The following is a 56,915-nucleotide window of genomic DNA, read 5'->3' as shown; positions in this document are numbered from 1 at the left end:
GATCAGCGAGCCGCGCTGGGCGTGCGCGGTCTCGATGATCCGCTCCGCCTCGGCCCGCGCCTCCTCGACCATCTGCTCCCGGCCGCCGAGCAGCTCCTGCGCCTGCGCGAGCGAGCCCGGGAGCGCGGCGCGCACCTCCTCCAGCATGGCGAGCAGCTCGGCGCGGTTGACCACGCACGAGGCCGACATGGGCATGGACCGGGCACCGCCGACGGTCGCGACGATGTCGTCGAGCTTCTTCTGCACGTCCACCTGGACTCGCCACTCCCTGCAGGGTTGGAACGGGGGAACGGGACGACTGTACGGCCACGCGCCACCGCCCCGACACCACCTGACGCCCGTTCAGTGGGGCATCGCGGCCGCCGCGCCCGGCCCGGTCTCAGCCCTTCTGCCGCAGGCGTTCGGTGAGCGCCTCCAGGACGAACCCCGGGACCAGGTGCGAGACATCACCGCCCCAGGCGGCAACCTCCTTGACGAGGCTGGAGGAGAGGAAGCTGTAGGTGGGGTTGGTGGGGACGAAGAGGGTCTCCACGCCCGACAGGCCGTTGTTCATCTGGGCCATCTGCAGCTCGTAGTCGAAGTCGCTGACGGCGCGCAGCCCCTTGACGATCGCGGGGATGTCGCGCTGCTTGCAGAAGTCGACCAGCAGGCCGTGGAAGGACTCGACCTCCACGTTGCCGTACTCGGCGGTGGCCCGGCGGATCAGGTCGATCCGCTCCTCGACCGTGAACAGCCCCTGCTTGGACTGGTTGATCATCACGGCGACGTGGACGACGTCGTACAGCTTGGAGGCACGGGCGATGATGTCCAGGTGCCCGTTGGTGATGGGGTCGAACGACCCCGGACAGACGGCGCGGCGCAACTCGGGTTCCTCGCTCTCCGATCCGGTCATGACACGCTTGCTGACGTCGATGCGGCGGACGTCGAAGCGGCGCGACCGTACCAAAGCGTCCCCTCGCCGTAGCGACGGGACTTGATCGCTGCGAAACCGTCCGGCCAGGGGAAGGCGCCGCCTCGGGTGCTGCGCTCCACGGTGACGAGTGCCTGCTCCGCAAGCCACCCCTGACCACGGAGTGTGATCAGGATCTCCTGAAGATCGGCATCGGTCACCGCGTAGGGCGGGTCCAGGAAGACGACGTCGTAGGGCTCGCCCGGGGGCGGTGCGGCGGCGGTCTGCTCGGCCTTGGCGGCCCGGACGTCGACGCCCGGGAGGCCGACCGCGCGGACGTTGTCGCGGATGGTGCGCACCGCGCGGGCGTCGGCCTCGACCAGCAGGACGTGCGCGGCGCCGCGGGAGAGCGCCTCCAGGCCGACCGCGCCGGAGCCGCCGTACAGATCGAGCACCCGGGCGCCGGACAGCGGTCCGTCGAGCGCCTCCCAGGTGGAGAACATGCCCTCACGCGCCCGGTCGGAGGTCGGCCGGGTGCCGTTTCCCGGGGGTACGGCCAGGCGGCGGCCGCCGGCCGTACCGGCGATCACGCGGGTCATGGGCCCGTCCTTACGTTGCGCGGGTCAGGGAGGAGCCGGGCGGGCTCCGCCCTCCACGATATGGCGTCAGCCGGCCGCGGATGCCCGGCCGGGGGCTCCGGGGGCCGGGGGCGGTGATCGATCTCACGTGGTGCCGGGCCGTCCGGAGCCGGTCCGTCCGCCGCCGCGGCGCCGCTCATCCCTTGTCCAGATACTGCTCCCGCCGGTCGTCCAGCAGGGCCGCCAGGGCGATCCGCAGCTCCGGGTACCCGGTCAGTTCGGGGTCGGCGGCGACCAGGGCGGTGGCCTCCTCGCGGGCGGCCGCGATCACCTCCTCGTCCTCGATGACCGCGAGCATCCGCAGCGAGGAACGGACGCCGGACTGCGCCTGTCCCAGGACATCGCCCTCCCGCCGCTGTTCGAGGTCGATACGGGAGAGTTCGAAGCCGTCGAGGGTGCCCGCCACGGCGGCGAGCCGGGCGCGCGCCGGGCTCGCCTCGGGCATCTCGCTGACCAGCAGGCACAGTCCGGGGGCCGCGCCGCGGCCGACCCGGCCGCGCAGCTGGTGCAGCTGGGAGACGCCGAAGCGGTCCGCGTCCATGATCACCATGGCGGTGGCGTTGGGGACGTTGACGCCGACCTCGATGACCGTCGTCGCGACGAGGACGTCCAGCTCGCCGGCGGCGAAGGAGCGCATCACGCCGTCCTTGTCGTCGGGCGCCATCCGGCCGTGCAGCACCGCCACCCGCAGGCCGGCCAGCGGGCCCGTCCGGAGCTGTTCGGCGATGTCGAGCACGGCGAGCGGCGGCCGCTTCTCCGCCGCGTCCTCCGGTGAACTCTCCTTGGCCGCCGCGGCCTTGGCGCCCTTCTTCCTCGCCCCGGGCGCCTCCTCCTCGTCGCCGATCCGCGGGCACACCACATAGCCCTGGTGCCCGGCCGCCACCTCCTCGCGGACGCGCTCCCAGGCGCGCGCGAGGAAGTGCGGCTTGTCCTTGGCGGGCACCACATGGCTGGCGATCGGCGAGCGTCCGGCGGGGAGCTGGTCCAGGACGGAGGTCTCCAGATCGCCGAAGACGGTCATGGCGACCGTGCGCGGGATCGGGGTCGCCGTCATGACCAGGAGGTGCGGGGTCTGCTTCTCGTGCTGGGAGTTCCCCTTGCCGCGCAGCGCGTCGCGCTGTTCGACGCCGAAGCGGTGCTGTTCGTCGACGACGACCAGCCCCAGGTCGTGGAACCGCACCGTGTCCTCGATCAGGGCATGGGTGCCGACCACGATCCCGGCCTCGCCGGTGACCAGGTCGAGCAGCGCCCGGCGGCGGGCGGCGGCCCCCATGGAGCCGGTCAGGAGCACGACCTTGGTGCCCCGCTCCGCGCCGCCGAGCATCCCGCCCTCGGCCAGCTCGCCCATCATCTCGGTGATCGAGCGGTGGTGCTGCTGGGCCAGGACCTCGGTCGGCGCCAGCATCGCGGCCTGGCCGCCGCTGTCGACGACGCCGAGCATGGCGCGCAGCGCGACCATGGTGTTGTGGGTGACGGTGAAGTGGTCGGTCACATAGGCGTGCGAGGGGTGCGCGACGCTGATGCACTGCACGGGCCGGCGGCCGACGTGCTCGACGGCCTCGACGGTGCGCCGGATGCCCGGACCGTCCTCGGGGTGCACACCGGCCCCGCCACTCGCGCCGCCGTCGCGGAACGGCGGGTAGTCGGCGGGCAGCTCCACGAGGACGTCGCAGGCTCCGCCGCCCACCGGGACGGGCCGGGCCGCGCCGCCCAGGGAGCGCACCAGCCAGGCCAGGTCCTCGGCCAGCGGGCCGGGCGCCGCGCGGTAGACCGCGGCGGCCCCCGCGGTGCCGCCCCCGGCGTCCATCAGGCCCTGCAGCAGGGCCAGCCGGTCCTTGAGGGGCGCCAGGAGGCTGGCCTTGGGCAGGCGGCCGGCGGCGGCGCCGGCCTCGGCCGTCCGCCGCCCCAGCGGATACGGGTCGTGCGGGCGCTGCTGGCCGGCGTCGAGATCCACCGGGGTGGCCGCCGCGATCGACCACCGGGGCCGGCCGTCGGGGCCGAGCAGATCGCCGCGCAGCTCGCGGGTGGTCAGCACCCGCTCGCCCGTGTCGCGGGAGCCGACGATCCACAGATGCTCGTCGTCGCACTCGACGGTGCTGCCGTCCGACAGCACCAGCCGCCAGACCTCCCGCTCGCCCTGCGGGAAGACACCGTCCACCACGGCCGGCTCGCCGCTGGGCACCACCACTTCCGTGCCGACGGCCATCTCCCCCATGGGGCAAAAGCCGCGCGGGGTCAGGACCAGGGCGTCCAGCGGCTGCGCCTTGCCGGAGCCCACCTCGCCCTGGAGGAGGCGGTGCATGGGGTGCTCGGTCGCCAGGTCGTCGAAGATCTCACGGCTGACCTTCTGCTGGCCGTCCGTGAGCGTGAAGGGCAGTTCCGCGTCGAAGGCGTCGAGGATGCCGCCGGCGGCGGGGCGCCGGGCCACCGCGGCCAGTTGGGTCTCGGCGCGCCGGCGCCGGGCGAGCGCGACCTGGAGGACGAAGGCCTCGTCCCACTTCAGCCGGTCGCGTGCGGCGGCGATGTCGGCCTTGCTCTCCGGGCGGTGGATCTTGAGCAGCGCCTCGGGCAGCGGGACCAGGGCCCGGCCCTCGCGCAGCGCCGCGGGCAGCGGGTCGACGGCGTCGCGCGCGCTGGGCAGTACCGCGTCGACCGCCTTGGCGATCTTCCAGGAGGCCATCTGCTGGCAGGCGGGGTAGAGCGGCAGCAGCTGCCGGGCGAAGGCGTCGGCGGCCTCGGCGCCGCCGTCCTCATCGGCGCCGTCACCGTCGAGGAGCGCGTACTCGGGGTGGGCCAGCTGGAGTTTGTGATTGAAGACGGAGACCTTGCCGGCGAACATCGCGCGGCGTCCCGGGAGAAGGTCCTTGTGGGGCTTGTGGATGCCCTTGCCGAAGAAGACCAGCCGGAGCCGGCCGCTGCCGTCGGTGAGCGTCACTTCCAGGCGCTGCCCCCGGCCGCCGTTGAACTTCAGCACCCGGGAATCCGCGACCTGCGCGACGACCGTGACGTGTTCGTCCAGCGGGAGGTCCGCGAGGCGGGTCAGTTCGCCGCGCTCGGCGTAGCGCCGCGGGTAGTGGTGCAACAGATCGCCGACCGTTCGCAGGCCGAGATGCTCGTCCAGCACCTTCGCGGTGGTGCCACCGAGGATTTTCTTCAGGGGTTCATCGAGCGCTGCCACGCATCCATTGCACACCACGCCTGTGACAATCGCGGTGCGTTCGGCGTCCCGGCGCCGCTCACTCCACGCCGATGAGCAGCGGCACCGCGTGCTGGCCGCCGTCGTAGACCACGGTGTCCACGGCGAGATGGCGCTCGCGGACATGCCGCTCCAGCCGCTCGCCGAGCGCACCGGGCACCCCGGCGCCGAGGACCAGGGTCACCATCTCGCCGCCCGCCGACAGCATCCGGTCGAGCACGGTCGTCGCGGTCCGCACCAGATCGGCGCCGATCACCGCGACATCGCCGTCGATCAGGCCGAGGATGTCCCCGGCCTGGCAGACCCCGGCCATCGTCCACGACTGCCGCTCGGCGACCGCCAGCTCCGCGTAGCGGGTGGCGCCCGCGGCCGCGGTCATCGCGACCACGTCCTCGTCGAAGCTGCGCGCCGCCTCGTGCACGGCCAGCGCCGCGATGCCCTGGACGGCGGAGCGGGTGGGGATCAGGGCGACCCGGACGCCTTCGGTGCGGGCCTGTTCGGCGGCGGCCGCCGCGGTGTGCCGCAGCTCGGGGTCGTTGGGCAGCAGCATGACCTCGCGGGCGTGCGCCTGCCGGATCGCCTGGACCAGTTCGCCGCTGGCGGGCGGCTCCCCGGGGCGCACCGTGACCGGGGTCGCGCCGGCCTGGACGCACAGCCCGGCGAGCCCGGCGCCCGGCACCACCGCGACCACGGCCCGCGCGGTCATCGCCGGCTCCTCGGCGCGCGCGGCCCCGCCGAAGTGGGTGATGCGGATCCGGTACGGCCGGCCCGCCTCGATGCCGGCCTCCACCGCGGCCCCGGCGTCGTCGACGTGGACATGGACGTTCCACAGCCCGTCGCCGCCGACCACCACCAGGGAGTCGCCGAGCCCGTCGAGCCGGCCGCGCAGCCGCGCCACCTCGGCGTCCCCGGCCTCCAGCAGGTAGATCACCTCGAAGGCGGGCCCGTCCGGGTCCCCGCAGCCGTCCGCGGCGCAGGCGCAGCCGGCCGCCCGCGGGAGCGGGGCGTCGGCACGTACGGCCACCGGCGTCGCCGAGACCTCCCCGCAGAGCGCGTCGGCCAGCGCCCCCAGGACCGCCACAAGGCCGCAGCCGCCGGCGTCCACGACACCGGCCCGGCCGAGCACCGCCAGCTGCCCGGGGGTCGCCCGCAGGGCGGCGGACGCACCCTCGTGGGCGGCGCGGGCGACCTCGGCGGCCCCCACGGCCCGGTCGGCCGCGCACCGGGTGGCGGCGTCGGCGGCGGCGGTCGCCACCGTCAGGACGGTGCCCTCCACGGGGTGGGCGACGGCCTCGTACGTCGAGGCGGCGGCCCGGCGCAGCGCCCGCCCGAGGGCCTCGCCCGCGCCGCCGTCGGCGGCCAGCACCTCCGTCATCCCGCGCAGCAGCTGCGCCAGGATGGTGCCGGAGTTGCCGCGCGCCCCGATGAGGGCGCCGTGCGCCATGGCACCGATGGCGTCGGCGAGGCGGGGCGCGGTGCCTGCGGAGGCCTGCCCGTCGAAGGCGGCCTCGACCGCGCGGGCGGCGGATTCCAGCGTCAGATAGAGGTTGGTGCCGGTGTCCCCGTCGGCCACCGGGTAGACGTTGATCGCGTCGATCCGCTCACGTTCCCGGCCGAGCGCCTCCAGTGCCAGCCCGCACCAGGAGCGGACCGCGGCGGCGTCGAGCGGGTGCGGCACATCGTCCTCCTGGGTCGCGGGATGCCTCGCACAGTAGCCGCGCTGCGGCCGCGGGGCCGGGGCGGGGGGCCGGGGGGTGCGTGGTAGTTTCGTTCTACGGGAGCGGCCGTTGTATGCTGCTCCGGTTGCCCGATGAGAATCGGGCCATTCCTCTCCTGACGGTGCCGGTCGGGCAATGCACTCGGCTCGTCGGGATTCACCGTAAGTGCATCTGAAGTCTTTGGAGTGACCCGTGGCTGCCAACTGCGACGTCTGCGGCAAGGGGCCGGGCTTCGGCAAGAGTGTCTCGCACTCGCATCGCCGCACCAACCGTCGTTGGAACCCCAACATCCAGACGGTGCGTGCAGTGATCGGGCGCACGCCGAAGAAGCTGAACGCCTGCACCTCGTGCATCAAGGCCGGCAAGGTCTCGCGCTGACGTCTTAGCCGTAGCGCAGCCCAGCCGGTTGCTTGTGAAGCCGGTCCACCTCCGTGGTGGGCCGGCTTTCGCCTTTCCCGGGGCAAGGTGGCGCAGCCGGGGCGAGGTGCCGCGGCCGGGGCGACCGGCCGCGGCGCCCCGGGGACGTGGCGCCCGGGCCCGTCAGTGCCCGTCGCGCAGCCGCCAGCCGTGGTGGACGGGGCCGATGCCCGCACCCAGCCGGAAACCGGCCGCGATCGCGCCGGTGACGTAGTCCTTCGCCGCCGCGGCGGCCTGCGGGACGGTGTCCCCCTTGGCGAGCTGCGCGGCCAGCGCGCTCGCCAGGGTGCAGCCGGTGCCGTGGGTGTGCCGGTTGTCGTGGCGCGGGGCGCGCAGCCAGTGCTCCTCGGTGCCGTCGGTGAGCAGGTCGACGGCGCTGTCCGCGGCGCCGGCGGGGAGATGGCCGCCCTTGATCAGCGCCCAGCGCGGCCCGAAGTCCAGGATCTCGGCGGCCGCCCGGCGCATGCCGGCCTCGTCCTCGACGCGTACGCCGGTGAGCTGGGCGACCTCGTCCAGGTTGGGGGTGGCGACGGTGGCCGTGGGCAGCAGCGCGGTGCGGACCGCGTCCAGCGCACCGGCGGCGAGCAGCGGGTCGCCGTGCTTGGAGACCCCCACGGGGTCGACGACGACCGGGACCCGCAGGCCGGCGAGCAGTCCGGCGACGGTCTCGACGAGTTCCGCCGAGGAGAGCATCCCGGTCTTGACGGCCTGGACGCCGATGTCGTCGACGACGCTGCGGAACTGGGCCCGTACGGCCTCCGCGGGCAGGTCCCACGCGCCCTGCACGCCCAGGGAGTTCTGGGCGGTGACGGCGGTGAGCACGCTCATGCCGTGGGTGCCGAGCGCCAGCATCGTCTTCAGGTCGGCCTGGATGCCGGCGCCGCCGCCGGAGTCGGACCCGGCGACGGTCAGGACGCGTGGAGGTGTGTGCATACCGCCGAATCTACTCGGCGGCACCGGGCCGTCCCGCGGCCGCCCGTCCCGGGGGCCGCGGGCGCCCTCACGGGTGCGCTGCGGCGTCCCCGTTGTCGCCGAAGTGGTCCCAGCCGGCCTTCAGCCAGGGGGCGCCGTCCACCGTCACCTGCGGCAGCGCGGAGGGGTGGAGCACCTCGCCGATGACCTTCCAGCGGGCGGGCAGCTTCACATCGGGCGGGAAAGTCGCCACGATCGCGTGATCCTCACCGCCGTTGAGCACCCACTGCATCGGGTCCACGCCGACGGCGGTGCCGATGTCGGACATCTGCGAGGGGATGTCGATGCCGGCGGACCGCAGGTCGATCCGGACCTTGCTGGCCTCGGCGATGTGCCCGAGGTCGGCGACCAGCCCGTCGCTGACGTCCGTCATGGCGGTGGCGCCGAGTCCGGCGGCCGCCGGGCCCGCGTGGTAGGGCGGCTCGGGCCGGCGGTGGGCCTCGACGAAGGCGCGCGGCGAGCGGAAGCCGCGGGTGAGGACGGCGTGCCCGGCGGCGGACCAGCCCAGCCAGCCGGTCACCGCGACGACGTCACCGGGCTGGGCACCGGCCCGGGTGACCGGCTCCTGGTTGCGCAGGTCGCCGAGGGCGGTGATGGCGACGGTGATGGTGTCGCCGCGGACCACGTCCCCGCCGACGACCGCGGCACCGGCCACCTGGCACTCGTCGCGCAGCCCGTCCATCAGCTCGGTCGGCCAGGTCGCGGGGAGTTCCGCGGGGACGACCAGGCCCAGCAGGATCGCGGTGGGCACCGCGCCCATCGCCGCGATGTCGGCGAGGTTCTGCGCGGCGGCCTTGCGGCCGACGTCGTAGGCGGTGGACCAGTCGCGCCGGAAGTGCCGGCCCTCCAGGAGGATGTCGGTGCTGGCGACCACCCTCCGGTCCGGCGCGGTGACCACGGCGGCGTCGTCCCCCGGCCCGATCCGTACCGCCGGAGTGGAGGTGAGCCGGGAGGTGAGCTCCCTGATCAGCCCGAATTCCCCCAGCTCGCCCACGGTGCCCTTCATGCTGTTGCCCTTCCCATGTGTACGGACGGTCCGTACGTGGCTGACGACTGTGCCGCACTCGCGGTGTTCACCGCGCGGGTCTCCCCGCTCCGCCCGGTGACGCGGTACCGTGGCGTCCCTTCTTCCCACATGATCCTCGTAGCCGCCCTGGAGGTTCCGTGGTACAGGCCTACATCCTGATCCAGACCGAGGTCGGCAAGGCCTCGGCGGTAGCCGAGGTGATCTCCACCCTGACCGGTGTGCTCCAGGCCGAGGACGTGACCGGGCCCTATGACGTCATCGTGCGCGCACAGGCCGACACCGTCGATGAGCTGGGCCGCATGGTGGTCGCGAAGGTCCAGCAAGTGGACGGCATCACGCGCACCCTGACCTGCCCCGTCGTCCATCTCTAGCTCCCCCGTATCCTCTGCCGGGTGATCTCTGCGCGCCGCCGGTATCTGGTCCTTCCCCCGCTCACCGTGCTGATCGCCGCGGTGAGCTGCTCCTCGCCCGGTGACGTGGCCGTGCCCTCCCCGAAGGGGGAGGCGGCACGGTATTGCCGGGCGCTCCACACGGAGTTGCCGCGCACCGTGGACCGGCTGAAGAGGGGCGACGCCGAACCGGTCTCGGACTTCACTGCCATATGGGGCGATCCTGCCGTGAAACTGCGCTGCGGGGTGCCGAAGCCCGACGTCCTGACGTACGGGAGTGAACATTACAACCCCAACGCCGACGCGGCGGAAGTCAACGGGGTCCAGTGGCTCTTCGAGAAGCAGGACGACGGCTACCGCTTCACGACGGTGCTGCGGAAGGCCTATGTCGAGGTGACCGTGCCCGGGAAGTACGCCCCCGAGGTCGATGTGCTCACCGACCTCGCCCACGCCGTGAAGAAGACCGTCCCCGCCGGGGTCTAGACCCGCTGCGGCGGCCGGCCCCGAGGCCGGCCGCGCGGCTCAGCGCAGGCCCGTGGAGCGCTCCAGCGCGGCCTGCAGCAGCCGGTCGATCAGCTCCGGGTAGCTCACACCGCTCTCCTGCCACATCCGCGGGTACATGGAGATCGGCGTGAAGCCGGGCAGGGTGTTGATCTCGTTGATCACGAACTCGCCGTTGTCCTGGAGGAAGAAGTCCGCGCGCACCAGGCCCTCGCAGGACGCCGCCTCGAACGCCGCGACGGCCAGCTCCTGGACCGTGGCGGTCTCCTCGGCACTCAGCGGCGCGGGCACGATGCCGGCGGCCGAGTCGATGTACTTGGCGTCGAAGTCGTAGAAGTCGTGCGCGCTGACCGGTGGGATCTCGGCCGGCACGCTGGCCCGCGGACCGTCGGCGAACTCCAGCACCCCGCACTCGATCTCCCGGCCCCGCAGCAGCGCCTCCACCAGGATCTTCGGGTCGTGCCGGCGGGCCTCCTCGATCGCCTCGTCCAGGCCGCCGAGGCCGTCGACCTTGGTGATGCCGATGGAGGAGCCGGCCCGGGCGGGCTTCACGAAGAGCGGCCAGCCGTGCTCCGCGGCGAAGTCCACGATCTTCTTGCGGGCGGCCGCGGGGTCGTAGTCCCACTCCCGCGGGCGGATGACCTCGTAGGGGCCGACGGGCAGCCCGAAGGAGGTGAACACCCGCTTCATGTAGTCCTTGTCCTGGCCCACGGCGGAGGCGAGCACGCCCGAGCCGACGTAGGGGACGCCGGAGAGCTCCAGCAGGCCCTGCAGGGTGCCGTCCTCGCCGTAGGGGCCGTGCAGCACGGGGAAGACCACGTCGACCTCGCCCAGCGCCTTGGGCACCGACCCCGGCTCGGCGTAGACGACCTCGCGGTTGGTCGGGTCGACGGGGAGCACCACGCCGCCCTCGGCGGATTCGGCGAGCTCGGCCACGCTGGGCAGCCGCCGGTCCGCGATGGCCATCCGCTCGGGGTCGTCGGCGGTCAGCGCCCAGCGGCCGTCGGTGGTGATGCCGATCGGCAGCACGTCGTACTTGTCGCGGTCGATGGCCCGCAGCACCGCTCCGGCGGTGAGGACGGAGATCGCGTGCTCGGAGCTGCGTCCGCCGAACACGACGGCGACGCGGGGCTTGTGGGAGGAGGTCTGGCTGCTCATATCGCGTTGAGCGTACCTGCTGACCGGCGCGGAGTCAGTGCTGCGGCGGCCGTCGGAGACGTCGCGCCGCGCTCCGCGGGGGCCGCCGCGGAGCACCGGCCCCCGACGGACCGCGCAGAAGCGGATGAATCGGCTCCGCTATCGGTGCCGCTCGGACTTGGCGCTGCGCGCCATCAGATCCTTCAGGGCGGCCATCGGCTGCTTGCCCTCATGGACGATCTCCACGACCGTCTCGGTGAGCGGCATGTCGACGCCGTGCCGGCGGGCCAGATCCAGCACGGATTCGCAGGATTTGACGCCCTCGGCGGTCTGCTTGGTGACCGCGATGGTCTCCTCCAGCGACATGCCCCGGCCGAGGTTGGTGCCGAAGGTGTTGTTGCGCGACAGCGGCGAGGAGCAGGTGGCGACGAGGTCGCCCATGCCGGCCAGGCCGGCGAAGGTGTGCGCGTCGGCGCCCATCGCCAGGCCGAGCCGGGTGGTCTCGGCCAGCCCGCGGGTGATCAGGGACGCCTTGGCGTTGTCGCCCAGGCCCATGCCGGTGGCGATGCCGACGGCGAGCGCGATGACGTTCTTGACCGCGCCGCCCAGTTCGCAGCCCACCACGTCGGTGTTGGTGTACGGGCGGAAGTACGCGGTGTGGCAGGCGGTCTGGAAGCGCCGGGCGACCTCCTCGTCGGCGCAGGCCACGACGGCGGTGGCGGGCTGCCGGGCGGCGACCTCCTTGGCGAGGTTGGGGCCGGTCAGCACCGCGACCTGCTCCGCCGGCACCTTGGCGACCTCCTCGATGACCTCGCTCATCCGCTTGGCCGTGCCCAGTTCGACGCCCTTCATCAGGGACACCAGGACCGTGCCGTCGGGCAGCAGGGGCGCCCATTCGGCGAGATTGCCGCGCAGCGTCTGGGCGGGGACGGCCAGCACGGCGAACTCCGCGCCGCGCGCCGCTTCCGCCGGGTCGGTGGTGGCCCGCACGGACGCGGGGAGCTCGACCCCCGGCAGGTAGTCGGGGTTGGTACGGCCGTTGTTGACGGCGTCGACCAGGGCCGGGCGGCGCCCCCACAGGGACACCTCGCAGCCCGCGTCGGCGAGCACCATCGCGAAGGCGGTACCCCAGGACCCCGTGCCGTAGACGGCGCAGCGCGTCACTTGCTTTCATCCTCCTGTGCCTGCTGGGTGCTTCGGGCCTGCTGCGGGCCGACGGCCGGTTCGGGGGCGGCGGCCGGCCCGACGCCGGCCGCGGCCGCCGCGGCGCCCTTGCCCGCCCTGGCGGCTTCCCGGGCGGCACGGCGCTCGCGGGCGACCGCCTTGCGCCAGTCGTACGGTTCGGCCGGCGCGGGCTCGCCGCGCAGGAGGGCCAGCTGCTCGGTGACGGCGGCCATGATGACCTCGGTGACGGCCCGCAGCACCTCGGCGGTCGGCTCCTGGCCGTAGAACGCGCTCAGGTCGACCGGTGGCCCCGCCTGCACGCGCAGCGTCTTGCGCGGCAGGAGGCGCAGCTTCTTCTCCTTGGCGTAGGGCGGCATCGCGTCCTGGGCGCCCCACTGCGCGACGGGGATGACCGGCGCCTTCGTCAGCAGGGCCACCCGCGCGGCACCGGTCTTGCCCTGCATGGGCCACAGGTCCGGGTCGCGGGTGAGGGTGCCCTCGGGGTAGAAGGCGACGCATTCGCCCTTCTCGATGGCGCTGACGGCGGCGCGGAAGGCGGTGGCGGCGTCGGTGGTTTCCCGGTAGACGGGGATCTGCCCGGTGCCGCGCATCATCAGGCCGACAAAGCCGCTCTTGAAGAGGCCCGCCTTGGCCAGGAATCGCGGGACCCGCCCGGTGTTGTACTGATAGTGCGCATAGGAGAGCGGGTCGAGATACGAGTTGTGGTTGACCGCGGTGATAAATCCGCTGTCGGCCGGAATGTGCTCCATTCCCCGCCAGTCCCGCTTGAACAGAACCAAGAGCGGCGGTTTGCAGATGACCGCGGCCAAGCGGTACCAGAAGCCGATTCTGCGGCGGGACACTGGGACACCCTCCTTGTGGGGACCTGTGAAGCTGCTGCGGGCCGGCAGCCGCACAAGTGTCGCCCCAGGTACCCGCTCTGTCGAGGACACCGTAACCCCGACGCTCCTGGAGAGCGGCGGCAGCAGGGGAGAATGGCGCCGATGCGAAGCGACGGAGTACGGGGCGGGGCGGCGGCGGCATGGAGCCTGGTGGTGCCGCTGAAGCCGCTGGTGCGCGCCAAGAGCAGGCTCTCCGGGGCCGCCGGCGAGGAGTTCCGCCCCCGGCTGGCCCTCGCCTTCGCCCTCGACACCGTGACGGCGGCGCTGGCCTGCGCGAACGTCCGGGATGTGGTGGTTGTCACGGATGACCGGCTGGCCGGCGAGCGGCTGGCGCACCTGGGCGCGCGCGTCGTCGCCGACACACCGGCCCGGGGGCTCAACGCCGCGCTGGCCCACGGCGCGGACGCGGTCCGGGCACGCCGCCCGGGCGCGCCGCTGGCCGCGCTGAACGCCGATCTGCCGGCGCTGCGCCCCGCCGAACTGGAACTGGTGCTCCATTCCGCTTCGCAATTCCCCCGCGCATTTCTCGCGGATGCGGCGGATATCGGGACAACACTTCTGACCGCGACTTCCGGCGCGGAATTGGAACCGGCATTCGGGGGTGCGTCGCGGGCCCGCCACCTGGCGTCGGGGGCCCGGGAGCTCACCGCGCACCGGGCGCCCTCGGTGCGCCGGGACGTGGACACCGCCGAGGACCTGCGGGCCGCGCTGGCGCTGGGGGTGGGCCCGCACACGGCGCTCCAGGCCCCCCGCCTCGCCGGCGGGGCTGCCGGGGACGGTCCCTCAGCGGATCCGGGGCGGCCGCGGCCGCCGCAGGTCAGAGCGTCTGGAGCGTGATCAGCGCGATGCGCCGCTCGTCGCCGCCGCCGGTGACGTCGATACGGACCCGCTGACCGGGGCGCAGCAGCAGCAGCCCGCCGGCGTCGAAGGCCGCCGCGTCGAAGGGCAGCGGGGTGCCGTCGTCCAGCAGCACGCTGCCGGAGCGGGTCTCGGAGTCGTAGGTGTACGCGGTGGCCTGCATGGAAGAGAGCCTAGACGGCCCCCGGACGCACCGCGGGCCGGGCTCCCCGAAGGGAGACCGGCCCGGCGCGTGCACCGTCGATGCCGAATTACCGCTTGCGGGCGGTGGTCTTCTTGGCGGTGGTCTTGCGCGCCGTGGCCTTCTTCGCCGGGGCCTTCTTCGCCGTCGCCTTCTTGGCGGGGGCGGTCTTCTTCGCCGTGGCCTTCTTGGCGGTGGTCTTCTTGGCCGTGGTGGCCTTCTTGGCGGCGGTCTTCTTCGCCGTCGTCTTCTTGGCCGTGGTCTTCTTCGCGGTGGCCTTCTTCGCCGCCGTGGTCTTCTTCGCCGCGGCCTTCTTGGCCGTGGTCGTCTTCTTGGCGGCGGCCTTCTTGGCGGTGGCCTTCTTCGCCGCGGCCTTCTTGATGGCCGTACCGCCGGTCAGGCTGCCCTTGGGCGCCTTCTTGACGGAGACCTCGCCGCCCTTGGGGAGCTTCTTCGAACCGCTCACCAGGTCCTTGAAGCCCTGTCCGGCGCGGAAACGCGGCACCGAGGTCTTCTTGACCCGCACGCGCTCACCCGTCTGCGGGTTGCGGGCGTAGCGGGCGGGGCGGTCGACCTTCTCGAACGAACCGAATCCGGTGACCGAAACACGGTCGCCGGAGACCACGGAACGGACGATTGCGTCCAGTACGGCGTCCACCGCGTCCGCGGCGTTCTGGCGGCCGCCGAGCTTGTCGGCAATGGCTTCTACGAGCTGCGCCTTGTTCACGTCTTCCCCTTCGGAGACATTGCTGGAAGGAAAGTTTCCAAGCTTTTTCGCACGTTAGGCAGATATATACCGCAAATCAAACACGAAACGGGCTAATCACCCTTGTGCCGCAACGAAGTCGACCTTCACGGACTTCCGTCGGCGTGCACATCTTCGGGATAACGACCTTCGTCGAGGTCAGCTGTGAACCACTCCAGACGCCTTGCCGCGTCCGCAAGATCGTGTTTAGCCGCGGCCGTGATGACGAGCAGCTTCCGGGTCAGCGCCATCCGTACGCCCTCCGGGACTTGCAGTGTCCGCACTCTTGCGTGTGCGACCTTGAGCCGGTCGGCGACAACTCCGTAGAGCTCGAGTTGGTCGTCGCGTTCCATGCGCTAATTGTGCCATCTGCGGCGAGTTGTCGCTTCACGGGGCCTCAACGGCGGCCCCGACGCAGCGATGCGCCCCCTGCCAACTGCACAGGGGGCGCATCGTACGCAATAACGCTTTGAGCCAAAAACCCGAGGTCAGACCTCGAGGGTACGCGGTGTGAACGACGGCCTGTTCGCCTCGTACTCCACGATGGAGGACTCCTCCCGAAGGGTGAGGCTGATGTCGTCCAGCCCCTCCAGGAGGCGCCAACGCGCATTCTCGTCCAGCTCGAAACCGGCGCTGACGCCCTCGGCCCGGACCTCCCTGCCGACCAGGTCGACGGTCACCTCGGCGGCCGGGTCGGCCTCCACCAGCCGCTGGAGGCGGTCGACGGTCTCCTGGGGCAGGACCACCGTCAGCAACCCGTTCTTGAGCGAGTTGCCGCGGAAGATGTCCGCGAAGCGCGAGGAGATGACGGCCTTGAAGCCGTAGTTCTGCAGCGCCCAGACGGCGTGCTCACGTGAGGAGCCGGTGCCGAAGTCGGGCCCGGCGACCAGCACCGTGGCGCCCTGGTACCGCTCCTGGTTGAGCACGAACTCCGGGTCCTTGCGCCAGGCCTCGAACAGCCCGTCCTCGAACCCGTCGCGGGTGACCTTCTTGAGCCAGTGAGCAGGGATGATCTGGTCGGTGTCGACATTGCTGCGGCGCAGCGGGACGGCCCGGCCGGTGTGGGTGGTGAAGGCTTCCATGGTTCAGACTCCCGCGGGCGTGGCGACGTCGGACTGGCCGGCGGCCGAGGACAGGTCGGCCGGTGAGGCCAGATGGCCGAGAACCGCCGTTGCGGCGGCGACCTGCGGCGAGACCAGGTGGGTGCGGCCGCCCTTGCCCTGCCGGCCCTCGAAGTTGCGGTTCGAGGTGGACGCGGAGCGCTCGCCGGGCGCCAGCTGGTCGGGGTTCATGCCCAGGCACATCGAGCAGCCCGCGTGCCGCCATTCGGCGCCGGCCGCGGTGAAGACCTTGTCCAGGCCCTCGGCGACCGCCTCCAGGGAGACCCGGACCGAGCCGGGGACGATGAGCATCCGCACGTCGTCGGCGACCCGGCGGCCCTCCAGGATCGCGGCCGCGGAGCGCAGGTCCTCGATCCGGCCGTTGGTGCACGAACCTACGAAGACGGTGTCCACCTTGATGTCGCGCAGCGGCTGCCCGGCCGTCAACCCCATGTACTCCAGGGCCTTTTCGGCGGCGTGGCGCTCCGAGGCGTCCTCGTACGAAGCCGGGTCGGGGACGGCTGCCGAAAGCGGCGCGCCCTGGCCCGGGTTGGTGCCCCAGGTGACGAACGGGGCCAGTTCGGAGGCGTCGATGTAGACCTCGGCGTCGAAGACCGCGTCGTCGTCGGTGCGCAGCGTCTCCCAGTACGCGACCGCGGCGTCCCAGTCCTCGCCCCGGGGGGCGTGGTCGCGCCCCTGGAGGTAGTCGAAGGTGGTCCGGTCGGGGGCGATCATGCCGGCCCGGGCGCCCGCCTCGATCGACATGTTGCAGATGGTCATCCGGGCTTCCATCGAGAGCTGCTCGATGGCCCGGCCGCGGTATTCCAGGACGTAGCCCTGGCCGCCGCCGGTGCCGATCCGGGCGATGATCGCCAGGATCAGGTCCTTGGCCGTCACCCCGTCGGGCAGCTCGCCGTCGACGGTGATCGCCATGGTCTTGAACGGGGCCAGCGGCAGCGTCTGGGTGGCCAGCACGTGCTCGACCTGGCTGGTGCCGATGCCGAACGCCAGCGCGCCGAAGGCTCCGTGGGTGGAGGTGTGGCTGTCACCGCAGACCACGGTGGTGCCGGGCTGGGTCAGTCCCAACTGCGGTCCCACGACGTGGACAACGCCCTGCTCGACATCGCCCAGCGGGTGCAGCCGGACCCCGAACTCGGCGCAGTTCTTGCGCAGCGTCTCCAGCTGGGTGCGCGAGACCGGGTCGGCGATCGGCTTGTCGATGTCGAGGGTCGGGGTGTTGTGATCCTCGGTGGCGATGGTCAGGTCCGTACGGCGCACCTGGCGGCCGGCCTTGCGGAGACCGTCGAACGCCTGCGGGCTGGTGACCTCGTGCAGCAGGTGCAGATCGATGAAGAGAAGGTCGGGCTCGCCTTCCGCGCGCCGGACGACATGGTCGTCCCAGACCTTCTCCGCGAGTGTCCGTCCCATCGCTTTCCCTCCGGCCGGCCGCAGTGCCGGCCTTACTCGTCCGTGGCGCGATGCCCGCAGATATCCCCCTGCCGGGCCGTACGCCGGGCCCTGGTACAGGGCCACACCTACAGATTGACGACTTCCCCGGAAAATTGAACTTGCGTTTCACAGTGTGAGACGCGAATATCGTTGCATGGACAACTCTAGCGGCGTCGGCGTTCTCGACAAGGCAGCTCTGGTTTTGAGTGCCCTGGAGTCCGGTCCGGCCACCCTCGCCGGGCTGGTCGCGGCGACAGGGCTCGCACGGCCCACGGCCCACCGTCTGGCCGTGGCACTGGAACACCACCGGATGGTGGCGAGGGACATGCAGGGCCGGTTCATCCTGGGCCCGCGGCTCTCCGAGCTGGCCGCGGCGGCCGGCGAGGACCGGCTGCTGGCCACGGCGGGACCGGTGCTCACGCATCTGCGCGATGTGACCGGCGAGAGCGCGCAGCTCTATCGCCGGCAGGGCGACATGCGGATCTGCGTGGCGGCGGCGGAACGGCTGTCCGGACTGCGGGACACCGTCCCGGTCGGCTCCACGCTCCCCATGAAGGCCGGCTCGGCCGCCCAGATCCTGATGGCCTGGGAGGAGCCCGAGCGGCTGCACCGCGGCCTGCAGGGCGCCCGCTTCACGGCCACCGCGCTGTCCGGCGTACGGCGCCGCGGCTGGGCCCAGTCGATCGGCGAGCGGGAGCCGGGCGTGGCCTCGGTCTCCGCGCCGGTACGCGGCCCCTCCAACCGCGTGGTGGCCTCCGTCTCGGTCTCCGGCCCGATCGAGCGGCTGACCCGCCATCCCGGCCGGATGCACGCCCAGGCGGTCATCGACGCGGCGGCCCGCCTCTCCGAGGGCCTGCGCCGCAGCGGCTGAGACGCTCCCGGAGGCCCGTCCCGCGCCACCTCGTGGGACGGGGCCGCCGGGGCGACTCAGGCTGCTGGGGCCGCTTGGGTTGCCGCCCCGGGACCCGCTGTCCGCGACGGGCGGGGGGCGGCCGGTGCGCGCCGCCCCGGCCGCGGGCCGACTCCTTGATCATGCGGAGCCTCGGCGCCACCCGCCAAAGATCATCCGCGGAGCCCGCAGCTCACCCTGAGAGGTACCGGCCGCCGTCGAGGACACCCCGTCGAGCCGGCGCCCCCACCCGGCCGTCGCCGTGAAACCACTCCCCCACGGCCCACAGTCCGACGGGAACTCTCCCCCCGACGGCCGTCGCCCCGGGCGCGCCGCCAACGAACCGCCGCGGTGGCCCAACTCACCACCCTGGCCCCGTCCCTGAATCCGGATCCGCTCGCGGAGTGCGCACGCCGTCCGACGAAGGCCGGGGCGGCGGCAGGACAACGGCTGGGCAACACCAGGGCGGAGGCAGAACGACGGCGGGAGCCCAACCGGCGCTCCGGAAGCGGCAGTTGACACGAAAGAGCCCCCCGCATGAAGCGGGGGGCTCTTTTCTCTGTACCCCCGACCGGATTCGAACCGGCGCTACCGCCTTGAGAGGGCGGCGTGCTAGGCCGCTACACAACGGGGGCAAGTTTTCCTGCAGTTGAGCCTGTCCGAGGACACGCTGCGCTGGGCTACCAGGACTCGAACCTAGACTAAATGAACCAGAATCACTCGTGCTGCCAATTACACCATAGCCCATGGTGGTTTAGACCAGTACCCCCGACCGGATTCGAACCGGCGCTACCGCCTTGAGAGGGCGGCGTGCTAGGCCGCTACACAACGGGGGCCCTAGCGATCCTGCATGAACGACAGTGGGTGCGACCCGGACTGTCCCCCTGGGAAGGATCTGTACCCCCGACCGGATTCGAACCGGCGCTACCGCCTTGAGAGGGCGGCGTGCTAGGCCGCTACACAACGGGGGCGTGTGCAGAGAGACTCTGCGGTGCAGATGAGCTCTGCGAGCTGGCCTACCAGGACTCGAACCTAGACTAACGGAACCAGAAACCGTCGTGCTGCCAATTACACCATAGGCCATCAAAACGTAACCCCCCGCGGGGGGCTTGATTTGATCTGCGCTTCCCGGCCCGGCCTTTCGGCCCTCTCGGGCGGCGCAGGAAGAACATTACCTGATCGTGGACGGCGCACCAAAACCGGTAACTGCGCGCAACAGCTCGGGGAGCTCCGCCAGACCCGCGATCCTGCGCACCCCCTCCGGCGGCTCCTCTCCGCCCGCTGTCCGGTCCAGCCATACGGCGGCCAGGCCCGCGTCCCGGGCGCCGAGCGCGTCGATGTCGAGCTTGTCGCCGACGTAGAGGACCTCGGGGGGCGTTAGGCCGAGCGCCTGACAGGCACCGCCGAACGCCTCGGCGGCGGGCTTGGCGTGCCCCAGTTCGTCGGCGCAGAGCACCGCCTCGAAGCGCTCCCGGATGCCCAGGGCGGCCAGCTTGCGCTCCTGGTTGGCGGTGGCGGCGTTGGACAGCACCGCCTGCCGTACCAGCGGGGTCAGCGCCCGGAGCGCGGGCAGCGCGTCGGGGAAGAGCGTCCAGCAGGCCTCGTAGTGGGTGACGTACCGGCCGAACCAGGCGTCCGCCTCGGCGTCGGACAGGGGGCGGTCCAGGAACGTCCGGGCGCGTGCCCTGCGGTGATCGAGGAACCCGAGTTCGCCGGTGAGGAAGCGGGCGAACTCGGTCTCCATGGCGTGGCGCCAGCGCGTGAGGGCCGCCTCCTCGCCGCCGTACGCCGCCAGCAGCCCTTCGGCCCGCAGGTGCCGCAGCACGCCGGCGCGGTCCGACCCGGAGTAGTCGAAGAGGGTGTCGTCGACGTCCCAGAGGACGGCGCGCAGCGGGGTGCGCCCCGGGGGCGGGGCGGGCGGGCGGTCGGCGGGCGCGGTCATGATCAGCCTTCCTGGTGCCGGTACCGCCATTGTGCCCGGGGCGCCGGCCGGGCGGACGGGCCCGGACGCACCGCGGGCCCGGAAGCCGTGGTGGCTTCCGGGCCCGGGCGGCGGTACAGGGTCAGCCGGCGAGCTTGGCCAGTGCGGCGTCGATCCGCTGGAGCGTGCGCTCCTTGCCGAGGATCTCCAGGGACTCGAAGAGCGGCAGGCCGACCGTGCGGCCGGTGACCGCCACCCGGACGGGAGCCTGGGCCTTGCCGAGCTTGAGGCCGTGCTCCTCGCCGGCGGCCAGGACGGCCTCCTTGAGCGGGTCGGGGCCGGAGGTCCAGTCGGCGGCGTCGAGCTTGGCGCGGGCCGTGGTGAGCAGCGCGACCGGGTCGCCCTTCATCGCCTTCGTCCAGGACGCCTCGTCCTCGACCGGCTCCTTGAGGAACAGGAAGTCGACATTGGCGGTGATCTCGGAGAGGACGGTGACGCGGGTCTGGGCGTGCGGGGCGATGGCGCGCCAGGCGGCCTCGTCGAAGTCCTCGGGGGCCCAGTTGGCGTGCGGGGCCTTCAGCCAGGGCTCGCAGGCCGTGATGAAGTCCTGCACGTCCAGCCGCCGGATGTGGTCGGCGTTGATCGCCTCGGCCTTCTTGAGGTCGAAGCGGGCCGGGTTGGCGTTGACGTCCTCGATCTCGAACTTCTCGATCAGGTCGGACACCGAGAAGAGGTCCTGGTCGGCGGAGAAGGACCAGCCGAGCAGGGCGAGGTAGTTGAGCAGGCCCTCGGGGAGGAAGCCGCGCTCGCGGTAGAGGTTGAGGCTCGCCTGCGGGTCGCGCTTGGAGAGCTTCTTGTTGCCCTCGCCCATGACGTACGGGAGGTGGCCGAAGGCCGGGATCTCCTTGGCCACGCCCAGCTCGATCAGCGCCTTGTACAGGGCGATCTGGCGGGGGGTGGAGGAGAGCAGGTCCTCGCCGCGCAGGACGTGGGTGATCTCCATCAGGGCGTCGTCGACGGGGTTGACCAGGGTGTACAGCGGGGCGCCGTTGGCGCGCACGATGCCGTAGTCCGGAACGTTCTCCGGGGTGAAGGTCAGCTCGCCGCGCACCAGGTCGTGGAAGGTGATCGGCTCGTCGGGCATCCGGAAGCGGACGATGGAGGAGCGGCCCTCGGCCTCGTAGGCGGCCCGCTGCTCGTCGGTCAGGGTGCGGCACGTGCCGTCGTAGCCGGAGGGGCGGCCGGCGGCGCGGGCGGCCTCGCGGCGGGCGTCCAGCTCCTCGGTGGTGCAGTAGCAGTGGTACGCGTGGCCGGCGGCGAGCAGCTTGCCGGCGATGTCCTTGTAGCGGTCCATCCGCTGGGACTGGCGGTAGGGCGCGTGCGGGCCGCCGACCTCGGGGCCCTCGTCCCAGTCGAAGCCGAGCCAGTGGAACGAGTCCAGCAGCTGGTGGTAGGACTCCTCGGAGTCGCGGGCCGCGTCGGTGTCCTCGATCCGGAAGACCAGGGTGCCCTTGTGGTGCCGTGCGTAGGCCCAGTTGAACAGGGCCGTACGGATCAGGCCGACGTGGGGGTTGCCGGTCGGGGAGGGGCAGAACCGTACGCGGACGGGGGTGCCGGGGGTCGCGTTAGCCACGCTTGATCACCTTGTTGGTGAGAGTGCCGATGCCTTCGATGGTGACGGCGACCTCGTCGCCGACGTTGAGGGGGCCGACCCCGGCCGGGGTGCCCGTGAGGATGACGTCGCCGGGGAGCAGGGTCATCGCCTCGGTGATGTGGACGATGAGGTCCTCGACCGGGCGGACCATGTCGCTGGTGCGGCCGAGCTGGCGCTGTTCGCCGTTGACCGTGCACTGGACGGCGAGGCCGGCGGCGATGTCCGCGGGGTCCAGCCCGGTCTCGACCCAGGGGCCGAGCGGGCAGGAGCCGTCGAAGCCCTTGGCCCGGGCCCACTGCGCCTCGCGCTGCTGGACGTCACGCGCGGTGATGTCGTTGGCGCAGGTGTAGCCGAGGATGACGTCCTTGGCGCGCTCGCGGGGCACCTCACGGCACATCCGGCCGATGACGACGGCGAGCTCCGCCTCGTGGTGCACCTCCTGGGAGAAGGAGGGGTACCCGATGGGGTCGCCGGGGCCGATCACCGAGGTGGACGGCTTGAAGAAGGTGACCGGCACGTCCGGGACGGCGTTGCCCAGCTCGGCGGCGTGCTCGGCGTAGTTGCGGCCGATGGCCACGACCTTGTTGGGCAGGACGGGCGGCAGCAGCCGGACCTTGTCGAGGGGGACCTTCTGGCCCGAGCGCTCGAATTCGGCGAAGGGGTGTCCCTTGATGACGTCGAGTTCGTCGCCTTCGACGACGCCGAATCCGACGTTGCCGTCGATGGAGAATCTGGCGATGCGCACGGGTTGCCGCTGCCCCTCATTGATCACTGGCCGGAGTTGACACTCCAGGCTATCGCGGGGCCGCCGCCGCTCCGTCGCCGCTTACGCCGACACGTCCTGGGCGGGTGCGTCCATCAGGACCGTGCGGCGGGGGTTGGCGGTGCGCTCCGGCAGTTCGACGGTGTGTTCCGCGGCCTCGGTGCCGAGCTCGGCGGCGTCGTCGAGGTGGGCCAGGGTGGTGCGCCGCGGGTTGGCTATGTTGCGGAACATCGTCGTCTTCACTGCTGTATGCCTCGCGTCGTCAAGAGATCGGGCGATCTCGGGAACTCGGGAAACCGGTCGTGCCCGCCGCTGCCGTGCAGGTGGCTTGTCGCTTCGGGCACCTGTGTAAAGCGTCAGGCTATGCACGCTATTCCCGGCGGCGTGCACGGGAACTCGACGATCTTCCTGTGAGTTTCCTCACGAACTGTGCGACAAATGCCGCATAACCCTTGATCAACAACCTTGGGCGAATCGGACAATGGCGGATTGAAGCGCACGTTCCGCGCCCGATCACCGCACCTGGGACAGCGGAGGGGGCGGACCGACTCGCGGACAAAAGTCCGTTATCGACGCCCGAAACTTCTACAAGTCGTGACGCGGTCCGTACATTGCGTCACCCAAGTCACAGTGCGCGGCTCCGCTCTTGTTGGAGATCCTGCACTGTGCTGGAATTCCACGGACCGCCGCACGTTTCAGCCGGCGCGCAGGGCGCAACGTAGCGCCGCGCGGTGGTGCCGCTCTCTCGGCCAGAGAGGGCAGCCCGCCGGTCACTCACGACCGCCATGGGGGACTCAGCGGTCCCCCATACGACTCGACACCGTCCCGCCGCGGCGGGACGCCTGGTCCAGAGGTTGCGACGCTAGTGCAGGGACGTTTCAAGAGGGATGGCAGCGCTGCGGCGGACCCGGAGCTGCGCGGCGGGACCGACCGCGGCTCCTCGCCCCAGCGCGCCCAGAACAACGCTTCCGCCGGGGGCACCGTGCCCACCGACGGGGGCGGCCAGGCGCCGGGCGGCGACGCCGCGGACAGCGGGGCGCCCAAGGCGGCCAAGGGGCCCGGAGGCCCCGGTTCGCGAATAGCGCTGCGCAACTGGCGCATCAGCACCCGCCTGGTCTCCCTGCTCGCCCTCCCCGTGGTCGCCGCGACCACGCTGGGCGGCATGCGCATCGCCACGTCGCTGGACAACATCGACCAGCTCGACAAGATGCAGCTGCTCACCGAGATGACCCGGCAGGCCACCGAGCTCGCCGACGCGCTGCAGGTCGAGCGGGACAAGTCGGCCGGTCCGCTGGCCGGCAGCGGCAACACCAAGGACGACGCGAACGTCATCGCGCCGCGCCAGGAGACCGACCGCGCCAAGCTGAAGTTCAACCAGGCCACCGGCGACATCCAGGGCCAGGACGCCACGATGGCCGGCGTCCGGGCGACCGTCCTGGAGATCGGCCGCCAGCTCAACACCCTCAACGAGATCCGCGCCAACGCCTACAAGGACGACAACAACACCGCGCGGACCGTCACCAGCTACAACCAGCTGATCAACTCGCTGCTGTCGCTCTCCCAGGACATGGCGCAGGCCACCAGCAACCCCGAGATGATCCGCAGTACCCGTGCGCTGGCGGCGTTCTCGTCGGCCAAGGAGTACGCGTCGATCCAGCGCGCGCTGGTCAGCGCCGGCCTCGCCCACGACGGCGGCCCGCAGCTCTCCTCCAACGACCGGCTGGCCGGCCGCAACGCCGAGGACAGCGAGAAGGCCGCCCGGGACCGCTTCTCGCAGATCTACACGAACAACGCCGGCGCGCTCACCCGCGGCCTGGACGGCAACAACGACGAGATCAAGGCCGCGGTCGCCTTCGCGCACCGCGCCTTCGCCAGCGGCTCCGGCATCCGCAGCCAGGACATCCGCTACCTCGACTGGTACGACTCCGACACCGTCAAGATCGACGAGATGTCGCGCATCGAGACCACGCTGCTGTCCGAGATGGAGCAGAAGGCCCGCGGGCTGCGCAACGAGGCCACCCAGTCCGCGATCATCAGCGGTGCGCTGATCCTGCTCGTCCTCGGCGTCTCGCTGGTCGGCGCGTTCGTCGTGGCGCGCTCCATGGTCCGCTCGCTGCGCCGGCTGCAGGACACCGCGCAGAAGGTCGCCCAGGACCGGCTGCCCGAGCTGGTCAAGCAGCTGTCCGAGTCGGACCCGCAGGACGTGGACACCTCCGTCGAGTCGGTCGGTGTGCACAGCCGGGACGAGATCGGCCGGGTGGCCGCGGCCTTCGACGACGTGCACCACGAGGCGGTCCGCCTCGCCTCCGAGCAGGCGCTGCTGCGGGGCAACGTCAACGCGATGTTCACCAACCTGTCGCGCCGTTCGCAGGGTCTGATCCAGCGTCAGCTCTCGCTGATCTCCGAACTGGAGTCCCGCGAGGCCGACCCGGACCAGCTGTCCTCGCTCTTCAAGCTCGACCACCTCGCCACCCGCATGCGCCGTAACGGTGAGAACCTCCTGGTCCTCGCCGGTGAGGAGCCTGGGCGCCGATGGACCCGGCCGGTGCCGCTGGTCGACGTCCTGCGTGCCGCCGCCTCCGAGGTGGAGCAGTACGAGCGGATCGAACTCAACGCCGTCCCGCAGACCGAGGTCGCGGGCCGGGTCGTCAACGACCTCGTGCACCTGCTCGCCGAGCTGCTGGAGAACGCCACCTCGTTCTCCTCCCCGCAGACCAAGGTCAAGGTCACCGGCCACGCGCTGCCCGACGGGCGCGTCCTGGTCGAGATCCACGACACCGGCATCGGCCTGTCGCCCGAGGACCTCTCGGCGATCAACGAGCGGCTCGCCGCCCCGCCGACCGTGGACGTCTCGGTCTCGCGGCGGATGGGTCTGTTCGTGGTCGGCCGCCTGTCCCTGCGGCACGGCATCCGTATCCAGCTGCGGCCCTCGGACTCCGGCGGCACCACCGCGCTGGTCATGCTGCCGGTCGATGTCGCCCAGGGCGGCAAGAAGCCGGCCCCGAGCAACGCCAAGGGCGGTGCCGGCGACCTCGGCGGCGGCGGCTCCAGCCGGCTCGCGGGGCTCCAGCCGCGCGGCCAGGTCGGTTCGGGCCCCTCGGCCGGCGGGCGCCCCGCGCTGCCCGGCCGCGGCGGTCCCGGCGGCGGTGCGCCGAACGCCTTCGGTGCCCCGGCCCCGTCCGGCCGTACGGCGCCTCCCGGTGCCTCCCCGAACGCCCCGGCGCAGGGCGGCGACGCCCGCCCGGCCGCCGGACGCCCCGGTCCCGCCCGTCCCTCGCTGCCCACCCGCGGCCAGGAGAGCGGCCCGGCGCCCACCGTGGCCCCGCCGACCGGCGCCCCGCGCCGCGAGGAGCGCCCGCAGCTGCCGGCGCGCGGCGCCGCGGCCGAGCTGCCCGGCGGTCCGTCCGCGGGCGGCCAGGGCGGTCAGGGCAACCAGGGCGGCCCGCAGCAGGGCGGTACGAGCTGGGGTGCGCGGCGTGAGCGCGGCGGGTCCGACGACTGGCCGCTGACGCCCCGTGAGTCCCAGGAGCGGCCGCGCGGCCACGAGGAGTCGGAGAGCACCGGCAGCTTCGAGCGGCCCGCGCCCGCCGGCACCGGCGGCCCCGGTGACACCGCGGCGTTCGCCCGTCCCGACTTCAACGCGCCGCCGCCCGCGGCGGACGGCTCCCGCGGCGGGCGCGACCCGCAGGGCCCGCGCGGCGCCGGGCAGGGCAACGGGCGCGGCGACACGGGGCAGTTCCCCCGGCCGGACCGCGAGACGGGCCGCCAGGAGACCGGGCAGTACGAGACGGGCCAGTTCGAGACCGGTCCGTACGACACGGGCGAGTACCGGCGTCCCGACAGCGACACCGGGCAGTACCCGCGTCCTGACGGTGACACCGGCCAGTTCCCGCGCCCCGGCAGCGACACCGGTTCCTACCCGCGCCCCGACAGCGACACCGGTGCGTACGACACCGGCCAGTACCGCCGTCCGGACGCCGACCGTGCCGCGTACGCCGAAGGGCCGCAGAGCACCGGGCAGTTCCCGGTGCAGCGGCCGCAGGACGCCGGTGGGCAGTCCCCCGACGTGCTCGGCAGCGCGGACGCCGGTCCCGGTGACGGCCGTACGCCGATCTTCGACACCATCGAATCCAACTGGTTCAACCACCCGGCCGCCGCCGCTGCCGGTGTGCCGCCGCAGGGCTCCGAGCCCGAGGCCGACGCACTGCCGCGGCGGGGGGCCGCGCAGGACGGCGGCGCACGCGGTGGTGCACCTGCCGCGGCGGGCGGCGCGGAGCGCACCCCGGCTCCGTCCGACGCCTCGCAGTGGCGCAGTTCGCCGAACGACGAGACGTGGCGGCAGGCGGAGCAGATCCGTCAGCCCGCCGCGGGCGGTATCACCACCTCCGGGCTGCCGCGCCGGGTCCCGCGCGCGAACCTCGTCGCGGGCACGGCGCAGCAGCAGACCGACCAGAGCGGGCCGCAGGTCTCGCGGTCGCCCAGCGATGTCCGTGGGCGGCTGACCAATCTGCGCCGGGGTATCCAGCAAGGCCGACAGGCCGGGACGTCGTCCACCGGCACCCACGGCATTGTCGATCCCACTCACCAGCAGGAGCGTTAGTTGAGTCCGATGAGCCAGGCGGCGCAGAATCTGAACTGGTTGATCACCAACTTCGTGGACAACACCCCCGGGGTGTCCCACACGGTGGTGGTCTCCGCGGACGGACTGCTCCTCGCCATGTCCGAAGGCTTTCCCCGCGACCGTGCCGATCAGTTGGCGGCGGTGGCCTCCGGCCTGACCTCGCTGACCTCCGGCGCGTCCCGCATCTTCGAAGGCGGGAGCGTCAACCAGACCGTGGTGGAGATGGAGCGCGGTTTCCTCTTCATCATGTCCGTCTCCGACGGATCGTCGCTGGCCGTGCTCGCACACCCCGAGTGCGACATCGGCCTGGTCGGCTATGAGATGGCCCTGTTGGTCGACCGCGCGGGGACGGTGCTGACGCCGGACCTGCGCGCCGAGCTCCAGGGCAGCCTGCTGCACTGAGGCGCCCGCAGCGCCGCTCGTCCAGCACCACCCCCACCCATTCGTGCCGCCACCCCCCACCGGCCCAACCCGACGACAGTCCCACTGTCCCGTCCGGAGGACCCATGACCCCGCCACCTGCCACTTCCGGCCCGTACGGCGCGTACAGCCAAGCGCCGTACGGGGACGAAGGTGACCAGCCGCTGGTGCGCCCGTACGCCATGACCGGAGGCCGGACCCGGCCGCGCTACCAGCTCGCCATCGAGGCGCTGGTCAGCACGACCGCCGACCCCGCCCAGCTGCCCGGGCTGCTGCCCGAGCACCAGCGGATCTGTCATCTGTGCCGCGAGGTGAAGTCGGTCGCCGAGGTCTCCGCACTGCTGCACATCCCGCTGGGTGTGGCGCGGATCCTGGTCGCGGACCTGGCGGAGGCCGGGATGGTGGCGATCCACCAGCCCGGTGGCAGCGGCGAGGCCGGCGGAACACCGGACGTGACCTTGCTCGAGAGGGTGCTCAGTGGACTTCGCAAGCTCTGACGGCGCATCGGACGGGGGCCAGACCCGCGCCACGACGTCCGCCAAGATCGTGGTGGCGGGCGGCTTCGGCGTGGGCAAGACCACGTTCGTCGGCGCCGTCTCGGAGATCAACCCGCTGCGCACCGAAGCCGTCATGACCTCCGCCTCGGCGGGCATCGACGACCTCAGCCACGTCCAGGACAAGACCACGACGACCGTGGCGATGGACTTCGGCCGGATCACCCTGGACCAGGACCTGATCCTGTACCTGTTCGGTACGCCGGGCCAGGACCGCTTCTGGTTCATGTGGGACGACCTGGTCCGCGGTGCGATCGGCGCGGTCGTGCTGGTCGACACCCGGCGGCTGGCCGACTGCTTCCCCGCGGTCGACTACTTCGAGAACAGCGGGCTGCCGTTCGTCGTCGCCCTGAACGGCTTCGAGGGGTACCAGCCGTACACGCCCGACGAGGTGCGTGAGGCGCTCCAGATCGGCCCCGGGACCCCGATCATCACCACCGACGCCCGGACCCGCAGCGAGGCCAAGAGCGCGCTCATCACGCTCGTGGAGCACGCGCTGATGGCCCGCCTGCGCTAGGCCGCACCAGGCCGCACGTACGGCCCGCCCGGCATCCGGCGCGGGCCGTACGGCAGTTGTCACCACTTGGGCGGACCGCTCTGCCCCGGGCGAGTTCCCGGCATCCGCCAGTCGATCTGTGTCCTTCGACACGCCGACAAATTTGCTTCATAACGTTTCGACAGTGAATCCCAGGGGTTTCGACACCCCGCGCGCATGCCCGGCTTCGCTGCGCTCACATTCGTCTCGCACTTTGGCGCGGCTCGCCCTTAACGCCCCTTTTATCTAAGGCACTTCCGGGCCCGCTCCGGCTTTCCCCAGTGTTTGGAACGCACCGCCCTGACGTGCTGAAATTCGCTGAAACTCCGGAGTAGGAACGCCCAGAAGAAACGGCACAGCAAATCAGTGCCGGCGCCGAGAGGTTGTTGGTCGAGTGAGGCGAAGCAAGGAGAGCCCCGAGCCGCAGGAACCGCGGCGGGGCAACTTCACCCCGCCACCCAGAGGTGGCGTACCGGCTTCCGACGCGCCCGAAAATACGGTCGCGAAGCCTCCGGTCAGCGGCGGGAAGTACTCCCCGCGCAACTGGCGGGTGGCTACCCGCCTGAACGCCATTCTGCTGATTCCTGTGCTGCTCGCCCTGGTATTCGGCGGTCTGCGGGTGGACAGTTCGTTCGCCACCTGGCAGGAGGCGCAGGACGCGGAGAACACCGCGAAGCTCGTGCGGGCCGCGCTCTCCTACAGCACCGCCATGATCGACGAGCGGGACCGCACCGCGGCGCCGCTGTTGAAGGGCAAGAAGGACGACCCGGTCGTGCAGGAGGCGCGGGACGCCACCGACGCCGCCGCCGCCAAGTTCCACGACGCCGCCAAGGCCATGCCCGACAAGCCGGGCCTCAAGCGCCGGTACACCTCCTTCGAGAAGGTCGAGCCCAAGCTCCAGAAGCTGCGCCAGGTCGCCTACACCTCGCGGCTGCACGGTGTGCAGACCGAGGAGGGCTACGTCGAGGTCCAGCACCCGCTGATGGAGTTCGCCAACGAACTCGGCCTGGGCACCGGCAACATCACCTCCTACGGCCGTACCGTCTACGCCATCTCGCTGGCCAAGGCCGCCGAGTCGCTGGAGCGGTCCATCGGCACCCACCTCCTGGTCGACCCGGCGTCCCCGCAGGGCGGCAAGGAGCACAAGCTGCAGCTGACCGCCTTCGCGTCGTACCGCTACCTGGAGGGCATCGCCATCGGCGAGTACACCTCCGGCGGCATGCCCGAGGACGTCTCCCGGCTGAACAAGGACGCCGCCGCGCTCAAGTCGGCCGCCCAGCGCAAGATCGCCCAGGCGAAGGAGCAGGCCCAGGCCACCGGCCGGCCGTTCCGTACGCCGCCGTCGATCGACCAGATGTCGACGCTGATCGCCAGCGGCGCGGCGCCGGAGGCCCTGAGCACCCGCGGCATCACCTCCGACAGCTACTTCGCCTCGGCGACCGGCAAGTTCAACATGTACCGGTCCATCGAGAAGGACCTGGCGGACAAGGCCGTGAACGAGGCGGCGCAGATCTCCGACGACGCCCGCCAGTCGACCTTCGTCGACTCCGGCATCGTGCTCGCCGCGCTGATCATCGCCTTCGTCGTGGCCGGGCTGATGGCCCGCCGGATGAGCCGCAACATGCGCCAGCTGCGCACCGCCGCCTTCGGCATCGCCGAGCAGCGGCTGCCGATGCTGGTCGACCAGCTCTCCCGGACGGACCCGGGCCGGGTCGACACCCGTGTGACGCCCATCCCGATCGCCACCACCGACGAGATCGGCGAGGTCGCCCGGGCCTTCGACCAGGTCCACCGCGAGGCCGTCCGGCTCGCCGCCGAGCAGGCGCTGCTGCGGGGCAACGTCAACGCGATCTTCACCAACCTCTCCAGCCGCAACCAGGGTCTGATCGAGCGCCAGCTGGAGCTGATCACCGACCTGGAGAACAACGAGGCGGACCCGGACCAGCTGGAGAGCCTCTTCCGGCTCGACCACCTGGCCACCCGCATGCGGCGCAACGGCGAGAACCTCCTCATCCTCGCGGGCGAGGAGCCCGGCCGCCGCTGGAACCAGCCGGTGCCGCTGGTGGACGTGCTGCGGGCGGCGATCAGTGAGGTCGAGTCGTACGAGCGAATAGACCTCACCGGCGTCCCCGAGAGCGAGATCCACGGCACCGCCGTGACCGACCTCGTGCACCTGCTGTCCGAGCTGCTGGAGAACGCCACCACGTTCTCCTCCCCGCAGACCAAGGTGCGGGTGGCCGCGACCCGGCTGCCCGACGGCCGGGTGATGATCGAGATCCACGACAAGGGCATCGGGCTCACCCCCGAGGACTTCGCGGACATCAACCACAAGCTGGCCAACCCGCCGAGCGTGGATGCCGCGATCTCCCAGCGCATGGGCCTGTTCGTGGTCGGCCGGCTGGCCGACCGGCACGGGATCCGGGTGCAGCTGCGCCCCTCCGGCGAGCAGGCGGGCACCACGTCCCTGGTCATGCTGCCCGAGGCGATCACCCACGGTGGCGGTGGCGAGGAGCGGTTCGACGACGACTTCACGGTCTCCCGGATCGTCCCCGAGCACCAGCACGACGCGTACGAGGACCGGCAGCGCACCGCCGCCGAGCTGGGCTTCGACGACAGCCGCTACGGGCGCCCGGACAACGGGGACCTGGACATGGTGGGCCGCTCGCTGTTCCGCGAGGAGCGCCGGGCCGCGCTGGAGGCGCAGACCTCCGGTGACCAGCCGGTCGGCGGTGACCGTCCGCTGTTCCGCGACGAGGTGCCGCCGGCCGAGAACTACCAGGACTTCCCCGGTCCGGCACAGGGCTACTCCGGCCAGGCATATGCGGAAGCCGATCAACCGCTCTACGACGACCGGGCCCCCGGGCACCAGTCGTTCCCCGGCCCCGGCTTCGCGGAGACCACCGGCCAGCAGCCATACGTCTCCCACGAGCCGGCCCGGCCGGACGAGTGGAGCGAACGCCCTGCATTCGAGGGCTACTTCGGGACCGAAGCGGAATCTGACCGGAATGCAACTGCCGCTCCCGCTGACGCCCCCGAGCGCGTACCATTCGAGCGTCCGGGCCCCACACCGAGCGACGCCCACCCGCTGACGGACGCCGGCCTTCCGCGCCGCGGAGGCCGCGACCAGCAGGCACCGCAGGTGCAGCAGCAGGGGAGCCCGCCGGAGACCGGCCAGGACGGTACCGACTGGCGCAGCTCCAACGACGAGCGCTGGGAGCGGGCGGAGCAGCTGCGCGAGCCGAAGGCGGGCGGAGTCACCTCCTCCGGCCTCCCCCGGCGGGTGCCCAAGGCCAACCTGGTCGAAGGTGCCGCGGAGCAGACCCCGCAGGGCGGCCCCCAGGTCTCCCGCGCCCCGGAGGACGTCCGCGGCAGGCTGAGTAACCTGCGCCGCGGCGTCCAGCAGGGACGCAACGTCGGCACGGACCCCTCCGGGGTCCCCCAGAATGACCAACAGGGCTACGGCCCCGGCAGCACCTACGATCAGGAGCGTTAGTGTGAGCCCGATGAGCCAGGCGGCGCAGAATCTGAACTGGTTGATCACCAACTTCGTGGACAACACCCCCGGGGTGTCCCACACGGTCGTGGTCTCCGCGGACGGTCTCCTCCTCGCCATGTCCGAGGGCTTCCCTCGTGACAGAGCCGATCAGTTGGCGGCGGTGGCCTCCGGCCTCACCTCGCTGACCTCCGGCGCGTCCCGCATCTTCGAAGGCGGAAGCGTCAACCAGACCGTGGTGGAGATGGAACGCGGTTTCCTCTTCATCATGTCCGTCTCCGACGGATCGTCGCTGGCCGTGCTCGCACACCCCGAGTGCGACATCGGCCTGGTCGGCTACGAGATGGCCCTGCTGGTCGACCGCGCGGGCACGGTCCTGACGCCGGACCTGCGCGCAGAACTGCAGGGCAGCCTTCTCAACTAACAAACAGGCAGTGCGTTTCCCGCCACCGCGCCTTATGGTTCGGTGGCGCGACCGGCGTCAGACAGGCAAGTTGGAGGAGGAGACGTGGCAACGCCCCCGAGCGGATACCCGTATGGTTCCGGACAGGAGTCCGGGCCTGTGGGCGAGACCCATCACAACCGCTTCAACTTCCCGTCCGCGCCGACCCAGCGGCGGCAGCGGCCCCAACCGCAGCAGCCGCCGCGATCGCAGCAGCAGCCCCGGCCGTACGACTCCCAGCCGTACGAGCCATCGGTGTACGACCAGCCGCAGGCACCGCGCATCCAGCCGGTGCAGCCGCAGCGGCGGGCTCCCGAGCCCGCCTCCACCGGCGCGAACAACCCGCTCGTGCGCCCGTACGCCATGACCGGAGGCCGGACCCGGCCGCGCTACCAGCTCGCCATCGAGGCGCTGGTCAGCACGACCGCCGACCCCTCCCGGATGCAGGGCCAGCTGCCGGAGCACCAACGCATCTGCCACCTCTGCCGCGAGATCAAGTCCGTTGCCGAGATCTCCGCGCTACTCTCCATCCCCCTCGGCGTCGCCCGGATCCTCGTCGCCGACCTGGCGGAGGCCGGACTCGTCGCCATCCATCAGCCCGGCGGGGACGAGACCGCCGGCGGACAGCCAGATGTGACACTGCTCGAAAGGGTGCTCAGTGGACTTCGCAAGCTCTAGCGGTGCAGCCCGCTCCACCACCTCCGCGAAAATCGTGGTGGCGGGCGGCTTCGGCGTGGGCAAGACCACGTTCGTCGGGGCCGTCTCAGAGATCAACCCGCTGCGCACCGAAGCCGTCATGACCTCCGCCTCGGCGGGCATCGACGACCTCACGCACGCGCCGGACAAGACGACCACGACCGTGGCGATGGACTTCGGCCGGATCACCCTGGACCAGGACCTGATCCTCTACCTCTTCGGTACGCCGGGCCAGGACCGCTTCTGGTTCATGTGGGACGACCTGGTCCGCGGCGCGATCGGCGCCGTGGTGCTGGTCGACACCCGGCGGCTGGCCGACTGCTTCCCCGCGGTCGACTACTTCGAGAACAGCGGCCTGCCGTTCGTGATCGCCCTCAACGGCTTCGACGGCCACCAGCCGTACACGCCCGACGAGGTGCGCGAGGCGCTCCAGATCGGCCCGGACGCGCCGATCATCATCACCGACGCGCGGCACCGCAGCGAGGCCAAGAGCGCGCTCATCACGCTCGTGGAGCACGCGCTGATGGCCCGCCTGCGCTAGCCCCCGGCCACCGGGCACCCGGTGCCCGCACGCCGTATGACGAAAGGCCCCCACACCTGACCGGTGCGGGGGCCTTCGTCGTACCCGGCCACGGGCCCGTGCGCGGCCCTGGGGCCCGTGGCCGGGGTGCGGGCCTCACTTGCGGGCGGGGCACTCCTTCCACGCGAAGTGGTAGACGGTGTTGATGCTGCCGTCGGTGGAGTCCATGGCCATGTAGCTGGTGGCCTTGGGGTCGGAGGACTTGGCGTCCACCCGCATCTCGGTGTTGATGTTGAAGTAGCGCTCCTCGCCGCAGGGGGCGTACACGAGCGCGTCGACATCGGTCTCGTCGGAGGTCTGCCAGTTGGCGTCGTAGGCGCCGACGAAGGTGTGGCTCTTACGGGCCGTCTGCGCCTGGCCCTGGAAGTAGTAGCCGGCCTGCTCCAGTCCCCTGGCGCCCCGGGCCAGCGAGGCGTAGCCGCGGTAGTCGGCCCGGGCGATGGCGTAGGTGAACCCCTGCGGGACGTGCACGTTCAGGGCGATCTGGCAGTTCTTGCGGGAGTCGGTGGGCTTGGTGCCGGCGCCCGCCTGGGCGAGGTATTCGCTGTACGTGACGGTGAAGGCGGTGTTGTCGGGGGCGATGGCGACGGCGGCGCTGCCGGGTCTGCAGCCCGATCCGTTGACCGTGGCGACGGTTATCGTGATCTTTCCGGTCGGCGGTTCGTCACCGAACCCTGCTGCGGTCGTGGGGGATGCCGATCCGGTGAGGAGCAACGATGCCGCCACCGCGGCACCCGCACTGAGCCTGCTGAGCATGGGCTCTTCCTTCCGGTCGTCCTGTGGCCCGCGGCGCGGAACATCAGGAGAGGAATGACGAGCGCATGCCAGCACGGGCGGGGTGCCTTGCGCAGCTCCGCTCCCCAGGGTTGGGGTGAATCTACGCGTCATTCCGGCCGCACCCTGCCAAACCGGAACACCCGGTCCGAAAAGCGATGTGGGCTCATATCCCGCGGATTCGGGGGCTGTTCGGCGGTATGCCGGGTGTTCAGCGACATGTCGCCGGAATGCCGCCGAGAGGCGGGCGTCCCGCGGGCGCGCACGGCGACGGGCCCGCAGCACATGGCTGCGGGCCCGTCGTGGGTGCGGTGGGCGCCCGGTGCGTTACGGCGCCGGTGTCAGCGCTGCCAGCTGGTCGCGCCGTGGAAGCCGTTCTGGCGCTCCAGGCGGCGCCAGCGGGCGGCGGTGGCGCGCGGGCCGGCCGGGGCCTCCGCGGGCCGGTGGGCGGCGCGGGCGAGCAGGACGGCGGTCAGGGCGGCCAGCTCTTCCTCGCTGGCCTGCCCCTTCTCCACGCGGATGGGGTCGGTGTTCACAGGGGTCACGGTCTTCTCCGTCGTCGCGGTGGCGTGCGGCCTGGTGCGGTTGCGGGGTGGCTACTGGGGCGGGTTGCCGTGCTTGCGGGCCGGCAGGTCCGCGTGCTTGGTGCGCAGCATCTCCAGGGCGCGGATGAGGGTGTGGCGGGTCTCGGCGGGGTCGATGACGTCGTCGACCAGGCCGCGCTCGGCCGCGTAATACGGGTGCATCAGCTCGGACTTGTACTCCTTGACCATGCGGGTGCGCATGGCGTCGGAGTCGTCCGCCTCGGCGATCTGCTTGCGGAAGATGACGTTGGCGGCGCCCTCGGCGCCCATCACCGCGATCTCGTTGGTGGGCCAGGCGTAGGTCAGGTCGGCGCCGATGGACTGCGAGTCCATGACGATGTAGGCGCCGCCGTAGGCCTTGCGCAGCACGAGGGAGATCCGCGGGACGGTGGCGTTGCAGTACGCGTAGAGCAGCTTGGCGCCGTGCCGGATGATGCCGCCGTGCTCCTGGTCGACGCCGGGCAGGAAGCCGGGCACGTCCAGGAAGGTGACGATCGGGATGTTGAAGGCATCGCACATCTGGACGAACCGGGCGGCCTTCTCGGACGCCTCGATGTCCAGCACGCCGGCCAGCGACTGCGGCTGGTTGGCGATGATGCCCACCACGCGGCCGTCGAGCCGGGTCAGCGCGCAGATGATGTTGGTCGCCCAGCGCTCGTGGACCTCCAGGAACTCGCCGTCGTCGACGATCTCCTCGATGACCTTGCGCATGTCGTAGGGGCGGTTGCCGTCGGCCGGGACCAGGTCCAGCAGGGCGTCGCCGGAGCGGTCGGCGGGGTCCTCGCAGGGCACCGACGGCGGGTTCTCCCGGTTGTTCGCCGGCAGCAGCGAGAGGAGGTAGCGGACCTCCTCCAGGCAGGTGACCTCGTCGTCGTAGGCGAAGTGGCACACGCCGGAGGTCTCGGCGTGGACATCGGCGCCGCCCAGGCCGTTCTGGGTGATCTCCTCGCCGGTCACCGCGCGCACCACGTCGGGGCCGGTGATGAACATCTGCGAGGTCTCGCGGACCATGAAGACGAAGTCGGTCAGCGCCGGGCTGTAGGCCGCGCCGCCCGCGCAGGGGCCGAGCATGACGGAGATCTGCGGGATGACACCGGAGGCCTTGGTGTTGCGCTGGAAGATGCCGCCGTAGCCGGCGAGCGCGGAGACGCCCTCCTGGATACGGGCGCCGGCGCCGTCGTTCAGCGACACCAGGGGCGCACCGGCCTGGATGGCCATGTCCATGATCTTGTGGATCTTGGTCGCGTGGGCCTCGCCCAGCGCGCCGCCGAAGATCCGGAAGTCGTGCGCGTAGGTGAACACGGTGCGGCCGTGCACGGTGCCCCAGCCGGTGATCACGCCATCGGTGTAGGGCTTCTTCGCCTCCAGGCCGAAGCCCGTCGCGCGGTGCCGCCGCAGCGGCTCGACCTCGTTGAACGAGCCCTCGTCCAGCAGCAGCTCGATCCGCTCGCGCGCCGTCAGCTTGCCCTTGGCACGCTGCGCTTCGGTCGCCCGCTCGCTGGGTCCCCGCCTGACCTGCTCGCGGATGGCGTGCAGCTCGGCGACGCGCCCGCGAGCGTCGTTGGCGCCGGCGGGCAGATCTTCGACAGTGGTCATGTATCGACGGTACGTGCGCGAGGCGTCCCGTACCGATGTCGGTTTCGTACAACGTCGCACGCGATTTGGTGGGCAGGCAGTACAGAACCGCGCTGTACGTGCCCCGCGCTCCGGCGCCCGTTCGGGTGGCGGGGCCGCGCCGGGTCTGTACGGTGCCGACAAATGTAGGGGTCTCACCAAAGGGGCGCGCCCTGAGCCGGCGGGGCGGCGGGGCGGCGTCAGCCCGGCCGGACCGTGCAGGTGTGGGTGGCGCAGGCGGTGCCGGGGGCCACGCGCAGCCGGAGGGCGGGCCCGGTGGCCAGCACCTCGATCGCCGGATCGTGGCCGAGCACCGCGCGCACCGACCGGGACCAGGTGATCTCCAGCGGCTCCCCGGAACGCTCCGGGGCGGCCACGCACAGCCGCGCCGTCCGGCGCCCGGCCCGGACCAGCACGCTCGCCGGGCCGTCGGCGGTGAGCGGCCCGGCGCTCCCCGCCCGCCAGAAGTTCGCGGCCGTGACGCCGAGCCGGCGGACGGCGACGGCCTGCCGGGCGGCGTCATTGGCGAGCACCGCCAGCCAGTGCCGGTCGGCGGCGCGGGCGGCCAGGGCGCGGGGGGTGGCGCCCGGCATCAGCAGATAGGCGTAGCCGGCGTCGGTGGGGTCGGTGCCGTGGTCGTGCCAGAGGGTGAGGTAGCGGCGGGTGAACGGGCGGGTGGAGGAGGTGGTGTTGATGTCGTGCCAGCAGCCGGTGCGGGCCTCGCGCAGCGCCGTCAGGGGGGCGCCGCCGGGGAAGACGTAGCCGCCGTGGCCGGCGAGGTGGGCCCAGTGGGCGCGGCGGAAGGTGCGGGCCGCGCCGAGCGTGCCGGGCTGCCGTACCCCGTCGACGGTGAGCGCGGCGGTGCCCCGCTCGCCCAGGCAGCGGTTGTCGACGATCGTCTCGGCCGGCACCCCGTCGCGGGCGGTGATCCCGGCGCCCAGGCACACCACGCAGTCCGCGAGGGCGAACCAGGACTTCCTGGCGGTGAGCGTCGAGGACAGGCCGCGCAGGTCCTGGCCGAGCGCGGCGAACTCGCCGTCGGTGGTGCCGCCGACCCAGCGCGCGGCGGGCTTGGGCTCGCCCCAGCCGCCGCCCTCGTTGTCGGCCAGCCGCTTGGTGGACACGGTGGTGCCGGGGAGCCGGTAGGGGTCGACGGTGGGCCAGAAGGCGTCGGTGTACTGGTCGCCGCCGAAGTCCGCGCCCCACCAGGAGAGCATCCCGGCGCCGGTGTGCCAGCCGCGCGGGTTCTCGCCGTTGCCGTTCTCGTAGTACGTGATCCGGTCCGAGGCCATGGCCAGTCCCGCGGCCCAGCCGGGGCGGCGGTGCACGGCCCGGTCCATGGCGGGGAAGAGCCGGTGGCCGACGGGCTCGGGGGCGGCGGGCACCACGCGGTCGGCGATGGCGTGCAGGCGGGCGAGGTCGGCGACCGTGTACTGCCGGTCGGTGAGGACCGGCAGCGTCCGGTCGCGGGCGGTCCAGCCCTTGATCATGGCGTGCCAGCGGTCCCGCTCGGCGGCGCTCGCACCCTCGGCGAGCAGCGCGACGGCGGCGATCAGCGCGTGCCCGTGGTAGTGGTCGCTGCGCATGATCTGCCGTTCGTCGGCGCGCAGGTAACCGCGGCTGATGGCACGCCCGTTGACGCAGTCCATCATCAGCCCGTTGTGGAGCAGCGGGGCGTACGCCCGCTCGACGCTGTCGAGGGCCAGCTGCCGCGCCGGGTCGGTGATCTGCCAGGACGAGCCGCCGAGCAGGGTGAACAGCCGCCCCAGGCCGTCCAGCAGGACGGCGCCGTAGGTACCGGAGTAGGCGACCCAGGTGTGCTGGACGAAGGAGCCGTCGGCGTAGAGGCCGTCGCCCCGGGTGACGTAGGGGAAGACCGGGGAGAGCGCGTCGCGGGCCAGCGCGATCCGGTCGGGGGCGCGGCCGAGGACGCCGCGCAGCGCGACGACCCGGCACAGGTCGACGCGGTTGGCGCCGGTGCTGGTGCCGGAATAGTCGCCGAGCGCGTCGTCGGGGACGAAGTGGTCGACGGCGGCGAGGCAGCGCTCGCGCAGGTCGCCGGGCACGCCGCCCGGCAGGTGCTCGTCGAGGAGGGCGAGGGTGTCGAGCAGGAGCCGTGGGCTGCCGATCTGCCATTCCCACCAGTTGCCGTAGCGGGTGGTGCCGGTGCGGTAGACGGTGGCTTCGAGGTGGCGCAGGCCGGTGAGCACGTCCTCGGCGAGGCCGGGGTCGCCGGTGCGGCCGGTGCCGGGCTGGGCGTGGGCCTGGGCCATGGTGGCCAGCCGGCCGTAGCTGCGGGTGATGCCCGACGGCGGGTCGTAGGGGCAGTCCGGCCAGAGCGAGTCCGCGGCCGGGCGCATGGCCGCCCGGAAGGTGCCGGCGAGCGCGCCGGTCTCCTGGAGGGCCGCGGCGTACGGCGGGGCGGCGGGGTCGAAGCCGCTGCCGAGGGTGAGGGCGCACCAGCGGGCACGCAGAGCGGTGAACTCGTCGCCGGCCGCCGCGGCGGGCGCGGCCGGTGCGGGGAGGGCCCCTGCGGCGCGGGCGGGAAGGGCGCCGGCGGGGAGGCCGATCAGGCCCGCACCGGCGGCGAGGAACCCGCGGCGGGACCAGTCGGACGGCGACCAGCGGGGCGGGGCGGGGACAGGCGGCACGGTCGGTCCTCTCCATGGCGTCAACGGGGCGGTGGCGCTGCGCACTTGGGAGTTTCCGATGGTCTAGCACGGGGCTGGGCGAGGCGGCAATGGCCGCGCCGGGGCGCCGTGGGCCACCCGTCCGGCGGAGACCGGCCGGGGCCAGCCCGCACGTAAATGTTGAACGTTGAACCAGATAGCGTTACCCTGGATCTCGTTGAAGCTTAAACAATCTCGGTCCCGTGCCGGGACCCCCGTCTTCGAGGAGGAGCCATGGCTCTGTTCCACCGCAAGCGCACCGCCGACACCCCCGGCGCCGCAGCCACCACCGCCCCCGCCGCCGTCCTCGACGCGGACCCCGGTCTCGCCGCGCTGACCGGCGACTACACCATCGACCCGGCGCACAGCAGCATCGGCTTCACCGTGCGGCACGCCATGGTCACCAACGTCCACGGCGCGTTCGGCGACTTCGAGGGCGCGCTGCGGCTCGACGGCACCGACCCGTCCCGCTCCACCGCCTCCCTCGACGTCAAGATCGCCAGCGTGGACACCGGGATCGCGGACCGCGACGGCCATCTGCGCAGCGCCGACTTCTTCGACGCCGAGTCCTTCCCGCTGATGACCTTCCGCTCCACCGCCGCCGAGCGCGTGGCCGGCGACCGCTACCGCATCACCGGTGACCTCACCCTGCGGGACGTCACCAAGCCGCTCACCATCGACCTGGAGTTCCACGGCTCGGCCACCGACGTCTACGGCGCCGAGCGGGTCGGCTTCGAGGGCGGCGCCGAGATCCTGCGCTCCGACTGGGGCCTGACCTGGAACGCGGCGCTGGAGACCGGCGGCGTGATGGTCAGCGACAAGGTCAAGCTCGTCTTCGACATCTCCGCCGTCAAGGCCGCCCCGCAGTCCTGACCCGGCCCCCTCCCCCCCATGACCGCGGCCCCGCACCGGCCTCCTCGGAGGTCCGTGCGGGGCCGCGGTCATGCCGTGCCCGGCGGCGCTCAGTCCTGCGGCTCGACCCCGGCCCGCAGCAGCCCGTAGGCGTAGGCGTCGTCCAGTGCCTGCCAGGACGCGGCGATGACGTTCTCCGCGACGCCGACGGTGGACCACTCGGCCTTGCCGTCGCCGGTGGAGACCAGGACGCGGGTGATCGAGCCGGTGCCCAGGGCGCCTTCCAGGATGCGGACCTTGTAGTCCACCAGCTCCATGCGCGCCAGCTCCGGATAGATCCGCTCCAGGCCCGACCGCAGCGCCCGGTCCAGGGCGTTGACCGGGCCGTTGCCCTCGGCGGTGGCGACGATCCGCTCGCCCTTGGCCCACAGCTTCACGGTCGCCTCGTTGGCGTGCGTCCCGTCGGGGCGGTCCTCGACGATCGCCCGCCAGGACTCGACGGTGAAGTAGCGCACCGGCGTGCCCCGGACCTCCTCGCGCAGCAGCAGCTCGAAGGACGCGTCGGCGGCCTCGTAGGTGTAGCCCGCCAGCTCGCGCTCCTTGACCCGCTCGACGAGCCGGCCGACCAGCGCGCGGTCGCCGCTGAGGTCGAAGCCCAGCTCCTTGCCCTTGAGTTCGATGGAGGCGCGGCCGGCCATGTCGGAGACCAGCATCCGCATGGTGTTGCCGACCAGCGCCGGATCGATGTGCTGGTAGAGGTCCGGGTCGACCTTGATGGCGGAGGCGTGCAGCCCGGCCTTGTGGGCGAAGGCCGAGACGCCGACGTAGGGCTGGTGGGTGGAGGGGGTGAGGTTGACGACCTCGGCGATGGCGTGCGAGATCCGGGTGGTCTCGGCGAGCTTGCCCTCGGGCAGCACCCGGCGCCCGTACTTGAGCTCCAGGGCGGCGGCGACCGGGAACAGGTTGGAGTTGCCGACCCGCTCGCCGTAGCCGTTCGCGGTGCACTGCACATGGGTGGCGCCGGCGTCCACGGCGGCCAGCGTGTTGGCGACCGCGCAGCCGGTGTCGTCCTGGGCGTGGATGCCCAGCCGGGCGCCGGTGTCCGCGAGGACGGTCCGCACCACCGCGGTGACCTGCGCCGGAAGCATCCCGCCATTGGTGTCGCAGAGCACCACGACATCGGCGCCGGCCTCGCTCGCGGTCCGCACGACCTGCTTGGCGTAGACCGCGTCCAGCGCGTAGCCGTCGAAGAAGTGCTCGCAGTCGAGGAAGACCCGGCGGCCCTGGGCGCGCAGGTAGGCGACGGTGTCCCGGACCATCGCGAGATTCTCCTCGGGGGTGGTGCGCAGGGCCAGTTCCACGTGCCCGACATGCGACTTGGCGACCAGGGTGATCACCGGGGCGCCGGACTCCAGGAGCGCGGCCACCTGTGCGTCGTCCTCGACGCGCACCCCGGCCTTGCGGGTGGCGCCGAACGCGACCAGCCGGGCGTGCCGGAAGTCGATCTCCGCGCGGGCGCGCTGGAAGAACTCGGTGTCCCGGGGGTTGGCGCCGGGCCAGCCGCCCTCGATGAAGCCCACGCCGAAGTCGTCGAGGTGCCGGGCGATGGTCAGCTTGTCGGCGACGGTGAGGTTGATGCCCTCGCGCTGCGCGCCGTCGCGCAGCGTGGTGTCGAAGACGTGGAAGTCGTCGGACACCGCGTGGGCCGGGGTGGTGGCGGGAGACGGGTGGGAGGCTGCGTCCGTCATGCTGGTCTGGCTCCTGTCGGGATCTCTCGGTCTACCGGAATAACCGGTTCCACCGTCCCTCCATGCTCCCTCGCGCTCCGCCTCCGGTGACGGGTGGGCCGGAAACGAAAAAACCCCTCGCGGGTGCGAGAGGTCTGCGCGCGGGTCTGGGACGACGGTGGCCGCGCCGTACTCGGTTCGTACGGGGCGGTCACTGCGGACCGGCGCGCCTGCTGCCAATAATCATGGCGAACGAGAGCACGATCCGCAGTCTGCCACAAGCCCGGTCGGCGTGGACGGCGGTCTCACCATGCGGGCGCACCGTCCACGCGACCGGCCGTGCGGGCGGTCGCCGCCCGCTCAGTCGGCGACCGCCGCCGGCTGCGGCGCCTTCCCGGCGGCCGCGCTCCCGCCGTCCCCGACCCGGTGCAGATCGATGCTGCGGGTCTCGCGCATGGTCAGGTAGACGACCAGCGAGACGGCCGCGCAGCCGGCGACGTACCAGTAGTAGCCGGACTCGTGGCCGCCGTCCTTGAACCACAGGGCGACGTACTCCGCGGTGCCGCCGAACAGGGCGTTGGCGATGGCGTAGGGCAGGGCCACGCCCAGGGCGCGGATGCCGGTCGGGAACAGCTCGGCCTTCACACAGGCGTTGATCGAGGTGTAGCCGGTGACCACGACCAGCGCGAGCAGCGAGAGCCCCAGGGCCGGCCAGAAGCTGCCGGCGTGCCGGAGCAGCGTCATGATCGGCACGGTCAGGAACGTCGAGCCGACCGCGAAGGTGATCAGCAGCGGACGGCGGCCGATCCGGTCGGAGAGCTTGCCGGCCAGCGGCTGCAGGCACATGAAGAGGAACAGCGCGCAGAAGCTGACCAGCGAGGCGGTCGGCTTGTCCAGGCCGGCGCTGCCCGAGAGGTACTTGGTGAGGTACGTGGTGTACGTGTAGTAGGCGACCGTGCCGCCCATGGTGAGCGCGATGACCAGGAACGCCTCGCGCTTGTGGGCCAGCAGCGCCTTGAGGGTGCCGCGCGCCGGGTCGGCTTGGGCGTCCTCGTCCGCCGCGTACACCTCGGTCTCCAGCATGTTGCGCCGCAGGTAGAAGACGATCGCGGCGCCCAGCGCACCGATGATGAACGGGATCCGCCAGGCCCAGCTGTGCAGCGCGTCCTCGGACAGGGTCCGCTGGAGCACGATCTGCAGGCCGAGGCCGAGCAGCTGCCCCGCGGTCATCGACACGTACTGGAAGCTGGAGGCGAAGCCGCGCTGCCCGGGCGCGGAGGCCTCGGTGAGGTAGGTGGCACTGGCCGCGTACTCGCCGCCGACCGAGAGCCCCTGCAGCATCCGGGCCAGGAGCAGGACGGCCACGCCGCCGTAGCCCGCGACGCCGTAGGTGGGGGCCACGGCGATCAGGATCGCCGAGGCGGACATCAGCGTGACGGTCAGGGTCAGTGCGGCCTTGCGGCCCTTGCGGTCGCCGACCCGGCCGAGCACCCAGCCGCCCACCGGACGCATGAAGAAGCCGACGGCGAAGATCCCCATGGTGTTCATGAGGTTCGCCGTGTCATTCCCCTTCGGGAAGAACGAGTCGGCGAAGTAGACCGCGAAGCTGGCGTAGACGAACCAGTCGAACCACTCGACCATGTTGCCGGCCGAGCCCACCCAGATCTTTTTCCATTGCTCTCGTCCCATAGCCGCTAAAGGTCGCGGACCGGATGGCCGTCGGCAAGGGTGGCGGGCGCAACGATCGCGCGTACTTGCGTGCCTTGCGGTCACGGCGGGGGCCGCGGAGGGGCCGGTCCGGGACCGCACGGCGCGCGGGCGGCCGCACCGCACAGGGTCGCCGTCGGGGCTGCCCGCGGCGGCCCGTCAGTCCCGGTCGGCCGAGAGCGACTCGTCGAAGAACTCCCGCAGGTGGTCGAGCACCTGGTCCCGGTCCGTGCCCGGGAGGCCGACGACAAGATGGGTGCCGAAGCCGTCGAGGAGGGCGCGGGTGCGGGTGGCGAAGCGCTCGGCGTCGACGGGCCGGAACTCCCCCTTCGAGACGCCCTCGACGAGCAGCGCCACCAGGTCGCGGTGCCAGGCCAGCTCCAGGTCGAGCTGGCGCTCGCGGGTCTCGTCGTCGGCGTTCTGGGAGCGGTTCCACACCTCCAGCCACAGCGTCCAGCGCGGGTCGCGGTGGCCTTCGGGGAGGTAGAGGGCGACCAGCGCGTCGAGGCGCTCGCGGGCCGGGACGCGGCGGGAGAGGGCGGCCCGGCGCTCGGCGCCGAGCTGCTCCTCGCTCCACTGGAGGGTCTGCACCAGCAGCTCGTCCTTGGTGCCGAAGTAGTAGAGGATGTGGCCGCTGCTCATCCCCACCTCGCGGCCCAGTCCGGCCATGGTCAGCCGGTCCAGGCCCTCCGCCGCGATGGTCGCCATCGCCGCGGCCAGGACCTGTTCGCGGGGCTGCTGGAGCCGGCGCCGGGGACGGCGCGCGGGAGGGGGCACGGGGAACCTCCGGGTCGGCTGGGCGGGCCTGCGGCTCAGGCCCTCGGCTGCTGCTGGGTGATGCAGTGGATGCCGCCACCCGCTGCGAAGATCGTACGGGCGTCCACCAGGGTCACCGTCCGGCCGGGGAAGAGCCGGCCGAAGAGCGCGGCCGCCTCCTCGTCGCGGGGGTCGTCGAAGCCGCACAGCACCACGCCGTCGTTGCAGAGGTAGTGGTTGAGGTAGGAGTAGTCGACCGGTTCGCCGTCCTTCTCGACCACGGTCGGCGCCGGCACCTCGACGACCTCCAGGCGCCGCCCCCGGGCGTCGGTCGAGGCGCGCAGCAGCTCGGCTGTCTCGGCGCAGATCGCGTGGTCGGGGTGGGCGGGGTCAGGCTGGGAGTGGACGAGGACGGTGCCGGGGCGGGCGAAGGCGGCGACGAGGTCGACATGCCCGCGGGTGCCGAACTGCCCGTAGTCGGCGGCCAGTCCGCGCGGCAGCCAGATCGCCTCGGTGGTGCCCAGGTACGCGTGGACCTCGGCCTCGACCTCCGCCTTCGTCCGGCCCGGGTTGCGGCCCGGGTCGAGCTGGACGGTCTCGGTGAGCAGCACGGTCCCCGCGCCGTCGACGTGCAGGCCGCCGCCCTCGTTGACCAGCGGGGCGGCGTAGCGGCGGGCGCCGGCCAGCTCGGCGACCCGCGCGCCGATCTCCTGGTCGTGGTCCCAGCGGGCCCATTCCTGGGCGCCCCAGCCGTTGAACACCCAGTCGGTGGCGGCGAGCCGGCCCGTGCCGTCGGTGAGGAAGGTGGGGCCTATGTCGCGCATCCAGGCGTCGTCGAGGGGGCGTTCGACGAGTTCGATGTCCGCGCCGAGGAATGCCCGGGCGCCTTCGGACTGCCCCGGTCCGGCGACGACGGTGACCGGCTCGAAGCGGCGCACCGCGCGGGCGACCTCGGCCCAGGCCCGCCGGGCCCGGTCCAGCTCCTGACCGCCCTCCTCGCCGAAGGTGAGGTTGGGCCCTGGCCAGGCCATCCAGGTGCGCGCGTGCGGGGCCCACTCGGGGGGCATCCGGAAGCCGTCGGCGGCGGGGGTGTTCATACGGGGTCCTCGGGGTCTGTAACGGTGTGACAGGCGGGCGGTGCACAGGAGCAGGCGGACGGCAGGGGGTTCACAGGAAGTAGAGGCGGGACAGCGAGACGGTGTCGGCCGGCTCCGAGCGCATCGGGTCGCCGTCGAGGGTGACCAGGCCGCTGCGCCCGTCGACCTGCACCTGGCCGATCCGGGAGTTGTGGACGAGGTCGGCGGGGCCGATGCCGCGGGTGCCGCGGACGGCGACCCGGCGGCGGCGGGTGGGCATGGCATCCCCGCCCTGTTCGGCCGCGGCGCGGGCGACGAAGGCCACGGAGATCTCCGCGGGGGTCGCCCCGTGCGCCCCGAACTGCGGCCCCAGCACCAGGGGTTCGCAGGTGTCGGTGGCGGCGTTCGGGTCGCCGGTGACCCCGTAGGCGGGGAACCCGGACTTCAGCACCAGCTGCGGCTTGGCGCCGAAGAACTGCGGCTTCCACAGCACGAGGTCAGCCATCTTGCCGACCTCGATCGACCCGATCTCGTGCGAAAGGCCGTGCGCGATCGCGGGATTGAGGGTCAGCTTGGCGATGTAGCGCAGCACCCGCGCGTTGTCGTCGTGCGGGCCGTCGCCTTCCAGGGGGCCCAGCTCGGCCTTCATCTTGCCGGCCATCGCGAAGGTGCGGCGCACGGTCTCGCCCGCACGGCCCATGCCCTGGGCGTCGGAGGAGGTGATGCCGATCGCCCCGAGGTCGTGCAGCACGTCCTCGGCGCCCATCGTGCCGGCCCGGATCCGGTCGCGGGCCATCGCGGCGTCGCCCGGCAGGTCGGTTTTCAGGTCGTGGACCGAGACGATCATCCCGTAGTGCTCGGCGACCGCGTCCCGCCCGAAGGGCAGGGTGGGGTTGGTCGAGGAGCCGATGACGTTCGGGACGCCGGCCATCTTCAGGACGTTGGGGACGTGGCCGCCGCCGCAGCCCTCGATGTGGAAGGCGTGGATGGTGCGGCCGTCCAGCACCCGCAGGGTGTCCTCGACGGAGAGGCATTCGTTGAGGCCGTCGCTGTGCAGCGCGACCTGGACGTCGTGGTCCTCGGCGACGCGCAGCGCGGTGTCCAGGGCCCGGGTGTGCGCCCCCATGTCCTCGTGCACCTTGAAGCCGCAGGCACCGCCCTCGGCGAGCGCCTCGACCAGCGGGGCCTCGCCCGAGGAGGAGCCGCGGCCGAGGAAGCCGATGTTGACCGGCCAGGCGTCGAAGGCGCGGAAGGCATGGCCCAGCGCCCAGGGCGAGTTGACCCCGACGCCCCACACCGGGCCGAATTCCTGGCCGATGATCGTGGTCACGCCGGAGGCCAGCGAGGCCTCCATGACGCGCGGCGAGAGCAGATGGACATGGGTGTCGACGGCGCCCGCGGTGGCGATCATGCCCTCACCGGAGACGATCGAGGTGCCGGTGCCGACGACCACATCGACGCCGTCGAGGGTGTCGGGGTTACCGGCCCGGCCGATCGCGTGGATGCGGCCCTCGCGGATGCCGACGGACACCTTGCGGATGCCCTGCACCGCGTCGATGACCAGCACATTGCTGATCACCACGTCGCAGGTCTCGCGGACCGCGGCGGCCTTGAGGTGCAGCCCGTCGCGGGCGGTCTTGCCGAAGCCGGCCAGGAACTCGTCGCCGGGCTTCTGGGCGTCCGATTCGACCCGGACGACCAGGCCCGAGTCGCCGAGGACGACCCGGTCGCCGGCCCGCGGGCCGTGCACCGACGCGTACTCGTGGGGGTCGATGGTCCCGGTCATGCCTGCTCCTCCGCTCCCAGGTAGCCGCAGGCGGCGGCCCGCCGCAGCGCTTCCGACTTCGCCCCCGGCGCGTCCAGCGGGCCGTCCACCAGACCGGCGAAGCCGATCGCGATCCGGTCGCCGCCGATCGGGACCAGCCCGACCTCCTCGGTTCCGCCCGGGTCGAACCGCACCGACGAGCCGGCCGGGACGCACAGCCGCATGCCGTACGCGGCCGCCCGGTCGAAGGCCAGCCGGGGGTTGGCCTCGAAGAAGTGGAAGTGCGAGGTGACGCTGACGGGCACCGTCGCGGTGTTGCGCACGGTCAGCACCGCCTCGGGCACCGGCGCCGGGCCGGCCGGTCCGGGCAGCACCGCACCGGGCGCGGGCGCGGCACCGCCCCCGGTGGCGGGGGCGGCCCCGATCGGGTCGACGACCACCGCGAGCCGGGAGCCGTCGTCGAAGACGGCCTCGACATGCACCTCGGTGACGACATCGGCCACGCCCGGCAGCACGTCGTCCGGGCCGAGCACGCCGCGGGCGGCCTCGATGGCCTGCGCGAGGCGGCGCCCGTCCCGCGCCGCCTCGCAGACGGTGTCCGCGATCAGCGCGGTCGCCTCGGGCACGTTCAGCCTCAGCCCGCGAGCCCGGCGGGCCCGGGCGAGTTCGGCCGCGCCGAAGAGCAGCAGCCGGTCGCGTTCCGTCGGGGTCAACCGCATCCCGTCACACCTCCCGGTCATTCGGAACAGATTTAGAGCGTCACTCTAACCATGAAATTCGCAGCGGGGAAAGCATTGACCGTGAGCAAGGGGATGAGCGAGATTGAGCGCTGAACCAGAGATGTGGGCCGATAGAGCGACGCTCTAAATGATCTCGCCGCCCGCAGCGCCCGGTGCGCTCCGCAGCCGAAGCCCGGAGCCCCGCACCCACCGGGCGGCGCCCGCAGCGGCACCGCTCGCCACACTGTTGTCCGGCCTCTCAGGGGAGCCCTCATGCCGATCGAACAACGCGGAGTCGACACCGTCCCGGACGAGGAGCGCACCAGCGGCCCCCGGGACCTCGTCTCGATCCTGCTCGGGTCGAACCTCGCCCTGGGCGTGGTGATCTTCGGCTGGCTCCCGGTCTCCTTCGGGCTCGGCTTCTGGCCCTCGGTGACGTCCCTGGCGGCCGGCACCGTCGCCGGCACCCTGCTGACCGCCCCGCTCGCGCTGGTCTCGCTGCGCAGCGCCACCAACCTGTCGACCAGCAGCGGCGCCCACTTCGGGGTGCGCGGCCGGCTGATCGGCTCGGTCATCGGCCTGCTGCTGTCGCTGGGCTACACCGCGCTGACGCTGTGGGTCGGCGGGGACGCGGTCGTCGGGGTGCTGCACCGGCTCCTCGGGCTGCCGGCCGGCGGCGCGGCCTACGCCGTGGTCTACGCCCTGCTGGCCGGCGCCACCACCCTCGGCGCGGTCTACGGCTACCGGGTGCTGCTGCGGCTGAGCAAGGTGCTCGCGCTGGGCCTGACCGCGCTGCTGGCCGTCGGCGTCGTCGCGTACGCCCACACCTTCACCACCGCGCCACCGCACGGCAGCAGCTATCTGCTGGGCGGCTTCTGGCAGACCTGGCTGCTGGCCGCCGTGTCCGCGGGCCTGAGCGGACCGATCGCGTTCATCACCCTGCTCGGGGACTACAGCCGCTACATCTCCCCGCGCCGGCACAGCGGCCGGAAGGTCTTCGGCGCCACCTGCCTGGGGCTGGTGGTGGGGCTGCTGGTGCCGCAGCTGTTCGGTACGTTCACCGCGCTCGCGGTGGGCGCGGGCAGTGACTACGCGGGCCCGCTGGTGGCCGGCGCCCCCTTCTGGTACCTGGCGTTCCTGCTGCTCAACGCCTCGGCCGGGTCGGTGGGCAACGCCGGACTGATGCTCTACAGCATGGGCCTGGACCTGGACGCGATCCTGCCGCGGGCCACCCGCACCCGGGCCACCGCGGTCGTCGCCGTGCTCTCCACCGTGCTGGTCTACGCCGGCCACTTCCTGTGGGCCGCGCAGGACGCGATGACCTCGTTCGTGCTGCTGATGACGGCCGTCGGCACGCCCTGGGCGGTGATCACGGTGATCGGCTTCGTCCGCTGCCGCGGCGCCTACGACCCGGAGTCCCTCCAGGTCTACAACCGCGGCACCCGCGGCGGCGTGTACTGGTACCGGGCGGGCTGGCACGTCCGGGCGGCCGCCGCCTGGGCGCTGGGCTCGGTGGTCGGCGTGCTGGGCGTGGACACGCCCTTCTACCAAGGGCCGCTGCTGCCGCTGACCGGCGGCATCGATCTGAGCTTCCTGCTCGCGGCGGCCGTGGGCGGGCTCGCCTACCTGGCCCTCACCGCCCGCGAGCCGCACCCGGCGGCCGGGGGCTCCCGGGCGCCGGCCGCCCCGGCGCACGCCCCCGCGGAGGCCGGCTGAGCGGGTCCGGCCCGGCCGTGCGGAAGGCCGCGGCCGCCGGCCCCGGGCGGGGCGGGCGGCCGCGGCCTTCGTCCGGATCAGCCCAGGGGGTGCATCCAGCCGTGCGTGTCCCCGGCGACGCCGCGCTGGATGTCCAGCAGCGCCTCGCGCAGCTTGAGGGTGACCTTGCCGGGCTCGCCGTCGGACTGGGTCCACTCCCCGCGCGCGCTCTTGACCGTGCCGACCGGGGTGATCACGGCGGCGGTGCCGCAGGCGAAGACCTCGGTGAGGGTGCCGTTCTCGGTGTCGGCCTTCCACTGGCCGATGGAGACCCGCTCCTCCTGTGCGGTGTAGCCCAGATCGCGGGCGACGGACAGCAGCGAGTCACGGGTGACACCGGCGAGCAGGGAGCCGGTCAGCGTGGGCGTGACGATCCTGACGGTGCCCGCGGCGGCGTCCTCGTACACGAAGTACAGGTTCATCCCGCCGAGCTCCTCGACCCAGGTGTGCTCCACGGCGTCGAGGTAGGCGACCTGGTCGCAGCCCTGCGCGGCGGCCTCGGCCTGCGCCAGCAGCGAGGCGGCGTAGTTGCCGCCGGTCTTGGCATCGCCCATGCCGCCGGGGACGGCCCGCACCCGGTTCTCGGACAGCCAGATCGAGACGGGCTGGACGCCACCGGGGAAGTAGGCGCCGGCCGGCGAGGCGATCACCACGAAGAGGTACTCGTTGGCCGGCTTCACGCCGAGGCCGACCTCGGTCGCGATCATGAACGGGCGCAGGTAGAGCGACTCCTCGCCGCCGTGCGCGGGCACCCAGTCCTTGTCCTGCGCCACCAGCGCGTCGCACGCCTCCAGGAAGGTCTCCACGGGCAGCTCCGGCATGGCCAGCCGGCGCGCGGAGGCCTGGAAACGACGGGCGTTGGCGTCGGGGCGGAAGGTCGCGACGGAGCCGTCGGGCTGCCGGTAGGCCTTGAGGCCCTCGAAGATCTCCTGCGCGTAGTGCAGGACATTGGTCGCCGGGTCGAGCGAGAGCGGGCCGTAGGGCACGAGCTGGCCGTCGTGCCAGCCGCGGCCCTCGGTCCACTTGATCGTCACCATGTGGTCGGTGAAGTGGCGGCCGAAGCCGGGGGCGGCCAGGATCTGCTCCCGCTCCGCGTCGGACAGCGGATGCGAGGAGGGCTTGAGCTCGATCGTGGGCGTCGTCATGAGTGCATGTCCTTCACTGCGTGTTCCGATACCGCTCGTCACCGGACCGGCCCTCCGGCCGGGGGTGCGGGGGGCGGCCCCCACCATGCGGCACCGGTGCGGTTTGTACGGCCGCGCTCACGGCAGTTCTTGAACGTAACCGGTCGTGCTGGGGACGTCCGAGTTCTCGCGGGCGGCGATGCCACGTCCGATTATCGCTCGTGGCCCCCGGCCGCCGGAACCGTGTGCGCGCTCCGGCTCCGATGGTCGCACCCCGCCGGGCCGGGGCGCGTGGCGGGTCACGACATACAGCGCCGGACCTGGACGTATCCGTCCCGGCCCGGCGCTGTGGGTGGTGCGTGTGCGCTGGCTGCGGGCCTCAGCCCGCTACGCGTGCGGCGAGCGCGTCGCCGGTCTCGTCGGTGCTGCGCGGCGCGTCGCCGCGGGACTGGAGGTCCGCCGCGACGGCCTCCTCGACGCGGGCGGCCTGCGGCGCGTAGCCGAGGTGGCGCAGCAGCAGGGCGACCGAGAGGACGGTGGCCGTCGGGTCGGCCTTGCCGGTGCCCGCGATGTCCGGGGCCGAGCCGTGCACCGGCTCGAACATCGAGGGGAACGCGCCGGTCGGGTTGATGTTCCCGGACGCGGCCAGGCCGATACCACCGGTGACGGCCGCGGCGAGGTCGGTGAGGATGTCGCCGAAGAGGTTGTCGGTGACGATCACGTCGAACCGCTCGGGCTGGGTGACGAAGAAGATCGTCGCGGCGTCGACATGCAGGTAGTCGGTGGTGACCTCGGGGTACTCCTGGCCGACCTTGTCGAAGATGTTCTTCCACATGTGGCCCGCGTACACCAGCACGTTGTTCTTGTGCACCAGCGTCAGCTTCTTGCGCGGGCGGGCGTTGGCCCGCTCGTACGCGTCGCGCACCACGCGCTCCACGCCGTAGGCGGTGTTGAGGCTGACCTCGGTGGCGACCTCGGCGGGGGTGCCGGTGCGCAGCGAGCCGCCGTTGCCGGTGTACGGGCCCTCGGTCCCCTCGCGCACCACCACGAAGTCGATCTCGGGGCGGCCGGCGAGCGGGGTGGAGGTGTTCGGGAACAGCTTCGACGGGCGCAGGTTCACGTAGTGGTCGAAGGCGAAGCGGAGCTTGAGCAGCAGCCCGCGCTCCAGCACACCGGACGGCACGGACGGGTCGCCGATCGCACCGAGCAGGATCGCGTCGTGCTGCTTGAGCGACTCCAGCTCCGCGTCCGGCAGGGTCTCACCGGTCGCGTGCCATCGCCGGGCACCGAGGTCGTACTCCTTGGTTTCCAGCTTGACGTCCTGCGGGAGGACCGCGGTCAGGACCTTCAGGCCCTGGGCCACGACTTCCCGGCCGATTCCGTCACCGGGGATCACTGCGAGGCGAATGCTGCGAGACATACCGCGGACCCTACTCGTCCGTCCCATTGTTTGACACGTAACGTCCGCCATACGGACAGCAGCGCGCCCGCGTCCCGCACGGGAAAGGGGCGCCCGGAATCCGGGCGCCCCTCATGGTCAGGACAGGAAGAGCCAGCGGGTCACGGACTGCCGGATCCGCCAGCAGCAGCGGCACGGCACCGAGGCCGGCCTGCTCGGCAGGGACCCGCTTCGCACGCGCAGCATGTCAGTGCCCGGTGGAGCCGCCGTTGTCCCGGCGGTCGAGGGCACGTTGCAGGGCGGCCGCCGCGTTCCTGCGGTCGGCTTCGTTGGTCGTCCGGACGGAGTGACGGGTCCTGCGGACAGCAGTCTCGGCCATGATGCACGTCTCCAATGCCAGAGCCCCGAGAAGAAATGGGATGCGTCGATCCATGAGCGGCCGGAAAGGGCGGGGGCCCCGGCGCGGCAGGGGTCACCTGCGCGTGCGCACCGGGCCACATCCGCCACGCTCGATGGAGCGCTACGTTCGGCTTCCTACAACGCTAGGACAGCTCGGCCGTGATGTCTGCACAATTACTTGGGCTTCCTACTATCTGAGACGGCGGCCTGGTGATCGAACGAGTGCTCCCCGGATCCGCGCAGCTCACGGAGGTGCGAGGCCTGACACGACGCCGACGGCCCGGCGCCCCTGGGGAGAGGGGAGCCGGGCCGTCGGTGTGTGCGGGCGTCAGCCCATGTGCGGGTAGCGGTAGTCCGTCGGCGGGACCAGGGTCTCCTTGATGGAGCGGGTCGAGGTCCAGCGCATCAGGTTCTGCTTGGCGCCGGCCTTGTCGTTGGTGCCGGACGCGCGGCCGCCGCCGAAGGGCTGCTGGCCGACGACGGCGCCGGTCGGCTTGTCGTTGATGTAGAAGTTGCCGGCCGCGAAGCGCAGCAGCTCGCAGGTGCGGGCGGCCTCGGCGCGGTCCCGGGCGATGACGCAACCGGTCAGGCCGTACGCCGAGGCGGACTCCATCTGGATGAGCATCGCGTCGTAGTCGGCGTCGTCGTAGACGTAGACGCCGAGGATCGGGCCGAAGTACTCGTCCTTGAAGATCTCGTTCTCCGGGTCGGTGGAGACCAGGACCGTCGGGCGGACGAAGTAGCCCTCGCTGTCGTCGTACGTGCCGCCGGCCACGACCTCGACCGTCGGGTCGGCCTTGGCGCGGTCGATCGCCGCCTTGTTCTTGGCGAAGGAGCGCTCGTCGATGACGGCGGACATGAAGTTCGACAGGTCCGAGACGTCGCCCATGGAGAGGGCGTCGACCTCGGCCGCGAACTCCTCCTTGAGGCCGGAGTTCCACAGCGACGCGGGAACGTAGGCGCGGGAGGCCGCGGAGCACTTCTGGCCCTGGAACTCGAAGGCGCCACGGGTCATGGCGGTCTTCAGCACGGCGCGGTCGGCCGAGGGGTGGGCGACGATGAAGTCCTTGCCGCCGGTCTCGCCGACGAGCCGCGGGTAGGTCTTGTAGTTCTCGATGTTGTTGCCGACCGTCTTCCACAGGTACTGGAAGGTCTTGGTCGAACCGGTGAAGTGGATGCCCGCGAGGTCCGGGTGGGTCAGCGCGACCTCGGAGACGTCCTTGCCGTCGCCGGTGACGAGGTTGATGACGCCCTTGGGCAGCCCGGCCTCCTCCAGCAGCTGCATCAGCAGCACGGCCGCGTAGGTCTGCGTCGGGGACGGCTTCCAGACCACGGTGTTGCCCATGAGGGCGGGCGCGGTCGGGAGGTTGCCGGCGATCGCGGTGAAGTTGAACGGCGTGATCGCGTAGACGAAGCCTTCGAGGGGGCGGTGGTCCGAACGGTTCCAGACGCCCGGGGAGTTCGCCGGGGGCTGCTCGGCGAGGATCTGGCGTGCGAAGTGCACGTTGAAGCGCCAGAAGTCGATGAGCTCGCAGGGGGTGTCGATCTCGGCCTGCTGGGCGGTCTTGGACTGGCCGAGCATGGTGGCGGCGGCCATCGTCTCGCGCCAGGGGCCGGAGAGCAGGTCGGCGGCCTTGAGGATGATCGCGGCGCGGTCGTCGAAGGGCAGCGCGCGCCAGGCCGGGGCGGCGGCCAGCGCGGCGTCGACCGCGTCCTGGCCGTCCTTGACGGTGGCGTTGGCGTACGTGCCGAGACGGGCCGAGTGGTGGTGCGGCTGGACGACGTCGAAGCGCTCGCCGCCGCCCATCCGGCGCTCGCCGCCGATGGTCATCGGCAGCTCGATCGGGTTGCCGGCCAGCTCCTTGAGCTTGGCCTCCAGACGGGAACGCTCCGGGCTGCCGGGGGCGTAGGTGTGGACCGGCTCGTTCACCGGCACGGGGACCTGGGTCACAGCGTCCATAGCGGCCGTGTCTCCTTCGATTTCGCTCGTCGGTTGTCGTACGTCGTGGTGCGGCCGCGGCCGCGTCGGGTGGGCGGCTGCGGGCGGCGCCGTCCGGGTGCGCACCCCGGGCTTACAGCATCCACCCGCGCGGGCCCCGGCGGGGCGCTCAGCCGCGGGTCGCCAATGACCTCAGACTGCGAACTCCCGGGGGATGACCCCCGGACCCCCAGCCGGAAACCGTGGCGGCCCATGGTCGTCAGCCGCGGGTCGCCAGCGACCTCAGGAAGAAGGCGAGGTTCGCGGGGCGCTCGGCGAGGCGGCGCATGAAGTAGCCGTACCAGTCGGTGCCGTAGGGGATGTACACCCGCATACGGTGCCCCTCGGCGACCAGCCGCTGCTGCTCCGCCTCGCGGATGCCGTAGAGCATCTGGAATTCGTAGTCGGCGGGCTTGCGGCCGTTGCGGTGCGCCAGCTCCTGGCCGATGGCCACCATGCGCGGGTCGTGCGACCCGATCATGGGGTAGCCCTCCCCCGCCATGAGGATCTTCAGGCAGCGCACATACGCCCTGTCCACCTCCCGCTTGTCCTGGAAGGCGACGCTCGCGGGCTCCTTGTACGCGCCCTTGACCAGCCGCACCCGGGATCCTTCCCCGGCGAGCACACGGCAGTCGTCCTCGGTACGGAAGAGGTAGGACTGGAGCACCGCGCCGGTCTGCGGGAACTGCTCGCGCAGCTCGGCGAGGATCGCGAGGGTGGAGTCGACCGTGGTGTGGTCCTCCATGTCGAGGGTCACGGTCGTACCGCCCTCGGCCGCCGCCTCGACCACCGGGCGGACGTTCTTCAGCGCCAGCTCGTGGCCGCCGGGCAGCGCCTGCCCGAAAGCGGACAGCTTGACCGACATCTCGGCCTTGACACCGAGCCCCTGCTCCTTGAGGGCCGCGGCCAGCTGGAGGTAGGCATCGCGGTTGCGCAGCGCCTCGGCCGGGTCGGTGATGTCCTCGCCCAGATGGTCGAGGGTGACCTCCAGGCCCCGTGCGGCGAGCGACCGCACGGCCGCCATCGACTCGTCCAGCCGCTCGCCGGCGACGAACCGGTCCACGACGGGGCGGGTGACCGGAGCGGCCGCGACGATGCGGCGGATGCTGTCGCTGCGCGCTGCGGCGAGAAGCACGGGACCCAGCATGGGCACCTCCACGATTCAGGGGACAAGTGCCGTGCGGACCCCGGAACGGGCGAACGCGTCGGCAAGATTGAGCCACCTGAAACTTAAGGATCTCGCTACTTCCCGGCCATCGACAGCTGTCACGCCTTCGTGGTCGGGATCTCAGACAGATGTATGAGAATGAGGGGAAGGAGCCGATGCCAGCGATGACTGCGGTGTGACAGTTGTCGAGGATGCCGGAGATGCCGGTGGGGTGGCACCAGGGAGAGGAGCCGGACGGCGGATGCGGGGCGACTACCAGCAGCTCGTGGACGAGATCTCGGCGGCGCTCGGCGCCCCGGCGACCCTGGAGGACCGGGATTTCGGACTGATCGCGTTCGGCGCGCACGAGGGTGACGACGACGACGTCATGGACCCGGTGCGCACCCGCTCGATCCTCCAGCGCCGCTCCTCGGCAGCGGTGCGGGCCTGGTTCGAGGCCTTCGGGATCGCCCGCGCCAAAACGGCGCTGCGCATCCCGCCGGACCCGGCCGCCGGGGTCTTCCGGGGGCGGATCTGCCTGCCCGTACGCCACCGCGGCATCGTGCACGGCTACGTCTGGCTGCTGGACGACGGGCATCTGACCGACCTCGCACTGGGCGGCCGGGGCGCGCCGCCCGACCCGCGGATCGCGCAGGCGATGGAGACCGCCTCCCGGATCGGCGCGCTGCTGGCCGACGAGGCCCGCGCCGGGTCCGAACTCGGCGATCTGCTGCGGGAGTTGCTGGAGGCCCCGGCCGCCGGACGGCCGGCCGCGGCGGGTGCCCTGCGCGAGGCGCTGCGCGAGGGCCTGCGCTACTCCCCCGGCGCGCCGCTCACACTGGTCGCGGTGCTGCCCTGGGACACCTCCGACACCGACACCGCGCCGCTGCCCGGGCTGCCGGGCCTGCTCGCCGCGTGCGCCCTGCCCGCGGGCGGCGGCCCGGACGGCGGCGGGGGCGGGGACGCGGCCGCGAACGGCACCGGGAACGGCACGGGGGCGGCCGCGGCGGACCGGTCAC

Annotated in this window: 49 protein-coding genes, 5 tRNA genes and 1 pseudogene (1 of these 55 running past the window's edge); 16 read left to right on the top strand and 39 right to left on the bottom strand. The window is 72.1% G+C overall.

The genetic code is table 11. The features are described from left to right. From IEY78_RS19250 to fakA, 5 genes are all read right to left on the bottom strand, one after another. Positions 1-252 carry the 5' portion of a F0F1 ATP synthase subunit B gene (locus tag IEY78_RS19250; protein WP_189099922.1) on the bottom strand. It extends 906 nt beyond the left edge of the window, so only the first 252 of its 1,158 coding nucleotides appear in the window; it begins with the start codon at positions 250-252; its stop codon lies beyond the left edge, outside the window. 127 nt (positions 253-379) lie between these two features. Then, complete coding sequence (coaD, locus tag IEY78_RS19245; RefSeq protein WP_283781851.1) at positions 380-862, bottom strand: pantetheine-phosphate adenylyltransferase; 483 nt, start codon at positions 860-862, stop codon at positions 380-382. A gap of 26 nt (positions 863-888) precedes the next feature. Further along, complete coding sequence (gene rsmD / locus IEY78_RS19240) at positions 889-1,488, bottom strand: 16S rRNA (guanine(966)-N(2))-methyltransferase RsmD (protein ID WP_189099919.1); 600 nt, start codon at positions 1,486-1,488, stop codon at positions 889-891. Between the two features lie 175 nt (positions 1,489-1,663). Next, the gene (locus IEY78_RS19235) at positions 1,664-4,705 is read right to left on the bottom strand and encodes a helicase-related protein (protein WP_189099917.1); all 3,042 of its coding nucleotides are present in this window, start codon (positions 4,703-4,705) and stop codon (positions 1,664-1,666) included. Positions 4,706-4,763: 58 nt separating this feature from the next. After that, positions 4,764-6,401, bottom strand: coding sequence for a DAK2 domain-containing protein (gene fakA / locus IEY78_RS19230; protein WP_189099915.1), 1,638 nt, complete (start codon positions 6,399-6,401; stop codon positions 4,764-4,766). Between the two features lie 232 nt (positions 6,402-6,633). Here fakA and rpmB point away from each other — a divergent pair, with 232 nt between their 5' ends. Then, the gene (rpmB, locus tag IEY78_RS19225; RefSeq protein ID WP_006602870.1) at positions 6,634-6,819 is read left to right on the top strand and encodes a 50S ribosomal protein L28; all 186 of its coding nucleotides are present in this window, start codon (positions 6,634-6,636) and stop codon (positions 6,817-6,819) included. A gap of 162 nt (positions 6,820-6,981) precedes the next feature. Here the strand turns inward: rpmB and thiD are convergent, their stop codons facing one another. After that, complete coding sequence (thiD, locus tag IEY78_RS19220; protein ID WP_189099914.1) at positions 6,982-7,791, bottom strand: bifunctional hydroxymethylpyrimidine kinase/phosphomethylpyrimidine kinase; 810 nt, start codon at positions 7,789-7,791, stop codon at positions 6,982-6,984. Positions 7,792-7,858: 67 nt separating this feature from the next. After that, complete coding sequence (locus IEY78_RS19215; RefSeq protein WP_189099912.1) at positions 7,859-8,836, bottom strand: thiamine-phosphate kinase; 978 nt, start codon at positions 8,834-8,836, stop codon at positions 7,859-7,861. A 158-nt stretch (positions 8,837-8,994) separates the two neighbouring features. On the opposite strand from IEY78_RS19215, the gene IEY78_RS19210 reads away from it, so the two are divergent. Next, positions 8,995-9,228 carry an Lrp/AsnC ligand binding domain-containing protein gene (locus tag IEY78_RS19210; protein ID WP_189099910.1) on the top strand — a complete coding sequence of 78 codons (234 nt, stop codon included), beginning with the start codon at positions 8,995-8,997 and terminating at the stop codon, positions 9,226-9,228. A gap of 21 nt (positions 9,229-9,249) precedes the next feature. Next, positions 9,250-9,729, top strand: a complete 480-nt coding sequence (locus IEY78_RS19205; protein ID WP_229700045.1) for a DUF3515 domain-containing protein — start codon at positions 9,250-9,252, stop codon at positions 9,727-9,729. A 39-nt stretch (positions 9,730-9,768) separates the two neighbouring features. On the opposite strand, the gene IEY78_RS19200 is transcribed toward IEY78_RS19205, so the two are convergent. The 3 genes from IEY78_RS19200 to IEY78_RS19190 all read right to left on the bottom strand — a co-directional run bounded on the left by IEY78_RS19200 (position 9,769) and on the right by IEY78_RS19190 (position 12,911). After that, entirely contained in the window at positions 9,769-10,905 is a 1,137-nt protein-coding gene (locus tag IEY78_RS19200) for a D-alanine--D-alanine ligase family protein (RefSeq protein ID WP_189099908.1), read from the bottom strand. Positions 10,906-11,043: 138 nt separating this feature from the next. Further along, positions 11,044-12,048 carry an NAD(P)H-dependent glycerol-3-phosphate dehydrogenase gene (locus IEY78_RS19195; RefSeq protein ID WP_189099906.1) on the bottom strand — a complete coding sequence of 335 codons (1,005 nt, stop codon included), beginning with the start codon at positions 12,046-12,048 and terminating at the stop codon, positions 11,044-11,046. Next, the gene (locus tag IEY78_RS19190) at positions 12,045-12,911 is read right to left on the bottom strand and encodes a lysophospholipid acyltransferase family protein (protein ID WP_189099905.1); all 867 of its coding nucleotides are present in this window, start codon (positions 12,909-12,911) and stop codon (positions 12,045-12,047) included. The genes IEY78_RS19195 and IEY78_RS19190 overlap by 4 nt, the downstream gene beginning before the upstream one ends. A gap of 141 nt (positions 12,912-13,052) precedes the next feature. Between IEY78_RS19190 and cofC the strand changes: the two genes are divergently transcribed. Next, entirely contained in the window at positions 13,053-13,787 is a 735-nt protein-coding gene (cofC, locus tag IEY78_RS19185; protein ID WP_189099903.1) for a 2-phospho-L-lactate guanylyltransferase, read from the top strand. Here the strand turns inward: cofC and IEY78_RS19180 are convergent. The 5 genes from IEY78_RS19180 to leuC all read right to left on the bottom strand — a co-directional run bounded on the left by IEY78_RS19180 (position 13,768) and on the right by leuC (position 17,262). Next, positions 13,768-13,971 carry a hypothetical protein gene (locus IEY78_RS19180; RefSeq protein WP_189099901.1) on the bottom strand — a complete coding sequence of 68 codons (204 nt, stop codon included), beginning with the start codon at positions 13,969-13,971 and terminating at the stop codon, positions 13,768-13,770. The genes cofC and IEY78_RS19180 overlap by 20 nt on opposite strands. Before the next feature lie 88 nt (positions 13,972-14,059). After that, entirely contained in the window at positions 14,060-14,716 is a 657-nt protein-coding gene (locus IEY78_RS19175) for an HU family DNA-binding protein (RefSeq protein WP_189099899.1), read from the bottom strand. A gap of 125 nt (positions 14,717-14,841) precedes the next feature. Next, positions 14,842-15,087 carry an SCO5555 family protein gene (locus IEY78_RS19170; RefSeq protein WP_189099897.1) on the bottom strand — a complete coding sequence of 82 codons (246 nt, stop codon included), beginning with the start codon at positions 15,085-15,087 and terminating at the stop codon, positions 14,842-14,844. Between the two features lie 135 nt (positions 15,088-15,222). Then, a complete protein-coding gene (leuD, locus tag IEY78_RS19165; RefSeq protein WP_189099895.1) occupies positions 15,223-15,816 on the bottom strand; it encodes a 3-isopropylmalate dehydratase small subunit in 594 nt (197 codons plus the stop codon). Between the two features lie 3 nt (positions 15,817-15,819). Then, positions 15,820-17,262: a 3-isopropylmalate dehydratase large subunit gene (gene leuC / locus IEY78_RS19160; RefSeq protein ID WP_189099893.1), complete on the bottom strand. Its 1,443-nt coding sequence runs from the start codon at positions 17,260-17,262 to the stop codon at positions 15,820-15,822. Positions 17,263-17,437: 175 nt separating this feature from the next. Here leuC and ndgR point away from each other — a divergent pair, with 175 nt between their 5' ends. Next, complete coding sequence (ndgR, locus tag IEY78_RS19155) at positions 17,438-18,154, top strand: IclR family transcriptional regulator NdgR (protein WP_189099891.1); 717 nt, start codon at positions 17,438-17,440, stop codon at positions 18,152-18,154. 580 nt (positions 18,155-18,734) lie between these two features. Here the strand turns inward: ndgR and IEY78_RS19150 are convergent. The 9 genes from IEY78_RS19150 to IEY78_RS19110 all read right to left on the bottom strand — a co-directional run bounded on the left by IEY78_RS19150 (position 18,735) and on the right by IEY78_RS19110 (position 22,741). After that, a tRNA-Glu gene (locus IEY78_RS19150) sits at positions 18,735-18,807 on the bottom strand. A 40-nt stretch (positions 18,808-18,847) separates the two neighbouring features. Beyond that, positions 18,848-18,919 (bottom strand) — tRNA-Gln (locus IEY78_RS19145). A gap of 16 nt (positions 18,920-18,935) precedes the next feature. Beyond that, positions 18,936-19,008: transfer RNA gene (locus IEY78_RS19140), tRNA-Glu, on the bottom strand. A gap of 62 nt (positions 19,009-19,070) precedes the next feature. Continuing rightward, a tRNA-Glu gene (locus tag IEY78_RS19135) sits at positions 19,071-19,143 on the bottom strand. A 40-nt stretch (positions 19,144-19,183) separates the two neighbouring features. Beyond that, positions 19,184-19,255: transfer RNA gene (locus IEY78_RS19130), tRNA-Gln, on the bottom strand. 88 nt (positions 19,256-19,343) lie between these two features. Continuing rightward, positions 19,344-20,114 (bottom strand): HAD family hydrolase, encoded by a 771-nt coding sequence (locus IEY78_RS19125; protein WP_189099889.1) that lies wholly within the window; start codon positions 20,112-20,114, stop codon positions 19,344-19,346. A 121-nt stretch (positions 20,115-20,235) separates the two neighbouring features. Then, a complete protein-coding gene (gene gltX / locus IEY78_RS19120) occupies positions 20,236-21,726 on the bottom strand; it encodes a glutamate--tRNA ligase (protein ID WP_189099887.1) in 1,491 nt (496 codons plus the stop codon). After that, positions 21,719-22,492, bottom strand: a complete 774-nt coding sequence (locus tag IEY78_RS19115) for a fumarylacetoacetate hydrolase family protein (RefSeq protein ID WP_189099885.1) — start codon at positions 22,490-22,492, stop codon at positions 21,719-21,721. Before IEY78_RS19115 ends, gltX begins: the two co-directional genes overlap by 8 nt. Positions 22,493-22,573: 81 nt before the next feature. Beyond that, complete coding sequence (locus IEY78_RS19110) at positions 22,574-22,741, bottom strand: hypothetical protein (RefSeq protein WP_189099883.1); 168 nt, start codon at positions 22,739-22,741, stop codon at positions 22,574-22,576. Between the two features lie 634 nt (positions 22,742-23,375). Between IEY78_RS19110 and IEY78_RS19105 the strand changes: the two genes are divergently transcribed. From IEY78_RS19105 to IEY78_RS19070, 8 genes are all read left to right on the top strand, one after another. After that, positions 23,376-27,110 (top strand): sensor histidine kinase, encoded by a 3,735-nt coding sequence (locus IEY78_RS19105; protein WP_189099881.1) that lies wholly within the window; start codon positions 23,376-23,378, stop codon positions 27,108-27,110. Positions 27,111-27,119: 9 nt separating this feature from the next. Next, on the top strand, positions 27,120-27,533 hold the full coding sequence (locus tag IEY78_RS19100) for a roadblock/LC7 domain-containing protein (RefSeq protein ID WP_093485348.1): 414 nt from the start codon (positions 27,120-27,122) through the stop codon (positions 27,531-27,533). 104 nt (positions 27,534-27,637) lie between these two features. Then, the gene (locus tag IEY78_RS19095) at positions 27,638-28,048 is read left to right on the top strand and encodes a DUF742 domain-containing protein (RefSeq protein ID WP_189099879.1); all 411 of its coding nucleotides are present in this window, start codon (positions 27,638-27,640) and stop codon (positions 28,046-28,048) included. Next, a complete protein-coding gene (locus IEY78_RS19090) occupies positions 28,029-28,622 on the top strand; it encodes a GTP-binding protein (RefSeq protein ID WP_189099877.1) in 594 nt (197 codons plus the stop codon). The genes IEY78_RS19095 and IEY78_RS19090 overlap by 20 nt, the downstream gene beginning before the upstream one ends. A gap of 412 nt (positions 28,623-29,034) precedes the next feature. After that, on the top strand, positions 29,035-32,133 hold the full coding sequence (locus tag IEY78_RS19085; protein WP_189099875.1) for a sensor histidine kinase: 3,099 nt from the start codon (positions 29,035-29,037) through the stop codon (positions 32,131-32,133). Positions 32,134-32,143: 10 nt separating this feature from the next. Next, positions 32,144-32,557 (top strand): roadblock/LC7 domain-containing protein, encoded by a 414-nt coding sequence (locus IEY78_RS19080; RefSeq protein WP_018087204.1) that lies wholly within the window; start codon positions 32,144-32,146, stop codon positions 32,555-32,557. An 84-nt stretch (positions 32,558-32,641) separates the two neighbouring features. Next, entirely contained in the window at positions 32,642-33,253 is a 612-nt protein-coding gene (locus IEY78_RS19075; RefSeq protein WP_189099873.1) for a DUF742 domain-containing protein, read from the top strand. Further along, entirely contained in the window at positions 33,234-33,812 is a 579-nt protein-coding gene (locus IEY78_RS19070; RefSeq protein ID WP_073760799.1) for a GTP-binding protein, read from the top strand. Before IEY78_RS19075 ends, IEY78_RS19070 begins: the two co-directional genes overlap by 20 nt. Before the next feature lie 135 nt (positions 33,813-33,947). Here IEY78_RS19070 and IEY78_RS19065 read toward each other — a convergent pair whose 3' ends face one another. From IEY78_RS19065 to IEY78_RS19050, 4 genes are all read right to left on the bottom strand, one after another. Then, positions 33,948-34,607 carry a DUF4360 domain-containing protein gene (locus tag IEY78_RS19065; RefSeq protein ID WP_189099871.1) on the bottom strand — a complete coding sequence of 220 codons (660 nt, stop codon included), beginning with the start codon at positions 34,605-34,607 and terminating at the stop codon, positions 33,948-33,950. Between the two features lie 359 nt (positions 34,608-34,966). Continuing rightward, positions 34,967-35,170, bottom strand: coding sequence for an acyl-CoA carboxylase epsilon subunit (locus IEY78_RS19060; RefSeq protein ID WP_189099869.1), 204 nt, complete (start codon positions 35,168-35,170; stop codon positions 34,967-34,969). 51 nt (positions 35,171-35,221) lie between these two features. Continuing rightward, positions 35,222-36,805: an acyl-CoA carboxylase subunit beta gene (locus tag IEY78_RS19055; RefSeq protein WP_189099867.1), complete on the bottom strand. Its 1,584-nt coding sequence runs from the start codon at positions 36,803-36,805 to the stop codon at positions 35,222-35,224. Between the two features lie 218 nt (positions 36,806-37,023). Further along, a complete protein-coding gene (locus tag IEY78_RS19050) occupies positions 37,024-39,474 on the bottom strand; it encodes a polysaccharide lyase 8 family protein (RefSeq protein ID WP_189099865.1) in 2,451 nt (816 codons plus the stop codon). Positions 39,475-39,726: 252 nt separating this feature from the next. Between IEY78_RS19050 and IEY78_RS19045 the strand changes: the two genes are divergently transcribed. Next, positions 39,727-40,365 carry a YceI family protein gene (locus IEY78_RS19045; RefSeq protein WP_189099863.1) on the top strand — a complete coding sequence of 213 codons (639 nt, stop codon included), beginning with the start codon at positions 39,727-39,729 and terminating at the stop codon, positions 40,363-40,365. Between the two features lie 89 nt (positions 40,366-40,454). Here the strand turns inward: IEY78_RS19045 and cimA are convergent, their stop codons facing one another. From cimA to ureA, 6 genes are all read right to left on the bottom strand, one after another. Then, on the bottom strand, positions 40,455-42,092 hold the full coding sequence (gene cimA / locus IEY78_RS19040) for a citramalate synthase (protein WP_229700043.1): 1,638 nt from the start codon (positions 42,090-42,092) through the stop codon (positions 40,455-40,457). A 339-nt stretch (positions 42,093-42,431) separates the two neighbouring features. Further along, positions 42,432-43,760: an MFS transporter gene (locus tag IEY78_RS19035; protein WP_189099861.1), complete on the bottom strand. Its 1,329-nt coding sequence runs from the start codon at positions 43,758-43,760 to the stop codon at positions 42,432-42,434. Between the two features lie 177 nt (positions 43,761-43,937). After that, a complete protein-coding gene (locus IEY78_RS19030) occupies positions 43,938-44,555 on the bottom strand; it encodes a TetR/AcrR family transcriptional regulator (RefSeq protein ID WP_189099859.1) in 618 nt (205 codons plus the stop codon). Positions 44,556-44,590: 35 nt separating this feature from the next. Continuing rightward, complete coding sequence (locus IEY78_RS19025; protein WP_189099857.1) at positions 44,591-45,631, bottom strand: agmatine deiminase family protein; 1,041 nt, start codon at positions 45,629-45,631, stop codon at positions 44,591-44,593. Between the two features lie 70 nt (positions 45,632-45,701). Then, positions 45,702-47,396, bottom strand: a complete 1,695-nt coding sequence (locus IEY78_RS19020; protein WP_189099855.1) for an urease subunit alpha — start codon at positions 47,394-47,396, stop codon at positions 45,702-45,704. Continuing rightward, positions 47,393-48,094 (bottom strand): urease subunit gamma, encoded by a 702-nt coding sequence (ureA, locus tag IEY78_RS19015; RefSeq protein WP_189099853.1) that lies wholly within the window; start codon positions 48,092-48,094, stop codon positions 47,393-47,395. The genes IEY78_RS19020 and ureA overlap by 4 nt, the downstream gene beginning before the upstream one ends. 273 nt (positions 48,095-48,367) lie before the next feature. On the opposite strand from ureA, the gene IEY78_RS19010 reads away from it, so the two are divergent. Next, positions 48,368-49,810: a cytosine permease gene (locus tag IEY78_RS19010; protein ID WP_189099851.1), complete on the top strand. Its 1,443-nt coding sequence runs from the start codon at positions 48,368-48,370 to the stop codon at positions 49,808-49,810. 77 nt (positions 49,811-49,887) lie between these two features. Here the strand turns inward: IEY78_RS19010 and IEY78_RS19005 are convergent, their stop codons facing one another. From IEY78_RS19005 to IEY78_RS18990, 5 genes are all read right to left on the bottom strand, one after another. After that, complete coding sequence (locus IEY78_RS19005; RefSeq protein WP_189099849.1) at positions 49,888-50,994, bottom strand: branched-chain amino acid aminotransferase; 1,107 nt, start codon at positions 50,992-50,994, stop codon at positions 49,888-49,890. A gap of 358 nt (positions 50,995-51,352) precedes the next feature. Continuing rightward, positions 51,353-52,393 (bottom strand): 3-isopropylmalate dehydrogenase, encoded by a 1,041-nt coding sequence (locus IEY78_RS19000; protein WP_189099847.1) that lies wholly within the window; start codon positions 52,391-52,393, stop codon positions 51,353-51,355. Positions 52,394-52,619: 226 nt separating this feature from the next. Further along, positions 52,620-52,751 (bottom strand): hypothetical protein, encoded by a 132-nt coding sequence (locus IEY78_RS34850; RefSeq protein ID WP_085925161.1) that lies wholly within the window; start codon positions 52,749-52,751, stop codon positions 52,620-52,622. 348 nt (positions 52,752-53,099) lie between these two features. Further along, complete coding sequence (pruA, locus tag IEY78_RS18995; protein ID WP_189099845.1) at positions 53,100-54,731, bottom strand: L-glutamate gamma-semialdehyde dehydrogenase; 1,632 nt, start codon at positions 54,729-54,731, stop codon at positions 53,100-53,102. 238 nt (positions 54,732-54,969) lie between these two features. Continuing rightward, a complete protein-coding gene (locus IEY78_RS18990) occupies positions 54,970-55,896 on the bottom strand; it encodes a proline dehydrogenase family protein (protein ID WP_189099843.1) in 927 nt (308 codons plus the stop codon). Between the two features lie 262 nt (positions 55,897-56,158). Between IEY78_RS18990 and IEY78_RS18985 the strand changes: the two are divergent. Next, positions 56,159-56,915, top strand: a pseudogene (locus IEY78_RS18985) (PucR family transcriptional regulator); the annotation flags it as partial.

The organism is Streptomyces kronopolitis (genome assembly GCF_014646275.1).
Lineage (GTDB): Bacteria > Actinomycetota > Actinomycetes > Streptomycetales > Streptomycetaceae > Streptomyces > Streptomyces kronopolitis.
The sequence above is the reverse complement of the archived record's forward strand: the minus strand, read 5'-3'. Positions and strand labels throughout refer to the sequence as shown.

Excerpts from the sequence above, each read along its gene's own strand:
- rsmD (WP_189099919.1), bottom strand. The coding sequence starts at position 1,488 with ATGACCCGCGTGATCGCCGGTACGGCCGGCGGCCGCCGCCTGGCCGTA.
- thiD (WP_189099914.1), bottom strand. The coding sequence starts at position 7,791 with ATGCACACACCTCCACGCGTCCTGACCGTCGCCGGGTCCGACTCCGGC.
- IEY78_RS19215 (WP_189099912.1), bottom strand. The coding sequence starts at position 8,836 with ATGAAGGGCACCGTGGGCGAGCTGGGGGAATTCGGGCTGATCAGGGAG.
- IEY78_RS19200 (WP_189099908.1), bottom strand. The coding sequence starts at position 10,905 with ATGAGCAGCCAGACCTCCTCCCACAAGCCCCGCGTCGCCGTCGTGTTC.
- cofC (WP_189099903.1), top strand. The coding sequence starts at position 13,053 with ATGCGAAGCGACGGAGTACGGGGCGGGGCGGCGGCGGCATGGAGCCTG.
- IEY78_RS19180 (WP_189099901.1), bottom strand. The coding sequence starts at position 13,971 with ATGCAGGCCACCGCGTACACCTACGACTCCGAGACCCGCTCCGGCAGC.
- IEY78_RS19170 (WP_189099897.1), bottom strand. The coding sequence starts at position 15,087 with ATGGAACGCGACGACCAACTCGAGCTCTACGGAGTTGTCGCCGACCGG.
- leuD (WP_189099895.1), bottom strand. The coding sequence starts at position 15,816 with ATGGAAGCCTTCACCACCCACACCGGCCGGGCCGTCCCGCTGCGCCGC.
- leuC (WP_189099893.1), bottom strand. The coding sequence starts at position 17,262 with ATGGGACGGACACTCGCGGAGAAGGTCTGGGACGACCATGTCGTCCGG.
- ndgR (WP_189099891.1), top strand. The coding sequence starts at position 17,438 with ATGGACAACTCTAGCGGCGTCGGCGTTCTCGACAAGGCAGCTCTGGTT.
- IEY78_RS19125 (WP_189099889.1), bottom strand. The coding sequence starts at position 20,114 with ATGACCGCGCCCGCCGACCGCCCGCCCGCCCCGCCCCCGGGGCGCACC.
- IEY78_RS19110 (WP_189099883.1), bottom strand. The coding sequence starts at position 22,741 with ATGTTCCGCAACATAGCCAACCCGCGGCGCACCACCCTGGCCCACCTC.
- IEY78_RS19100 (WP_093485348.1), top strand. The coding sequence starts at position 27,120 with ATGAGCCAGGCGGCGCAGAATCTGAACTGGTTGATCACCAACTTCGTG.
- IEY78_RS19095 (WP_189099879.1), top strand. The coding sequence starts at position 27,638 with ATGACCCCGCCACCTGCCACTTCCGGCCCGTACGGCGCGTACAGCCAA.
- IEY78_RS19080 (WP_018087204.1), top strand. The coding sequence starts at position 32,144 with ATGAGCCAGGCGGCGCAGAATCTGAACTGGTTGATCACCAACTTCGTG.
- IEY78_RS19065 (WP_189099871.1), bottom strand. The coding sequence starts at position 34,607 with ATGCTCAGCAGGCTCAGTGCGGGTGCCGCGGTGGCGGCATCGTTGCTC.
- IEY78_RS19055 (WP_189099867.1), bottom strand. The coding sequence starts at position 36,805 with ATGACCACTGTCGAAGATCTGCCCGCCGGCGCCAACGACGCTCGCGGG.
- IEY78_RS19045 (WP_189099863.1), top strand. The coding sequence starts at position 39,727 with ATGGCTCTGTTCCACCGCAAGCGCACCGCCGACACCCCCGGCGCCGCA.
- cimA (WP_229700043.1), bottom strand. The coding sequence starts at position 42,092 with ATGACGGACGCAGCCTCCCACCCGTCTCCCGCCACCACCCCGGCCCAC.
- IEY78_RS19035 (WP_189099861.1), bottom strand. The coding sequence starts at position 43,760 with ATGGGACGAGAGCAATGGAAAAAGATCTGGGTGGGCTCGGCCGGCAAC.
- IEY78_RS19025 (WP_189099857.1), bottom strand. The coding sequence starts at position 45,631 with ATGAACACCCCCGCCGCCGACGGCTTCCGGATGCCCCCCGAGTGGGCC.
- IEY78_RS19020 (WP_189099855.1), bottom strand. The coding sequence starts at position 47,396 with ATGACCGGGACCATCGACCCCCACGAGTACGCGTCGGTGCACGGCCCG.
- ureA (WP_189099853.1), bottom strand. The coding sequence starts at position 48,094 with ATGCGGTTGACCCCGACGGAACGCGACCGGCTGCTGCTCTTCGGCGCG.
- IEY78_RS19010 (WP_189099851.1), top strand. The coding sequence starts at position 48,368 with ATGCCGATCGAACAACGCGGAGTCGACACCGTCCCGGACGAGGAGCGC.
- IEY78_RS19005 (WP_189099849.1), bottom strand. The coding sequence starts at position 50,994 with ATGACGACGCCCACGATCGAGCTCAAGCCCTCCTCGCATCCGCTGTCC.
- IEY78_RS19000 (WP_189099847.1), bottom strand. The coding sequence starts at position 52,393 with ATGTCTCGCAGCATTCGCCTCGCAGTGATCCCCGGTGACGGAATCGGC.
- IEY78_RS34850 (WP_085925161.1), bottom strand. The coding sequence starts at position 52,751 with ATGGCCGAGACTGCTGTCCGCAGGACCCGTCACTCCGTCCGGACGACC.
- pruA (WP_189099845.1), bottom strand. The coding sequence starts at position 54,731 with ATGGACGCTGTGACCCAGGTCCCCGTGCCGGTGAACGAGCCGGTCCAC.
- IEY78_RS18990 (WP_189099843.1), bottom strand. The coding sequence starts at position 55,896 with ATGCTGGGTCCCGTGCTTCTCGCCGCAGCGCGCAGCGACAGCATCCGC.